This window comes from Mycobacteriales bacterium (assembly GCA_035995165.1).
Classification (GTDB): domain Bacteria; phylum Actinomycetota; class Actinomycetes; order Mycobacteriales; family CADCTP01; genus CADCTP01.
In genome coordinates, this window is the sequence record DASYKU010000152.1 from 1 (window position 1) to 56574 (window position 56574).

52 protein-coding genes and 2 pseudogenes are annotated in these 56574 nt (G+C 72.5%); 23 read left to right on the top strand and 31 right to left on the bottom strand.

The window, feature by feature from the left end:
* Nucleotides 1-504 precede the first annotated feature (504 nt).
* Nucleotides 505-1740, top strand: coding sequence for a helix-turn-helix transcriptional regulator (locus VGP36_24670; GenBank protein HEV7657908.1), 1236 nt, complete (start codon nucleotides 505-507; stop codon nucleotides 1738-1740).
* 69 nt (nucleotides 1741-1809) lie between these two features.
* A pseudogene (locus VGP36_24675) lies at nucleotides 1810-1950 on the top strand (inositol monophosphatase family protein).
* 80 nt (nucleotides 1951-2030) lie between these two features.
* Here the strand turns inward: VGP36_24675 and VGP36_24680 are convergent.
* The 3 genes from VGP36_24680 to VGP36_24690 form a co-directional block, all read right to left on the bottom strand.
* Complete coding sequence (locus VGP36_24680) at nucleotides 2031-2249, bottom strand: hypothetical protein (protein HEV7657909.1); 219 nt, start codon at nucleotides 2247-2249, stop codon at nucleotides 2031-2033.
* A gap of 372 nt (nucleotides 2250-2621) precedes the next feature.
* Nucleotides 2622-3869: an MFS transporter gene (locus tag VGP36_24685; GenBank protein HEV7657910.1), complete on the bottom strand. Its 1248-nt coding sequence runs from the start codon at nucleotides 3867-3869 to the stop codon at nucleotides 2622-2624.
* Between the two features lie 160 nt (nucleotides 3870-4029).
* Nucleotides 4030-4896 carry a GNAT family N-acetyltransferase gene (locus VGP36_24690; protein ID HEV7657911.1) on the bottom strand — a complete coding sequence of 289 codons (867 nt, stop codon included), beginning with the start codon at nucleotides 4894-4896 and terminating at the stop codon, nucleotides 4030-4032.
* A 253-nt stretch (nucleotides 4897-5149) separates the two neighbouring features.
* On the opposite strand from VGP36_24690, the pseudogene VGP36_24695 reads away from it, so the two are divergent.
* From VGP36_24695 to idi, 5 genes and pseudogenes are all read left to right on the top strand, one after another.
* Nucleotides 5150-5704, top strand: a pseudogene (locus tag VGP36_24695) (ATP-binding protein).
* A gap of 238 nt (nucleotides 5705-5942) precedes the next feature.
* Entirely contained in the window at nucleotides 5943-7157 is a 1215-nt protein-coding gene (locus tag VGP36_24700) for an FAD-binding protein (GenBank protein HEV7657912.1), read from the top strand.
* A gap of 123 nt (nucleotides 7158-7280) precedes the next feature.
* A complete protein-coding gene (locus tag VGP36_24705) occupies nucleotides 7281-9530 on the top strand; it encodes an AAA family ATPase (protein ID HEV7657913.1) in 2250 nt (749 codons plus the stop codon).
* On the top strand, nucleotides 9530-10291 hold the full coding sequence (locus tag VGP36_24710) for a crotonase/enoyl-CoA hydratase family protein (GenBank protein ID HEV7657914.1): 762 nt from the start codon (nucleotides 9530-9532) through the stop codon (nucleotides 10289-10291). The genes VGP36_24705 and VGP36_24710 overlap by 1 nt, the downstream gene beginning before the upstream one ends.
* A gap of 46 nt (nucleotides 10292-10337) precedes the next feature.
* Complete coding sequence (gene idi / locus VGP36_24715; GenBank protein ID HEV7657915.1) at nucleotides 10338-10868, top strand: isopentenyl-diphosphate Delta-isomerase; 531 nt, start codon at nucleotides 10338-10340, stop codon at nucleotides 10866-10868.
* Here the strand turns inward: idi and VGP36_24720 are convergent.
* A complete protein-coding gene (locus tag VGP36_24720; protein HEV7657916.1) occupies nucleotides 10865-11131 on the bottom strand; it encodes a helix-turn-helix transcriptional regulator in 267 nt (88 codons plus the stop codon). The genes idi and VGP36_24720 overlap by 4 nt on opposite strands.
* Nucleotides 11132-11425: 294 nt before the next feature.
* Here VGP36_24720 and VGP36_24725 point away from each other — a divergent pair, with 294 nt between their 5' ends.
* On the top strand, nucleotides 11426-12421 hold the full coding sequence (locus VGP36_24725) for an ABC transporter substrate-binding protein (GenBank protein HEV7657917.1): 996 nt from the start codon (nucleotides 11426-11428) through the stop codon (nucleotides 12419-12421).
* 6 nt (nucleotides 12422-12427) lie between these two features.
* Entirely contained in the window at nucleotides 12428-13123 is a 696-nt protein-coding gene (locus VGP36_24730) for a class I SAM-dependent methyltransferase (protein ID HEV7657918.1), read from the top strand.
* A gap of 101 nt (nucleotides 13124-13224) precedes the next feature.
* On the opposite strand, the gene VGP36_24735 is transcribed toward VGP36_24730, so the two are convergent.
* The 6 genes from VGP36_24735 to VGP36_24760 form a co-directional block, all read right to left on the bottom strand.
* Complete coding sequence (locus VGP36_24735) at nucleotides 13225-13437, bottom strand: helix-turn-helix transcriptional regulator (protein ID HEV7657919.1); 213 nt, start codon at nucleotides 13435-13437, stop codon at nucleotides 13225-13227.
* Nucleotides 13438-13686: 249 nt separating this feature from the next.
* Entirely contained in the window at nucleotides 13687-14463 is a 777-nt protein-coding gene (locus tag VGP36_24740; GenBank protein ID HEV7657920.1) for a histidine phosphatase family protein, read from the bottom strand.
* Nucleotides 14464-15435: an aldo/keto reductase gene (locus tag VGP36_24745; GenBank protein HEV7657921.1), complete on the bottom strand. Its 972-nt coding sequence runs from the start codon at nucleotides 15433-15435 to the stop codon at nucleotides 14464-14466.
* A 16-nt stretch (nucleotides 15436-15451) separates the two neighbouring features.
* Entirely contained in the window at nucleotides 15452-15814 is a 363-nt protein-coding gene (locus tag VGP36_24750; protein HEV7657922.1) for an STAS domain-containing protein, read from the bottom strand.
* 40 nt (nucleotides 15815-15854) lie between these two features.
* Nucleotides 15855-16439 carry an adenylate kinase gene (locus tag VGP36_24755; protein ID HEV7657923.1) on the bottom strand — a complete coding sequence of 195 codons (585 nt, stop codon included), beginning with the start codon at nucleotides 16437-16439 and terminating at the stop codon, nucleotides 15855-15857.
* A 310-nt stretch (nucleotides 16440-16749) separates the two neighbouring features.
* Nucleotides 16750-17682, bottom strand: coding sequence for a hydroxymethylglutaryl-CoA lyase (locus VGP36_24760; protein HEV7657924.1), 933 nt, complete (start codon nucleotides 17680-17682; stop codon nucleotides 16750-16752).
* Here VGP36_24760 and VGP36_24765 point away from each other — a divergent pair.
* Together VGP36_24765 and VGP36_24770 are read left to right on the top strand one after the other, a co-directional pair.
* A complete protein-coding gene (locus tag VGP36_24765) occupies nucleotides 17668-19107 on the top strand; it encodes an NAD(P)/FAD-dependent oxidoreductase (GenBank protein ID HEV7657925.1) in 1440 nt (479 codons plus the stop codon). The genes VGP36_24760 and VGP36_24765 overlap by 15 nt on opposite strands.
* Nucleotides 19108-19117: 10 nt before the next feature.
* Nucleotides 19118-19519 carry an SDR family NAD(P)-dependent oxidoreductase gene (locus VGP36_24770; protein HEV7657926.1) on the top strand — a complete coding sequence of 134 codons (402 nt, stop codon included), beginning with the start codon at nucleotides 19118-19120 and terminating at the stop codon, nucleotides 19517-19519.
* A 36-nt stretch (nucleotides 19520-19555) separates the two neighbouring features.
* Here VGP36_24770 and VGP36_24775 read toward each other — a convergent pair whose 3' ends face one another.
* Together VGP36_24775 and VGP36_24780 are read right to left on the bottom strand one after the other, a co-directional pair.
* Nucleotides 19556-20806: an MFS transporter gene (locus tag VGP36_24775; GenBank protein HEV7657927.1), complete on the bottom strand. Its 1251-nt coding sequence runs from the start codon at nucleotides 20804-20806 to the stop codon at nucleotides 19556-19558.
* Nucleotides 20807-20846: 40 nt separating this feature from the next.
* Nucleotides 20847-21011, bottom strand: coding sequence for a hypothetical protein (locus tag VGP36_24780; GenBank protein HEV7657928.1), 165 nt, complete (start codon nucleotides 21009-21011; stop codon nucleotides 20847-20849).
* A gap of 117 nt (nucleotides 21012-21128) precedes the next feature.
* On the opposite strand from VGP36_24780, the gene VGP36_24785 reads away from it, so the two are divergent.
* Genes VGP36_24785 through VGP36_24800 form a run of 4 tightly spaced genes read left to right on the top strand, consistent with a single transcriptional unit; the run spans nucleotide 21129 to nucleotide 24850 of the window.
* Nucleotides 21129-22133 carry an ABC transporter ATP-binding protein gene (locus tag VGP36_24785; protein HEV7657929.1) on the top strand — a complete coding sequence of 335 codons (1005 nt, stop codon included), beginning with the start codon at nucleotides 21129-21131 and terminating at the stop codon, nucleotides 22131-22133.
* Nucleotides 22130-22870, top strand: coding sequence for an ABC transporter permease (locus VGP36_24790; GenBank protein HEV7657930.1), 741 nt, complete (start codon nucleotides 22130-22132; stop codon nucleotides 22868-22870). The genes VGP36_24785 and VGP36_24790 overlap by 4 nt, the downstream gene beginning before the upstream one ends.
* A gap of 4 nt (nucleotides 22871-22874) precedes the next feature.
* Nucleotides 22875-24194 (top strand): sensor histidine kinase, encoded by a 1320-nt coding sequence (locus tag VGP36_24795; protein HEV7657931.1) that lies wholly within the window; start codon nucleotides 22875-22877, stop codon nucleotides 24192-24194.
* A complete protein-coding gene (locus VGP36_24800; GenBank protein HEV7657932.1) occupies nucleotides 24191-24850 on the top strand; it encodes a response regulator transcription factor in 660 nt (219 codons plus the stop codon). The genes VGP36_24795 and VGP36_24800 overlap by 4 nt, the downstream gene beginning before the upstream one ends.
* On the opposite strand, the gene VGP36_24805 is transcribed toward VGP36_24800, so the two are convergent.
* Nucleotides 24831-25931 (bottom strand): cytochrome P450, encoded by a 1101-nt coding sequence (locus VGP36_24805; protein HEV7657933.1) that lies wholly within the window; start codon nucleotides 25929-25931, stop codon nucleotides 24831-24833. The genes VGP36_24800 and VGP36_24805 overlap by 20 nt on opposite strands.
* A gap of 384 nt (nucleotides 25932-26315) precedes the next feature.
* Here VGP36_24805 and VGP36_24810 point away from each other — a divergent pair, with 384 nt between their 5' ends.
* Nucleotides 26316-26984 (top strand): hypothetical protein, encoded by a 669-nt coding sequence (locus tag VGP36_24810; protein HEV7657934.1) that lies wholly within the window; start codon nucleotides 26316-26318, stop codon nucleotides 26982-26984.
* Between the two features lie 18 nt (nucleotides 26985-27002).
* Nucleotides 27003-29339 (top strand): glycosyltransferase, encoded by a 2337-nt coding sequence (locus tag VGP36_24815; protein HEV7657935.1) that lies wholly within the window; start codon nucleotides 27003-27005, stop codon nucleotides 29337-29339.
* Here the strand turns inward: VGP36_24815 and VGP36_24820 are convergent.
* The 6 genes from VGP36_24820 to VGP36_24845 all read right to left on the bottom strand — a co-directional run bounded on the left by VGP36_24820 (nucleotide 29279) and on the right by VGP36_24845 (nucleotide 35319).
* Entirely contained in the window at nucleotides 29279-29833 is a 555-nt protein-coding gene (locus VGP36_24820) for a TetR-like C-terminal domain-containing protein (protein HEV7657936.1), read from the bottom strand. The genes VGP36_24815 and VGP36_24820 overlap by 61 nt on opposite strands.
* Complete coding sequence (locus VGP36_24825) at nucleotides 29830-30645, bottom strand: alpha/beta hydrolase (GenBank protein ID HEV7657937.1); 816 nt, start codon at nucleotides 30643-30645, stop codon at nucleotides 29830-29832. The genes VGP36_24820 and VGP36_24825 overlap by 4 nt, the downstream gene beginning before the upstream one ends.
* The gene (locus VGP36_24830) at nucleotides 30587-31501 is read right to left on the bottom strand and encodes a YhjD/YihY/BrkB family envelope integrity protein (protein HEV7657938.1); all 915 of its coding nucleotides are present in this window, start codon (nucleotides 31499-31501) and stop codon (nucleotides 30587-30589) included. Before VGP36_24830 ends, VGP36_24825 begins: the two co-directional genes overlap by 59 nt.
* A 37-nt stretch (nucleotides 31502-31538) precedes the next feature.
* Nucleotides 31539-32993 (bottom strand): NADP-dependent phosphogluconate dehydrogenase, encoded by a 1455-nt coding sequence (gene gndA / locus VGP36_24835; GenBank protein HEV7657939.1) that lies wholly within the window; start codon nucleotides 32991-32993, stop codon nucleotides 31539-31541.
* Between the two features lie 48 nt (nucleotides 32994-33041).
* Nucleotides 33042-34505 carry a sigma-70 family RNA polymerase sigma factor gene (locus tag VGP36_24840; GenBank protein HEV7657940.1) on the bottom strand — a complete coding sequence of 488 codons (1464 nt, stop codon included), beginning with the start codon at nucleotides 34503-34505 and terminating at the stop codon, nucleotides 33042-33044.
* Between the two features lie 64 nt (nucleotides 34506-34569).
* Nucleotides 34570-35319 carry a hypothetical protein gene (locus VGP36_24845; GenBank protein HEV7657941.1) on the bottom strand — a complete coding sequence of 250 codons (750 nt, stop codon included), beginning with the start codon at nucleotides 35317-35319 and terminating at the stop codon, nucleotides 34570-34572.
* Between the two features lie 137 nt (nucleotides 35320-35456).
* Between VGP36_24845 and VGP36_24850 the strand changes: the two genes are divergently transcribed.
* Entirely contained in the window at nucleotides 35457-36086 is a 630-nt protein-coding gene (locus VGP36_24850; protein ID HEV7657942.1) for a hypothetical protein, read from the top strand.
* 7 nt (nucleotides 36087-36093) lie between these two features.
* Here the strand turns inward: VGP36_24850 and VGP36_24855 are convergent, their stop codons facing one another.
* Nucleotides 36094-37593, bottom strand: coding sequence for a hypothetical protein (locus VGP36_24855; GenBank protein ID HEV7657943.1), 1500 nt, complete (start codon nucleotides 37591-37593; stop codon nucleotides 36094-36096).
* 177 nt (nucleotides 37594-37770) lie between these two features.
* Between VGP36_24855 and VGP36_24860 the strand changes: the two genes are divergently transcribed.
* The gene (locus VGP36_24860; protein ID HEV7657944.1) at nucleotides 37771-38790 is read left to right on the top strand and encodes a hypothetical protein; all 1020 of its coding nucleotides are present in this window, start codon (nucleotides 37771-37773) and stop codon (nucleotides 38788-38790) included.
* 9 nt (nucleotides 38791-38799) lie between these two features.
* On the opposite strand, the gene VGP36_24865 is transcribed toward VGP36_24860, so the two are convergent.
* Genes VGP36_24865 through VGP36_24875 form a run of 3 tightly spaced genes read right to left on the bottom strand, consistent with a single transcriptional unit; the run spans nucleotide 38800 to nucleotide 41751 of the window.
* Complete coding sequence (locus VGP36_24865) at nucleotides 38800-39519, bottom strand: GNAT family N-acetyltransferase (GenBank protein ID HEV7657945.1); 720 nt, start codon at nucleotides 39517-39519, stop codon at nucleotides 38800-38802.
* A gap of 50 nt (nucleotides 39520-39569) precedes the next feature.
* Nucleotides 39570-40643 (bottom strand): hypothetical protein, encoded by a 1074-nt coding sequence (locus tag VGP36_24870; GenBank protein HEV7657946.1) that lies wholly within the window; start codon nucleotides 40641-40643, stop codon nucleotides 39570-39572.
* A gap of 22 nt (nucleotides 40644-40665) precedes the next feature.
* On the bottom strand, nucleotides 40666-41751 hold the full coding sequence (locus VGP36_24875; protein ID HEV7657947.1) for a helix-turn-helix domain-containing protein: 1086 nt from the start codon (nucleotides 41749-41751) through the stop codon (nucleotides 40666-40668).
* A 421-nt stretch (nucleotides 41752-42172) separates the two neighbouring features.
* Between VGP36_24875 and VGP36_24880 the strand changes: the two genes are divergently transcribed.
* Nucleotides 42173-42487, top strand: coding sequence for a hypothetical protein (locus VGP36_24880; GenBank protein HEV7657948.1), 315 nt, complete (start codon nucleotides 42173-42175; stop codon nucleotides 42485-42487).
* A 60-nt stretch (nucleotides 42488-42547) separates the two neighbouring features.
* Here the strand turns inward: VGP36_24880 and VGP36_24885 are convergent, their stop codons facing one another.
* Entirely contained in the window at nucleotides 42548-43678 is a 1131-nt protein-coding gene (locus tag VGP36_24885; protein ID HEV7657949.1) for a hypothetical protein, read from the bottom strand.
* On the bottom strand, nucleotides 43675-44730 hold the full coding sequence (locus VGP36_24890) for a helix-turn-helix transcriptional regulator (protein ID HEV7657950.1): 1056 nt from the start codon (nucleotides 44728-44730) through the stop codon (nucleotides 43675-43677). Before VGP36_24890 ends, VGP36_24885 begins: the two co-directional genes overlap by 4 nt.
* Nucleotides 44731-45110: 380 nt before the next feature.
* On the opposite strand from VGP36_24890, the gene VGP36_24895 reads away from it, so the two are divergent.
* On the top strand, nucleotides 45111-45425 hold the full coding sequence (locus VGP36_24895; protein HEV7657951.1) for a hypothetical protein: 315 nt from the start codon (nucleotides 45111-45113) through the stop codon (nucleotides 45423-45425).
* Between the two features lie 61 nt (nucleotides 45426-45486).
* Here the strand turns inward: VGP36_24895 and VGP36_24900 are convergent, their stop codons facing one another.
* Nucleotides 45487-47298 (bottom strand): substrate-binding domain-containing protein, encoded by a 1812-nt coding sequence (locus VGP36_24900; GenBank protein HEV7657952.1) that lies wholly within the window; start codon nucleotides 47296-47298, stop codon nucleotides 45487-45489.
* 686 nt (nucleotides 47299-47984) lie between these two features.
* Here VGP36_24900 and VGP36_24905 point away from each other — a divergent pair.
* Nucleotides 47985-50441, top strand: a complete 2457-nt coding sequence (locus tag VGP36_24905; GenBank protein ID HEV7657953.1) for an LCP family protein — start codon at nucleotides 47985-47987, stop codon at nucleotides 50439-50441.
* Here the strand turns inward: VGP36_24905 and VGP36_24910 are convergent, their stop codons facing one another.
* Nucleotides 50442-51404, bottom strand: a complete 963-nt coding sequence (locus VGP36_24910) for a helix-turn-helix domain-containing protein (protein HEV7657954.1) — start codon at nucleotides 51402-51404, stop codon at nucleotides 50442-50444.
* Between the two features lie 83 nt (nucleotides 51405-51487).
* On the opposite strand from VGP36_24910, the gene VGP36_24915 reads away from it, so the two are divergent.
* The gene (locus tag VGP36_24915; GenBank protein ID HEV7657955.1) at nucleotides 51488-52378 is read left to right on the top strand and encodes an EamA family transporter; all 891 of its coding nucleotides are present in this window, start codon (nucleotides 51488-51490) and stop codon (nucleotides 52376-52378) included.
* Here the strand turns inward: VGP36_24915 and pstB are convergent.
* The 4 genes from pstB to pstS all read right to left on the bottom strand — a co-directional run bounded on the left by pstB (nucleotide 52359) and on the right by pstS (nucleotide 56470).
* Nucleotides 52359-53135, bottom strand: a complete 777-nt coding sequence (pstB, locus tag VGP36_24920) for a phosphate ABC transporter ATP-binding protein PstB (protein ID HEV7657956.1) — start codon at nucleotides 53133-53135, stop codon at nucleotides 52359-52361. The two genes, VGP36_24915 and pstB, sit on opposite strands and share 20 nt — an antisense overlap.
* A 9-nt stretch (nucleotides 53136-53144) precedes the next feature.
* Entirely contained in the window at nucleotides 53145-54239 is a 1095-nt protein-coding gene (gene pstA, locus VGP36_24925; GenBank protein ID HEV7657957.1) for a phosphate ABC transporter permease PstA, read from the bottom strand.
* Between the two features lies 1 nt (nucleotide 54240).
* Nucleotides 54241-55245: a phosphate ABC transporter permease subunit PstC gene (pstC, locus tag VGP36_24930; GenBank protein HEV7657958.1), complete on the bottom strand. Its 1005-nt coding sequence runs from the start codon at nucleotides 55243-55245 to the stop codon at nucleotides 54241-54243.
* Between the two features lie 103 nt (nucleotides 55246-55348).
* Nucleotides 55349-56470, bottom strand: coding sequence for a phosphate ABC transporter substrate-binding protein PstS (pstS, locus tag VGP36_24935; GenBank protein HEV7657959.1), 1122 nt, complete (start codon nucleotides 56468-56470; stop codon nucleotides 55349-55351).
* Nucleotides 56471-56574: the final 104 nt, after the last annotated feature.

Here is a 56574-nt window from a genome sequence, read left to right on the forward strand (position 1 = left end):
GCGCTCGATCGCGCTCACGAAGTTCCGGCTCACCCGCGCCGCATCGGCGACCTGCTGCTGCCCCATCCGCAACCACTGCCGCTGCAACCGAACCCGCCGCCCCACCACCTCCCGAAATTCCCTCTCATCCCGAACCCGCCCCACCACCCGAGGCGCGACGTCTGTTGCCAGATCCGCGCGGACTCGGGCTGCGGATGCGTCGGCGCTGAGCGGCAGCACATGAGATGGGACCCTGTTCGTTGTCATGGACCACTCCCTCATCAGGTGAATTGACCTGCGGCTATTCAGGCGGACGGAACCAGTGGGCGCGGATCTGCGCCGGTCCCCCGGTAGTCGCGCGTCTGATAGCGACAACAAGAGGATTCGGGTCGCACCGGCTGTGTTCCTTCCTGGCGTTGTGACCGCTTGGATTCCGTACTGTGCCGCATGAATGGGACGCTAGTAAGACCAGTTGGGAGAGCGCTCGCACAGTCTGTGCGACCGGTCCGGGCGTACCCTGACGACATGTCTGCCGCGTCGAGTGACACGGGACGCCGAGTGGCGAGCCTTCGGAGACAGGCCGGACTCTCCCAGGTCGAATTGGCGCGGCGGCTGCACCGGTCGGTCTCGTGGGTACAGAAAGTGGAACAGGGAGCCCGCGCGCTGTCGGATATCCGGCTCATCGAAGAACTGGCCGCTGTGCTCGGAGTATCCCGCCGGGAACTGCTCGGCGAGGACATCGCTGATGTCGGCACCGCGATGCCGGCTGAGGAGATGCAGCGCCAGGCGTTCCTCCAGGGCCTGGGTGCGCTCACCCTCACCGGGGAGGATTTCTCCAGCAGGGACCTGCCCTACCGGACGGACGCGCCGTTGCTCGCCGCGCTCGTCGAAGGTACGGAGACGCTGGAGCGGCTCTACGGGCACATTACGCCGGCTGCGCTGCAGGGTCTGGTGCTCGGTCAGTTGGAAGCCCTGACGGCTCTCCTGCGCGGGTCGCCGGGCAAGTACCGACGCGACGTGCTGAGCCTGACGGGGGAGACAGCCGTGCTCGCCGGATGGGTGGCGCTGGATCGGGGAAAGAACGACCGGTCGTTGTTCTACTTCGATTCGGCGCTACGTGCGGCGGCCGATGCGGGCGACGCTGCGCTCAGTGCGTACGCCATGGGTAGCGCCACGACCGTTCCGACGTTCCGGGAGAAGAGCCCGCGCTCGGTCATCAACGCTCTGGGAAACGGCGCCCGAGGCGTTCTCGCCGCAAACGCCAGCCCCTCGACGGCGGCGTGGATCGCGACGCTGGAAGCGTCTGCCTACGCCACGGTCGGGGAACGGGACAACGCGCTCCATGCGCTGGCCAGGGCGGAGGACGTCTTCCGGGATGACGAAGACCCGGCCGGGGGGCGGCCGCGGGTGATGTTCTTCGACCGCGGCCGACTGGCCGGGGAGCAGGGAATCATCCGGCTGGAACTGCAGAACACCCGGCTCGACGTGGCTGGTCGCTATCTGCAGACGGCGCTGATCGAGATCGATCCGCGGGCCAAGATCCGGGCCCGTTTCCTGACCGCGCTCGCCTCGATCCATGCCGACAACGGCGATGTCGAGGGAGCGTGCCGATACGCGGCCGACGCGTTCCGGGTGGGTCTGGAGACCGAGACGGTCCGATCTTTGGACCAAGTTCGCGAACTCCGCCACACCAAGCTCACCAGATGGGAATCCCACCCGGCCGTCCAGGAACTGGACGAGCACCTCAACACCCTCAACTAGCGCAATATTCGCGAGCCCGCAGAGGAAGAGGCGGAGCAGAAGAACGCGCTGCGGTTCGCGATCACGGAGTTGCTCGCGGCGAATGTCCAACGGGTACGCATGTTCGGGTCCGCGGCGACCGATCTGGTCTGGATGGCTCGCGGCCGGACCGACGCCAGCGTCATCCTCGCCAACAAGCCGTGGGACACCGCCGCCGGCGTACCTATCCTCGACCTCGCGGGCCGCCGCTGCGGCCGGTTCCTCGCCGTCGTCCACGTAGCCGCCGGGGAGCTCCCACATCCAGCGGTCGATCACGAACCGTGCTGCCGCAGCATCAGGACGCTGCGATCCCGTACGACGGCGACAATCACCGGGCGCGGTGTGCGCAAGACGTACTGCTCGAAGCGAACGCCGTCGGGGAGTTCGACGTCGGCGACGCTCCAGGTCGCCCGGCGGGTGTCGTCGAGGGTTCGCTCGCCGTGGATGGTCCATCGCGTCGACCCGGACGCGGCGGGTGACTCGGCATCCATACGGGGGCACGCTATTCGTCTTGCGCGCGGGGCTGGTGTGACGGCGTGGAGATACCGTGTGCTGGTGGGGTTTCGGGGGCGTGTTGTTCGACTGGCGAGGGACCCTCGTGGTGGCGCCGGGCATCACGACCCTGCTGGTGCCGCCCCTGTGGGCCTCTCACGAGACGCGTCTGCACCGCGTCCTGGACCTTGCCCTGCCCTTGCGCGAGCCCATCCTTCCGGCGCCAGTTTACTGGTAGGGCGTCCTATTCAAGGGTGACGAGTTCGAGCAAGTGACAGGGGACCGGATCGGTGTCCGGTGTTCTCGCACTCAAAGCGCCGGGAACCCGGATCGGTCGAGCTCAGTCAGCGACGGCGTCCTAGACCCGACAGCTATTTCGCGACAGTTGCGGGAGCTGGTGTCTCCGGCATGTCGCGCAGCCGGCGCAGGGGAGAGGCGATCAGGAGCACTGGCATCACCAGGTTGCCGAATACCAACACCCACATCGCCTCTCGTACGCCGATCCAGCCGGCGAGGGCGCCGCCGAGCAGGCCGCCGATCGGGATCGTGCCGTAGAGGAGGAAACGCATGGTCGCGACGACCCGCCCGATCAGCTCGGGTGGTACGTACGCCTGTCGCCAGGCGACGACGGTGACGTTGTAGACCAGCACGCCCACTTCCAGCACGAAGATGCCGGTGACGAAGCAGGCCAGCCGGGCGCCGTCCTCGGTCAGCGGGATGAGCAGGGCCGCCGGGGCGGTCAGCGCGATCGACAGCCACACCGTGCGAGCGGTCCCGAGGGCGGCTGCGATGCGGCGGGCCAGCATTGCCCCGGCGATGCCGCCGAGACTGCCGGCGGCCAGCAGCAGACCGACAATCCCCGGCTGCACTCCGACGGTGCGGACGAGGAAGAGGACGGACAGCGTCATGACGCCGGCGAAGAACGGGTTGCCGGCGGCCGGCGCGATGGTGAGGACCCGCAGCAGCGGGTCGGCCAGGACATGGCGGGCGCCCTCGGCGACCTCCTGGCGCAGCGGCTCCCGTTCGGCCGATTCTCGCGGCGCCTCACGGGTCCGGATCGCCAGCAGGGTGACCGCGGAGACCAGGTAGCTGGCGGCGTCGACGGCCAGCGCGTACGGCGCGCGCATGATCTGGCTGAGCAGGCCCCCGAGTCCCGGACCGCTCACGGCCGCGACCGACTGGGAACCCTGCAGCTTCGCGTTGCCCTCGACCAGGTCATCGCGGCCGACCAGCGTCGGCAGGTACGCCTGGTACGCAACCTGGAAGAAGACGGTAGCGACGCCGGAGCCGAAGGCGACGACGTACAACTGGGTCAGGCCGAGGCCGCCGGCCGCAGCGGCGACCGGGACGCTGCCGACCAACACCAACCTGGCGAGGTCGCAGCTGACCATCACCGGCCGGTACGGTAACCGGTCCACCCAGGCGCCGGCGGGCAACCCGATCAGCAACCACGGCAACCACGCCGCGGCCCCGAGTGCCCCTACCGCGAAGGCACTGGCGTCCAAGGTGGTCACCGCGATTAGCGGCAACACCACCGTGCTGACCGCAGTCCCGAGATCGCCGATGCTCTGGCCGGCCCAGAACAACGCAAAGTCGCGCCTTCTCCACAGCCGGCCCATCCGGGCAGTCTGGCACGATGCGGTCAACTGGTCGGGCTCCTGCAACACCGGCTGACGGACCGACCTGAGCGATCGCGGGCTCGCAAGGTTGCTGGTGAAGCGTCCTGTTCGAGGGGGAAGAAGTGGAGGCCGGGACGGAGGCGGCGCGAAATTCCGTGAGCTAAGAGAGGTGGGCGACCTGGAGGGGGTCGGTGCGGAGCCCGGGCGGGAAGGTGTGGGTCACCGGATCGAGGTGGCGGTCAGTGACGTGCCCGTCGAGAGCGATCTCCCGGACGTCGGCGGCGGCAAGTCGGCCGAGGGCTGCGGCGACGACGGCGGCAACCAGGGCGATGCCTTCCGGCTCGTCCGGACGGCTTGTCTCGCTGACGAGCAGCAGGTCGCCGTCCGGCTCTTCGATGACGCTGGCCACCGCGGCCAGCCGGCCGCGGATCCATGCTCCTGAGGACAACTCTCGCCGGGTGCGGGCTACGGTCGCCTCGGCGTGTGCGGTCACCGCGGGGACGGATACCGGCGGGGGACACCAGCCCTCGTGCTGCCACAGATAGCGGTCCCGGCAGGCCTCGGCCAGCTCCGTGGCCGGCGCGCCGGTCAGGTCGCCGACAACGGCGCCCGGCGGCACCGGCTGCGCCGTGGCCCAGTCCAGCATCGCCACCGGGTCGAGCACGAAATTTGGTGCGGTCTGGACGACCTGTCCGCCGACCGATCGGACCAGCCCCGCGGCCGCCGCGTCCCGCTCGAGGAACGACACGGCCATCGGCAGCGGTGCGATCCGCATCCGCAGTCCTTCGGCGACCAGCGTGCGACCGAGGCCCCGACGGCGATGGGCGGGCACAACAGTGACGGCTAGGACGTACTGTCCTCTGTGGACAGAGTGGTGAGCCGCGGTCACAGCCCCGCGGATGTCTCCATCCGGGCCGACGGCGACCTCGGTGCGCCAACGCGAGGGCTCGTCCCGGCCAGGACCGTGCAGCGCGTGAAATCTTGATCGGTAGATAGGCGGGGCCGAGTCCTCCAGCAACGCGGCCACTCCGTGCTCGTCCCCGGCCCGGTACGGACGAAAGCTCACCATCGACGCACGCTACATCGCCACAACGCGGCTTCTGTACACCGGATGGAACTCAGTACAGTTAAACTGGCAGTGCGACATGCCGAAGTGCGACGAGTAGCGGCGATTCGGGGTTGAAGAGTGTCATGACCCGAGTAGGACAGCGCCGTGGAATGACCGAGCAGGCCGCTGACGCCGCCGTCGACTAGGCTTGCCGCCGCTGCGGCTGCCCACCATGCGGGCCCGGTTCATCGAGGTCGCCGACGCCGCCGAACGCGAGCAGCTGACCTACCGCGGGTTCCTCGCCGGACTGCTGATGCCCGAGTGCGACGACCGGGACCGACGCCGCTCGGAACGGCGGATCAAGGCCGCAGGGTTCCCCCGGCAGAAGTGGCTGCAGGACTTCGACTTCGACGCCAACCCCGCGGTCAACCCAGCGACGGTGAACACCCTCGCGACCTGCGCGTGGGTCCGGGCGGGCAACCGCTGTGTCTGATCGGAGACTCCGGCACCGGCAAATCCCACCTGCTCATCGGCCTCGGCGCCGCCTGCGGCGATGGACGGGCACCGGGTGCGGTACACCCTCGCTGCGAAGCTGGTCAACGAGCTCGTCGAGGCCGCGGATGAGAAGGTGCTGGCCAAGACGATCGTCCGCTGCGGCCGGGTCGACCTGCTCTGCATCGACGAGCTCGGCTACAGGGAACTCGACCGCCGTGGCGCCGAGCTGATGTTCCAGGTCCTCACCGAGTACGCCTCGACGTGCCGGCCGGCGACGTCGTCGGTCCGGTAGAAGCCGGCCACCGCGTCGCCCGCGACCTGCTGCGGGGCGAGGTCGCCGAGCAGCGCGCCGGGCGTGGTCCCGCCGACGCCGTGCATCCGCAGCTCGGTCACCCCGGTCAGGTCCGGGACGGGTCCACCTGTCCGGTCGGGCGGGACCCGGCACCGTGGTCGCCGTGGACAGGAACGGGCATGACCGGGACCGTAGTGGTCCGGATGGCCGCCGAGGTGAGGGCGAGTATCAAGGACCCATGACCGGACTGCGAGCCGCGACCAACTGGGGCGGCAACCTCACGTACGGGGCCCGCCGGGTGCTGCGGCCCCGGTCGATCGACGAGCTGCGCGGCCTGGTCGCCGGCTCCGACCGGATCAAGGCGCTGGGCACGATGCACTCGTTCAGCCAGGTCGCCGACACCACCGGTGACCTGGTCAGCCTGACCGACCTGCCGCCGCGGCTGGAGATCGACCAGGACACCGTGACGGTGTCGGCCGGCCTGCGGTTCGGGGACGTGGTCGGCCCGCTGAACACGGCCGGGCGGGCCCTGCACAACCTCGGCTCGCTGCCGCACATCTCGGTCGCGGGCGCCTGCGCCACCGGCACCCACGGCTCCGGCGACGGCAACCCCTGCCTGGCCGCGGCGGTCACCTCGTTCGAGCTGGTGACCGCGGCCGGCGACCTGGTCACGGTCGACGAGCCCGGGGCCGCGGTCGCGCTCGGCCGGCTCGGGGTGGTGACCGCCCTGACGCTGCGGACCGTGCCGGCGTACGACATCCAGCAGGTCGTGTACGAGAACCTTCCGCTGGACGCGATCGACGACCTGGACGGCGTCTTCGGTGCCGCCTACAGCGTCAGCCTGTTCACCCGCTTCCGCGGGCCGGAGTTCGAGATGGCCTGGCTCAAGCGGCGGGTCGACCCGGGCGCGCCCTGGACGCCGCCGGAGACCTGGCTCGGCGCGACCCGGGCGCAGGGACAGCGGCACCCGGTGCCGGGCGAGCCCGGCGACCACACCACCCTGCAGGACGGGCTGCCCGCGCCCTGGCACACCCGGCTGCCGCACTTCCGGCTGGAGTCGACGCCGAGCAAGGGCGACGAGATCCAGTCCGAGTTCCTCGTGCCGCGCGAGTACGGCGCCGCCGCGGTCCGGGCGGTGCAGGCGCTCCGCGAGCGGTTGGCACCGCTCCTGCTGGTGGCAGAGATCAGAACGGTGCGTGGGGACGACCTCTGGGCGAGCATGGCCCGCGGCCGGGACAGCGTGGCGCTGCACTTCACCTGGGTCCGGGACCAGCCCGCGGTCGAGGCCGCGGTGGCCGAGGTGGAGGCCGCGATCGCGCCGTTCGACCCGCGGCCGCACTGGGGCAAGGTCTTCACGATGACGCCGGAACGGGTCCCGGAGCTGCGTACGCTCGCGGACCGGCTGGACCCCGGCGGCGTCTTCGCGAACGAGTTCGCCGACAGATATCTCTGATATCGTGGGCAATTCGTGTGCGGAAATGAAAAAGGCGCCTGTTAAAGGCGCTGGCCTCATTTTACGGAATGGGAGACGGGATTGTCAATCTCGGACGTCGGAACCGAGCAGGCGTACGTGTCGATGCTCTACGGCCGGCTGGACCGGCTGCGGGAGCGCGCCTCCGGCTGGCTGCGAGAGACGTTGATCGGCGGGGTGGCGACCCCGGACCAGGGCATGTCCGAACGGGACAGCAGCGCCGCGAGCTGGGCCCGGCGGGTCAGCCAGCTGGATGCGGCGGAGAACGGTCTGGTCTTCGGCCGGCTCGACCTGGAGGACGGCGAGGCCCGCTACATCGGGCGGCTGGGGATCGTCGACGACGACGGTGACTACGAGCCCCTGCTGCTGGACTGGCGGGCGCCGGCGGCCCGGCCGTTCTACGTGGCGACCGCGGTCCGGCCCGAGGGGGTCCGGCGCCGCCGGCACATCCGGACCCGGCTGCGGGAGGTGACCCGGGTCGACGACGAGGTGCTCGACCTCACCGACCCGGCCGCCGCGACCGACACCGGACCGGCCGGCGAGGCCGCGCTGCTCGCCGCGCTCGGGGCGGTCCGGACCGGCCGGATGTCCGACATCGTGGAGACGATCCAGGCCGAGCAGGACCACGTGATCCGGGCCCCGCACGGCGGCGTGCTGGTCGTGCAGGGCGGCGCCGGAACCGGGAAGACGGCGGTGGCGCTGCACCGGGCCGCGTACCTGCTCTACACGTACCGGGAGCAGCTGGAGAAGCGCGGCGTGCTCGTGGTCGGGCCGAACTCGACCTTCCTGCGTTACATCGGCGAGGTGCTGCCGGCGCTGGGGGAGACCGCGGTCGTGCTGGCCCCGGTGTCCGGGCTGTTCCCGGGGATCACCGCCGACCGGCCGGAGGCCGAGGACGTCGCGGAGGTCAAGGGGCGCGCGGAGATGGCCGACGTGCTCACGAACGCTGTGCAGGACCGCCAGCACGTGCCCGACGGCGCGCTGGTGCTGCACATCGACGGGGAGAAGATCCGCATCCCGGCGGCGGCGATCCGGCGGGCCCGGACCGCGGCCCGGCGTACCCGCCGCCCGCACAACGAGGCCCGGCCGGTGTTCGTGGAGCAGTTCGTCGCCACCGTCGCGGCCGAGTACGCGGCCGATCTCGGCGAGCGTTCCGGGGCCGGCCGCTCGCTGGCCGGGATCGCCGGCGAGCTCGACCTGGACCTGCTGGTCGACCAGATGGGCGACAACGACGCGGTCCTGGACGCGCTGGACGAGCTCTGGCCGAGCCTGACCCCGCAGCGGTTCCTGGCCGAGCTGCTGCTGTCCGCCGACCGCCTCGTCGCGGCCGGACTGTCCGAAGTGGACGCCGAGCTGATCCGGCGGGACCCGGACAGCGGCTGGACCGCGGCCGACGTGCCGCTGCTGGACGAGGCGGCCGAGCTGCTCGGCATCGACGACCGGGCCACCCGGGCGCTGGAGTCGGCCCGGCGGCGGCAGGAGATCGAGCAGGCCCAGGACGTGCTGGACATCCTGGCCGGTTCCGAGACGCAGGAGGCCGACGACCTCGGCGACCTGGAGAACGCCGACCGCCTGTCCGCGGGCGACCTCATCGACGCGGCCCGGCTGGCCGAGCGGCACGAGGAGCTCGACGACCGGGAGCTGGCCGAGCGGGCCTCCGACGACCGGCTCTGGACGTACGGGCACGTGGTGGTCGACGAGGCCCAGGAGCTGTCCGCGATGGCCTGGCGGCTGCTCATGCGGCGCTGCCCGAGCCGGTCGATGACGCTGGTCGGTGACGTCGCCCAGACCAGCGACCTGGCCGGGGCCAGCTCCTGGCAGCAGGTCCTGGAGCCGTACGTGGGGAGGCGGTTCCGGCTGGAGGAGCTGACGGTGAACTACCGCAACCCGGCCGAGCTGATGGTGGTCGCGGCCGGCGTGCTGGCGGCGCTGGACCCGCCGGTGACGCCGCCGCGCTCGGTCCGGGAGACCGGCGAGTACCCGTGGACGGCCCCGTACGAGCCGGGCACCCTGCCCGACCACGTGAAGGCCGAGCGGGAGGTCGTCGGCGAGGGCCGGGTCGCGGTGATCGTGCCGGCGGCGAAGGCGGCCGAGGTCCGGGAGTCGCTGCAGGTGGCCGAGGACCCGGACCTGACCGAGCCGGTCGTCGTGCTCACCGTGCGGCAGGTGAAGGGGCTGGAGTTCGACTCGGTGCTGGTGGTCGACCCGGCCGGGATCCTGGCCGAGTCGCCGCGCGGGACCAACGACCTCTACGTCGCGCTGACCCGCTCGACCCGCCGGCTCGGGGTGCTCCCGGACGGGCCGCTGCCGGACATGCTGTCCGCCCTGGACGAGCCGGTCGCGGCGGCGAGCTGATGGCCGTCCGGGTGGAAGGCGCGGGTCCGGTCCGGACCGTCGTGCTGGACCGGCCCGAGGTCCGCAACGCGGTCGACCGCGCCACCGCCGACGCGCTGGTCGCCGCGTTCGAGCAGCTCGACGCCGACGAGTCGGTCGCGGCGGCGGTGCTCTGGGGGGCGGGCGGCACGTTCTGCGCCGGAGCCGACCTGGCCGCGCTGGCGACCGGGACGGCCAACCGGCTCGAGCCCGACGGTCCCGGCCCGATGGGCCCGACCCGGATGCGGACTCGGATCCCGGTGATCGCCGCGGTCAGCGGGTACGCGGTGGCCGGCGGGCTGGAGCTCGCGCTCTGGTGCGACCTGCGGGTGGTCGAGCAGGACGCCACGTTCGGCGTCTTCTGCCGGCGCTGGGGCGTCCCGCTGATCGACGGCGGGACCGTACGGCTGCCGCGGCTGGTCGGGCAGGGCCGGGCCCTGGACATGATCCTCACCGGCCGGGCGGTGGACGCGGCGCAGGCGCTGTCGTGGGGGCTGGCCGATCGGGTCGTCCCGGCCGGCACCGCCCGGGCGGCGGCCGAGGGGCTCGCGGCCGAGCTGGCCGCGCTGCCGCCGACCTGCCTGCGCAACGACCGGGCCTCGGTGTACGACACCGCCGGGCTGCCGCTGGAGGACGCGCTGGCGGTCGAGTTCCGGCACGGGCTGCGCACGCTGGCGAGCGCGGAGGCAGCCGCCGGCGCCGCGCGCTTCGCCGCCGGCGCGGGCCGTCACGGCTCCGGCTGAGGGCGCAGTCGGTACCGTGCAGGGCGTCCCCCGGCGAAGGAGCGCGATGACGGCCACCGTGACCGACCAGGAGCTGGTCGTGCTGCTGGACGAGCAGCGGCGGCCGATCGGCACCGCGCCGAAGGCCGAGGTGCACACGACACACACCCCGCTGCACCTGGCCTTCTCGTCGTACGCGTTCGATCCGTCCGGGACGAAGCTGCTGGTCACCCGGCGGGCGCTGGCCAAGAAGACCTGGCCCGGGGTATGGACGAACACCTGCTGCGGGCACCCGGCGCCGGGCGAGGACCTGGCCGACGCGATGGTTCGCCGGGTCGGCCAGGAGCTCGGGCTGACCCCACGGGACGTGGAGCTGTCGCTGCCGGACTTCGCGTACACGGCCACGATGGCCGACGGGACGATGGAGAACGAGTTCTGCCCGGTCTTCCGGGTCGTCGTGGACGGCGACCCGACCCCGGACCCGGCCGAGGTGGCCGAGTGGAAGTGGGTCGACTGGGCCGATCTGGTCGTCGCGGCCCGACACGCTCCGTGGTTGATCAGCCCGTGGGCGGCGCACCAGATCCCGCTGCTCGGCTAGCGCTCGGGGCGCAGCAAGGGGTGGTCCTCGGCCGGTAGGAGGTCCTGGACCCGTACCTCCAGGGCGTCGGCGAGCTGCCAGAGGTAGGCAATTCCGACGTTGACCTCGCCGCGCTCGATGCGGCCGATGACGGCCCGGTCGATGCCGGCCCGATCACCCAGTTGTTCCTGGCTGAGCTGCCGGGACTGTCTCAGGAGACGCAACCACCGGCCGAAGTCGCGCAGCCGCGCGTCGGCGTCCGCACGCTGCCGGGACCGCTCCATGACGGGTGCACCCTACTGTGCGTATACCTGAACGGACGACGCGCTATCGCGCGCGCAGTGGTACTAATACTGCCCATGCTTTCCGGCGTTCGGCCTATCGAGATCTGGTCCGTTTCCGACCCGTCCGGACGTGGTCACCGACTGCGACGGGTTCGGCTGCTGGCGGCGGTGGTCGTGGCGGGCCTGGCCCTCACGGCGTGCGCCGCCGGCACCACCACGACGCGGGGCAAGGACGCGCCCCAGGCGGTGACGGGAGACCCCCGCAAACTCGCCGGCGTCTGCCCGAATCCGGTCGTGGTGCAGACGTCGTGGTGGCCGGAGTCCACCCACGGCGGCATCTACGAGCTGCTCGGCGACAAGGCCACGGTCGACACCAACAAGAAGATCGTCCGTGGCCCGCTGGTCAGCGGTGGCGTGGACACCGGCGTCCAGCTGGAGATCCGGCCGGGCGGCCCGGCCCGGGGCCAGCAGCCGGTGGCGGACCTGATGAAGGCCGACCCGAGCATCACCTTCGGCCAGCAGGCGACCGAGGAGCAGGTGCTCGGCTGGGCCCAGGGCATCCCGACGGTCGGCGTGATCGCGCCGTTCTACGTCGACCCGGTGGTGTTCATCTGGGACCGGAAGCTGCATCCGGACTGGAACACCATCCAGGACGTGGGCCAGACCAACACGACCGTGTACACGTTCCACAGCGCCAACGCCGACTACCTGCTCGGCTCCGGCATCCTGCGGGCGAGCCAGGTCAACTACTCCTACGACGGCTCGCCCGCGCTGTTCATGGCCAAGCCGGACTCCGTGGTGGGCGGCTTCGCCACGAACGAACCGTTCATCTACCGCAGCCTGGGCCGCGACGTCGACTACGCGTACGTCGCCGACACCGGCTACCCGGACTACCGCAACGTGTGGACGATCCACGCCGACCAGCAGCAGAAGCTCGCGCCCTGCCTGCGCAAGCTCGTCCCGATGATGCAGCAGGCCATGATCGACTTCGTCTCGAAGCCGGCCCGGACGCTGGCCCGGATCGTGCAGCTCAACACGCAGTACAAGGCGAGCTTCCCGTACCCGCAGCCGCAGGCGGAGTACGGCGTGCAGACCATGAAGCAGGACGGGCTGGTCTCCGATCCCAAATCGGGTGGGTTCGGTGCTTTTGACGCCAGCCGGAACAGTCGCATGATCGACATACTTCGTCCGATCTATGCCGCACAGCACCAATCCGTACCCGGTGACCTGACTGCGGACTCGATCGCGACGAACGCGTACATCGATCCCTCTATCCGAATGGGGAGCTGACCAGCAGTGACGCAGACCGTCCCGTACTTCGACACCTTCCCGGGTCTGTTCGACCGATTCACCAGGATCTGGGACGGCATCAGCACGGACTTCGACAACTGGATCCTGGACGCGCTGCCGGCGATGTCCGGCGCCGGCGTGGACCTCGGCTGCGGGGCCGGGCGGCACAGCGTGCTGCTCGCCGACCGGGTCGAGAAGGTCCTCGGCGTCGACGTCTCCGAGCGCATGCTCGACGTCGCCCGGGCCGAGCGCGACCGGCCGAACGTGAGCTACCAGCACCGCGGGGTGCTGGACGTGTCGGCCACCGAGGGCCCGTTCGACGTGGTGCTCTCGGTCCACACGCTGCACCACGTGGGCCCGCCCGCGGTCGTGCTGCCGCACGTGCGGTCGCTGGTCGCCCCGGGCGGGACGGTGGTCATCGCGGACATCGTCGACCCCGGCGGCTGGCCGACCGAGGAGTTCCACCAGGAACGGGCCTGGACCGACGCCCGGCTCGTGCACCAGCTGACCGGTGACGCCGACGCGGCTGCCGACGTGCTGCGGCTGCTGCTGCACCCGCGCTGGCTGGAGCTGACCCGCTCGGACACCCCGCTGAGCCGCGAGCGGTTCCACCAGGCGTACGGCGCGGTCTTCCCGGGGGCGGTGTTCAACGACTACATGGGCCCGGTCATGTGCGGGCTGACCTGGACGGCTCCGGCCTGAGCCCGATCGGCCCCGGACCATCGGTGGGTCCGGGGCCGGTTGCCGTACCCGCCCGTCGAGCCGGGACGGTGGCCCGGCGGGTGGGTCGGCCGGGTCCCTGGTCAGTCGGCCAGGACCCGGGCCGGGGGGACGCCGAGGGCGTCGGCCAGGGCCAGCAGGTCCAGGTAGGTCAGTCCGGTCAGGTCGCCGTTCTCGACCTGCCGGTAGTGGCCCGGGTCGAGGCCGGCGGCGGTGGCGAGCTCGACCGGCTGCAGGCCGGCCGCGGTCCGCAGCCGTCGGAGCCGTCCGCCGAGGGCCGAGCGTCTACCGTCCACCCCCGTCCCCGCGTTCACTTCGACACAACCAAGGTCACCCTCGCCCTGCGGGCGCCTCCCGGTACGACCCTCATGGCGGTTGAACCCGGCTGATTGGTGATCGTCTGCACCGTGCCTGTCCCCTGGTCCGGTTTCGTCGACCATGGGAGCCTAAAGCGGTTTCGCAGTCCTGCGGCGGTCGGGAGTTATCAACCATCCGTTCGGGGGACGTCACACAGAGCGAACGGCCTAGCCGCAAGCATGATCCGCTCAGGCGGGGCGGCGCGAAAGGGGCAACAGGTCGCCCTGCAGGTGCCCGTGATCGTTGAAGCGGACCAGCTCGATCCCGGCCTTCCAGTGGGGGTGCTCGGCCAGCCGCCACTCGGTCATCGAGGAGTTGACCGGGTCGAGCCAGGCCCGGGTCCGGCCGCCGATCGGTTCGAGCTCCAGCCACCGGAACATCGAGTGCAGCACCACGCCGCCGTGGCAGGCCACCACCACGGTCTCGCCCGGGTGCCGGTCGATGAGCAGGTCGAGCCGGGCCGCGATCCGCTCCCGCATCTCGTCGAACGTCTCGGCGCCCGGCTCGCGCCGGGTCTTCGGCGTCCACTCCGGCGGCATCGGCCAGCGCCGCTCGAACTCCGCCCAGTCCAGGCCGTCGGCCTCGTCGCCCGGGTGGCTCTCGCAGAACGCGCAGTCGGACTCGATCTCCAGCTCGCCCAGGGCGGGCGCGAGGATCTCGGCCGTCTGCACGGCCCGGGCCATCACGCTGGAGTAGAGCGTGGTGGCGCCGGCCAGCTCGCCGCTCGCGGCCAGCCGGTCCCGCAGCGCCGTCACCTGCCGTACGCCGAGGTCGGACAGACCCGTGCAACCGGCGTGGCCGCCGACGAACCGGCCCTCCTGCGCCTGCGACTCGCCATGCCGGACAAGGACGATCCGGGCCGCCGTCGTTCGCTCGCGGGCGGGCGCCGCTGGCGGCGTCTCCCCTGCGCGCCCTGGCGATGGGCGCCGCGGTCCAGACGCCGCCGCGGCCGCCCTTCCGCTCACCTACTGGAAGCCGGCCGGCTCGCGGGTCGTGTACGGACCCTCGAGCTGCGCGGCCTCGTCGTCGGAGAGCCGGACGTCCACGGCCTTGATCGCGTCCTCCAGGTGCTCCGGCCTGGTCGCGCCGATGATCGGCGCGGCGACCGCCGGCTGGCGCAGCACCCAGGCCAGCGCGACCTGGGCCCGGGAGACCCCGCGGGACTCGGCGACCTTGGCCACGGCGTCGACGATGCGGCGATCGTCGTCCGCGTACAGCGTGCTGGCGAAGCGGTCGGACTGCGAGCGCGCGGTCGTGGTGTCCCAGTCCCGGGTCAGCTTGCCCCGGGCGAGCGGGCTCCACGGGATCACGCCGACGCCCTGGTCGAGGCAGAGCGGCAGCATCTCCCGCTCCTCCTCGCGCTGCAGCAGGTTGTAGTGGTCCTGCATGCTCACGAACTTGGTCCAGCCGTGCAGCTCGGCGACGTGCTGGGCCTTGGCGAACTGCCAGGCCCACATCGAGGACGCGCCGAGGTAGCGGGCCTTGCCCGACTTCACCACCTCGTGCAGCGCCTGCATCGTCTCCTCGATGGGCGTGGCGTCGTCCCAGCGGTGGATCTGATAGAGGTCGACGTAGTCGGTGCGCAGCCGGCGCAGGCTGTGGTCGATCTCGGTCAGGACGGCCTTGCGGGACAGGCCGGCGCCGTTCGCGCCCTCCCGCATCCGGCCGTTCAGCTTGGTCGCCAGGACCACGTCGTCGCGCTGGGCGTAGTCGGCCAGCGCCCGGCCGGTGATCTCCTCGCTGCTGCCGGCCGAATACACGTTCGCGGTGTCGAAGAAGTTGATGCCGGCCTCGATCGCCCGCTTGAAGAACGGCCGGGCGTCGCCCTCCCCGAGGGACCAGTCGTGGTTGCCCCGGCCGGGTTCGCCGTAGCTCATGCAGCCCAGGCAGATCCTCGACACTTCCAGCCCGGTGTTGCCGAGCCGTACGTACTCCATCGGTTGCCTTCGCCTCTCAGTCGGACAGGACGGCCTCCGCCGCCACCAGGTCGTCGTACGTGTCCAGCACCGTGTCCAGTCCGGTCAACCGGAGCAGCTTGCGGACCGGTGGCGAGGCCACCACGACGAGCCGATTGTCCCGCTCGACCGCGGTCCGGTGTGCCTGCACGAGCACGCCGAGGCCGCTGGAGTCGAGGAACGTGACCTGGCTGAGGTCGGCGACGACCGCGCCCCCGCCGGGCAGGATCATGGCCAGCAGGGTGGACTGCACCGGGCCGGACGAGGTGAAGTCGATCTCACCGGACAGGCGGCAACCGCGGTACCCCCGGCCGCTGAACTGCTCGATCCGCGGTCCGGCCGCATCGAGATCGAATGTCACGTGTCAGGCCTCCCCGCCACGGGGGCATTCCATGCGCGCGCTAGGCGCCGGCGCTCTGGGCCTTGCGGCGTAGCTGCTGCAGCTGGACGGTGATCGACCAGGCCACCTCGTTGACCGGCCGGGCCCCGTTGACCGTGATGAGTTCCTCGCGTTGGGCGTAGTAGTCGAGCATGGGGCGGGTCCTCGCCTCGAAGACCGACAGCCGGTGCTCGATCACGTCCGGGGTGTCGTCCTGGCCACGGCCGCGGGCGAGCAGCCGGCGGGTCAGCTCGGCCGCCGGCACCTCGAGGAAGATGGCCACCTCGACCGCGACGCCCAGCCCGCGCGCCGTCTCGTACGCGGCCTTGGCCTGGTCGACGGTGCGCGGGAAGCCGTCCAGGACGTACCCGCCGGCCTCGCTCGCGGCGACCACGGGCTTGCGCAGCATGTCCATCACGACCGCGTCGGGGACGAGGTCGCCGCGGGTGAGGTACTCCTTCGCGGCCCGGCCGATGGAGGTGCCCTCGGTCACGTGATGACGCAGCAGGTCGCCGGAGGAGATGTGGGCGATGGAGAAGCGCTCGGCGATCAGCTGGGCCTGGGTGCCTTTGCCCGCGCCGGGAGCGCCGATCAGCAGCATCCGCATCCGGGTGCCTCCTTCATCCCACCGTAACCCGGAGACAGTCGCCCGGAACGGCCATCGTGGCGTGAACTCCGCCTACCGTCCAGCCCCTGGACGACCAGGTCACACCCGCCCTTCCAGTCCAACGAGCCCGCCACCGCCCGCCGTGGTACCCGGTACGCCGCTACCCCTCACCCGCCCGGCCGCACGGCCGGGCGGGGCCGCGCCAGGAGGCGCGGAGGTAGGAGCCGGCACCTCGTTCGCAGCGCGGCCTCCGGTCGGAGCAGGTCATGTCCATGGGCTGCCGGCGGACCGGGGGACCGATCGACGAAGGCTAGGGAAAGACGCCGGCTCGCGGGAGGAGCGCGGGGACCTGGTGGCCGAGCTGATCGGAGAGGAAGGCCGCGGTCGGCAGCAGCGCCGGCAGGTCGAAGCCGGTGCCGTACCCCATCCGGGACAGCAGGTAGACCAGGTCGTCGGTGGCGATGTTGCCGGTCGCCTTGGGCGCGAACGGGCAGCCGCCGATCCCGCCGGCGCTGGAGTCCAGCACGGTGACCCCGTCCAGCACGGCCGCGAACGCGTTGGCGAAGCCGGTGTTGCGGGTGTTGTGGAAGTGGTAGCGCAGCGGTACGTCCCCGGCCACGGCCCGGACCTCCGCAGTCATGTCCCGGACTTGCGACGGCACTCCGACGCCGATCGTGTCGCCCAGCGCGATCTCGTCGACTCCGGCTTCGGCGGCGGACGCCGCGAGATCGATCACGCGTGACAGGGGCACCTCCCCCTCGAACGGGCAGCCGAACACGACCGACAGCGTCAGGGTGGTGAACAGACCAGCCGCGCGGGCGTCCGTGACCACCGACAGCGCGTCCCGCATCGCCTCGGCGGTGGTCATGTTCTGGTTCTTTCCCGAGAACGTGTCGGTGACCGCGACGACGGTGTTGACCTCGTCCACCCCGGTACGCAGGGCCCGGTCCAGGCCGCGCCGGTTGAGCACCAGCCCCGCGTACGACACGCCGGCCCGGCGCGGGACCCGTTCCATCACCGCCTCGGCGTCGGCCATCGCCGGCACGATCCTCGGGTGCGCGAACGAGACCGCCTCGACCCGGCGGGCGCCGGCGTCCACGAGCTGGGTGATCAGCTCGACCTTGGCGTCGGTGGAGAGGATCACCGACTCGTTCTGCAGCCCGTCGCGCGGACTGACCTCCACAATGGTGATATCGCCAGACACACCACCGAGGCTACCGTCGAGTACGTGACCACAGAGCATGTCGACGTGCTGATCGTCGGGGCCGGCATCTCCGGCATCGGCGCCGCCGCCCACCTGCAGGACCGCTGCCCGGACAAGTCCTGGGCGATCCTCGAGGCCCGGGACGCGCTCGGCGGGACCTGGGACCTCTTCCGCTTCCCCGGCGTCCGCTCGGACTCCGACATGCTCACCCTCGGGTACGGGTTCCGCCCCTGGACCGGGACGAACACGCTCGCCGACGGCGGGTCGATCCGGACGTACCTGCAGGACACCGCGCGCGAGCGCGGCATCGACACCAAGATCCGGTACGGGCACCGCGTGGTCGCCGCGCAGTGGTCCGGCGCCGACGCCCGCTGGACCGTCACCGCCGGGAGCGACGCCGGCACGGTCCGGCTGACCTGCTCGTTCCTGTACGCGGCGACCGGCTACTACCGCTACGACGAGGGCTACCGGCCGCAGTTCCCGGGCGAGGACCGCTTCGCGGGCACGATCGTGCACCCGCAGCACTGGCCGGCCGACCTCGACCACACCGGCAAGCGGGTGGTGGTCATCGGCAGTGGCGCGACCGCGGTCACCGTGGTCCCGGCGATGGCGAAGGACGCCGCGCACGTGACGATGCTGCAGCGCTCGCCGAGCTACATCATGACGCTGCCGCGCAACGACGTGATCCTGGAGAAGCTGCACCGCCGGCTGCCGGACCGGCTGGCCAGCCGGATCGGGCGCGGCAAGAACATGGTCATGCAGATGGTGCTCTACCAGCTCGCGCAGCGGGCGCCGAGGAAGATGCGGCAGCTGCTGCAGGACGGCGTCCGCAAGCGGCTGCCGGCCGGCTACCCGGTCGAGACCCACTTCCGGCCCGCGTACGACCCCTGGGACCAGCGGCTCTGCTTCGTCCCGGACGGCGACCTGTTCGCCGCGATCAGCGACGGCAGCGCGTCGATGGCGACCGACACGATCGAGACGTTCACCGAGACCGGCATCCGGCTCGCCTCCGGCGAGGAGCTGGACGCGGACATCATCGTCACCGCGACCGGGCTGTCCCTGCTGGCGCTGGGCGGGATGACGCTCTCCGTGGACGGGGAGCCGGTCGAGCTGGCCGAGAAGGTCGCGTACAAGGGCATGATGCTGTCCGGGGTGCCGAACCTCGCGCTCACGATCGGCTACACCAACGCGTCCTGGACGCTGAAGTGCGACCTGGTCAGCGAGTACGTCTGCCGGTTGCTGACCGAGCTGGACCGCACCGGCAGGACCGTGGTCACCCCGGTCCGGCCGCCGCCCGGGCCGCGGGAGCCGCTGCTGACCCTGCAGTCCGGCTACATCGCCCGCGGCATCGGCCAGATGCCCAAGCAGGGCCCGGGGCGGCCCTGGCGGCTCAACCAGAACTACGCCAAGGACGTGCTGCTGTTCCGGCGTGGCCCGGTCACCGACGGGGTGGAGTTCTCGTGAGGGACTACGTGTGTTCGCGGGTGGGACGGCGGTCGTGACCGCGGCCGCGAGCGGGATCGGCGCGGCCGTGGCCACCGAGCTGGCCCGGCGCGGCGCCCGGCTGGTGCTGGTGGACCGGGACGCCGGGCGGCTCGCGGCGGTGGCCGAGGAGACCAAGGCCGAGACCCACGTGGTCGACCTGTCCGACGGGGCCGCCGTGGTCGCGCTGGGCGAGCGGATCCGGGCCGACCACCCGCGGCTGCGGCTGCTGGTCGACAACGCCGGCATCGCCCTGGGCGGCCGGTTCGACCAGGTCACCCTCGACCAGTACGAGGAGATCATCGACGTCAGCTTCCGCGCGGTGGTCCGGCTGACCCACACCCTGCTGCCGGCCCTGCGGGCCGAGCGGAGCTGGCCGGCGAGGTCGGCGTGACGACCGTGCACCCGGGCGGCATCCGCGTGCTCGCGGTCAGACAGGCTGCCCGTCGGGCTCGCTGACCGGATCGCCGATCGAGCGCATCCCCGGCGACAGCGTGCTGACGATCGCGATCGGGATCATCCCCAGCCCCAGGACGAGCAGCGCCGTCCGGGCGCTCAAGCCCTCCGCGAGCACACCGCCCAGGAGGGTGCCGACCGGGATCGTGCCCCAGGCGACGATCTTGACCACGCTGCGGACCCGGCCCAGCAGCTCGTCCGGCACCAGCTCGTACATCCGGGCGGCGATCACGACGTTGTAGGGCGCGCCGAACAGGTTCATCACGAGCACCAGCGCGGCCAGCCCGACCAGGGACGCCGGGACGGCCAGCGCGACGGCGATCGCAGCCCAGATCCAGGCGATCCCGACCAGCAGGGTCCGGCCCGCCAGGCGCCGGTGCAGGGTGGGCGCGGCCAGTGCGCCGAGGACCCCGCCGGCCCCGTACGCGGCCAGCATGAAGCCGATCTGGCCCGGGCTGCCGCCCACGTCGCGAGCCCGCACGATCAGGGCCAGGAACGCCCCGTTGAACACCAGGTTCATCCAGCCGACGATGGCAACCGTCTCGCGCAGGTACGCCGACCGCGCGACGAACCGCACCCCCTCGGCGACCCGGGTCCGCAGCCGGTCCGGGGTCGCGGTCAGCTCACCCTGCAGCCGGGTCCGGATCGCCGCGACCGCGCCGCCGGAGACCAGGTAGCTGATCGCGTCGACGGCGAACGGCAGCGCCGGCGCGAGCGCGAACAGGGCCCCGCCCGCGGGCTGGCCGACCAGGTCGGCGCCCTGCGTGCGGGCCTGGTTCCAGGCCACTGCGGTCGGCACCTGCTCCGGCGCCACCAGCCGGGGCAGCGCCGCCCCCTCGGCCAGGTCGAACAGCACGAACAGGCAGCCCTCGACGAACGCGACCATCGCGAGCTGGGCGACCGGGACCGCGTGCACGCCGGCGACCGCGGCGGTCACGGCGACGCTGCCGAGCGCCACGGCCCGCCCGAGCTCGCAGCCGACCATCGTCCGGCGCCGGTCCCAGCGGTCCACCCAGGCCCCGCCGGGCAGGTAGAGCAGCAGGAACGGCAGTGTCTGGGCGAAGCCGACCACCCCGGCCAGGGCCGGCGAGCCGGTCAGCAGCAGCACCAGCAGCGGGTACGCCACCGACGTCACCCGGGTGCCGACGGTCGAGACGACCTGGCTGCTCCAGAGCAGTGTGAAGTCGCGGTTGCGCCACAGCGGCAGTACCGGCGGCGTCGTCACGACGTCACACTGACGTCAGATCAGCCGCCAGTCAACCGCCTTAGCTTGCGAAGATCACCACGAGCGCGACGATCACGATCACGACGGCGGCCGCGATCAGGACGTACGCGGTCTTCATCCCGCGGCGGTCGGTCTCCTGCTCGCCGCGCTCCACGAAGGCCCGGAACATCTGGGTGTTCGCCGGGTCCTGCTTCTCCTCGGGCATGCGCGGCACAGTACGGCACATCAGCCGTTCGGTTGACCCGCGTCATCCACCGCAGGCGTGGCCGAGGCTGACCGCGCGGCCGATCCGGCGACGGCCCCGGGACGGCACCGTGAAGTCATGGCGGTCATCGAGGTGCACGAGCTGCGCAAGCGGTACGGCGACACGGCCGCGCTGGACGGGATCAGCCTGGAGGTGCAGGCCGGCGAGGTATTCGGCCTGCTCGGCCCGAACGGCGCCGGCAAGACCACGGCGGTGGAGATCATCGAGGGCCTGCGGACCGCGGACAGCGGCACCGTCCGGGTGCTGGGGCTGGACCCGGCCACGGACGGGCCGCAGCTGCGGGAGCGGGTCGGCGTCCAGCTCCAGCAGGCGCAGCTGCCGGAGAAGATGGCCGTCGGCGAGGCGCTGGAGCTCTACGCGGGCTTCTACCGGCACCCCCGCCCGGTCCCGGAGCTGTTGGCGGAGTGGGGCCTGGCCGGCAAGCGCACCGCCCGGTTCCGGACCCTGTCCGGCGGCCAGAAGCAGCGGCTGTTCCTCGCGCTGGCCCTGGTCGGCGACCCCGAGCTGGTGTTCTTCGACGAGATCACCACCGGGCTCGACCCGGCCGCCCGCCGCCAGGCCTGGGAGCTGGTCCGCCGGGTCCGGGCCCAGGGCGTCACGGTGGTGCTGGTCAGCCACCTGATGGACGAGGCCGAGGAGCTCTGCGACCGGGTCGCGATCGTCGACCGGGGTCGGGTCGTCGCCCTGGACACGCCGACCGCGCTGATCGACCGGTCCGGCTCGGAGCGGCGGATGCGGTTCCGCCCGCCCGGCCCGTTGCCGGCCGGCCTGGTCGAGGCCGTACCCGGAGTGACGGGGGTGGCGCGGTCCGGCAGTCAGGTGCTGGTCACCGGCACCGGCGACTTCGCCACCGGGGTGACCGCGGTGCTGGCCCGCGAGCACGTGCTGGTGGCCGACCTGCGGCTGGAGCAGCGCACGCTGGACGACGCGTTCCTCGCGCTCACCGGCCGCCCCATGGACGACGACGAGCTGGAGGCGGTGCCAGCAGACCGGCGGACGACCAAGAAACCGGAGGCCGTGCCAGCAGACCGGCGGACGACCAAGAAACCGGAAGTGCGATGAGCGCGCTCGGGGCGATGACCAGGATGGAGACCAAGCTGTTCTTCCGGGAGCCGGTGCTGCCGCTGCTGGTGCTGGCCCTGCCGGTGCTGCTGCTGGTCGGCTTCGGCTTGATCCCCGGCTTCGGGGACCCGAGCGCGGACCTCGGCGGCCAGGGCGGCACCGAGTACATCGCGTCGCTCGGGGTCGGCATCGTGCTGGCGATCCTCGGGCTGAGCGTGCTGCCGACGACGATCGCGACGTACCGGGAGCGCGGGGTGCTGCGCCGGCTGCGGGCCACCCCGATCCGGCCGCAGCTGCTGCTCGGCGCGCAGCTGATCCTGGTCGGCGCGGCCGCCGTGGTCGCGGTCCTGCTGCTGGTCGGCGTCGGCGCGGCCGCCTTCGGGGTCGCGGTGCCGCGCAACCTGCCCGGCTTCGTCCTGGCCGTCGTGCTCGGCGCGGCCGCGCTGCTCTCGATCGGGATGCTCGTCGCCGCGGTGGCGCCGACGGCCAGGGCCGCCAGCGCGATCGGGACGGTCTCGTTCTTCCCCAGCGCGTTCCTGGCCGGGATCTACGTCCCGCGCGACTCGTTCAGCCCGCTGCTCAAGCACATCAGCGACGTGACCCCGCTCGGGGCGGCGCTCGAGTCGGTCCGGGACACCTGGCAGGGGGCGTGGCCGCACCCGGTCCACCTGGTCACAATGGTGGCCTGGGCGCTGGTCGCGGGTGTCGTCGCGGCCCGCACGTTCCGCTGGGAGTGAGCGCGTGACTGTCCCGTACGGGTCGTCCCGGCCGGACCGGTTCCCGGAGCCGGCCCGGCCGGCGGAGTCGGATCGGCAGGTCCTGCAGGCGCGGCAGGCCGAGCTGGAGCGGCTGCGCGCGCTCGAGCGCTGGAGCGCGGTGCAGCAGTACGTCCCGTACGGCGGGATCGCCATCGGCACCCTGCTGACCCTGTTCGTCCGGGACACCGACTGGCCGCCCCGGTGGGTCGACATCGCGCTGGCAGTCGCCGCCGCGCTGTGGGTGCGGTTCTGCTCGCCGGAGCAGGGGCGGTGGCCGGTGTCCGGTCCGGTGTTCTTCCTGGGCTGGACGGCGCTCGCTGCCGCCCTGGTGCTGTGCTCACCGTGGAACGGGTTCGTCGCCTTCCTGGGCTACCTGTTCGCGCTCGACCTGCTGCCGGGGATGTGGCGGTTCGTCGGCGTGGTCGTGACCGCCACGCTCGCGGCAACCTCGCAGCTCGGCGGCCTGCCGCAGGCGACGACGGGCGGGCTGTCGCTCTGGGGCGCGGTCGTGCTGGTGAACGCGGTGCTGGCGGCCGGCTTCGGCTACTATGGCTGGCTCACCGACGAGCAGAGCGCGGCCCGCAAGCGCACCATCGACGAGCTCGGCGAGACCAACGCCCGGCTGGCCGCGGCGATGGAGGAGAACGCGCAGCTGCACGCGCAGCTGGTCGCCTCGGCCCGGGACGCCGGCGTGCACTACGAGCGGGAGCGGCTGGCCCGGGAGATCCACGACACGATCGCGCAGGGGCTGGCCGGCATCGTCGCCCAGCTGCAGGCGGCCCGGTCGGGCGCCGACCGGGAACGCCACCTCGACACCGCGGCCGAGCTGGCCCGCTCCACGCTGGTCGAGGCGCGCCGGTCGGTGCAGGCGCTGCGGCCCGAGCCGCTGGAGGCGGCCCGGCTGCCGGACGCGCTGGCCGACGTGGCCGCGCGCTGGTCCGAGGTCAACGGGGTGCCGGCCGCGGTGACCACCACCGGCACCGCCCGCCAGCTGCACCCGGAGGTGGAGATCGCGTTGCTGCGGACCGGGCAGGAGGCGCTGGCCAACGTGGGCAAGCACGCGGCCGCGAGCCGGGTCGGGGTGACCCTGTCGTACATGGAGGACGTGGTGACGCTGGACGTACGGGACGACGGGATCGGGTTCGACCCGGACTGCCCGGCATCGGAACCGGCCGACGGGAGCGGGTTCGGCCTGACCGGCATGCGCCAGCGGGTGGCCCGGGTGGCCGGCCGGCTGGACATCGAGTCCGCCCCCGGTGAGGGCACCGCGGTCTCCGCCACCGTCCCGGCGATCCCGGCATGAGTGAGCGCGAGGGGGAGAGGCGCACGATCACGGTCCTGCTCGTCGACGACCACCCGGTCGTCCGGGACGGGCTGCGCGGCATGTTCAGCGGCGAGCCCGGCTTCGAGGTCGTCGGCGAGGCCGCCAGCGGCGACGAGGCCGTCACGATGACCGGGGCACTCGATCCGGACGTGGTGCTGATGGACTTGCGGATGCCCGGCGGGGACGGCGTGACGGCGATCGGGCGCCTGGTCCGCGGCGGGTCGCGGGCCCGGGTGCTCGTGCTCACCACGTACGACACCGACTCCGACGTGCTGCCGGCGATCGAGGCCGGCGCGACCGGTTACCTGCTCAAGGACGCCCGCGCCGAGGAGCTGTTCCGGGCCGTCCGGGCGGCGGCCCGGGGCGAGGCGGTGCTCTCGCCGTCGGTGGCGACCCGGCTGCTGGGGTCCGTCCGGCGGCCGGCCCAGGAGCCGCTCTCGGCCCGGGAGCAGGAGGTGCTGGCGCTCGTCGCCCGGGGCGCGACCAACCGGGAGGCGGCCCGCCAGCTGTTCGTCTCCGAGGCGACCGTGAAGACCCACCTCCTGCACGTGTACGCCAAGCTCGGCGTCAACGACCGCGCCGCCGCGGTGGCCGAGGCCTTCCAGCGCGGGCTGCTCATCCCCGACCGCCGCTGACCTGGAGGTTGGGCAGCCGGCTGTAGAGCTCGCGGAACAGGATGGCGAGCTGCCGGCGGGCCAGCGGGGCGCCGAGGCAGAAGTGCGGCCCGCCGCCGCCGAAGCCGACGTGCGGGTTGGGTGAGCGGGTCACGTCGAAGAGGTCCGGCTCCGGGAAGACCCGCTCGTCCCGGTTGGCCGAGACGTAGTAGAGGACGACCTTGGCGCCGGGCGGCAGCAGCCGGTCGCCGATCAGGTGCTCGCGGGCCAGCGTCCGGCGCAGCGCCGGCACCGGCGTACTGATCCGGACGATCTCCTCGACCGCGCCGCCGATCCAGGCGTCCGGGTTGCCGACCAGCAGCAGCCGCTCCTCCGGGTTGCGGGACAGCAGGTCCAGCCCGTGGGCGATCGCGTGCCGGGTCGTCTCCACACCGGTCGTCAGCAGCGGCGCGGCCACCGCGGCGAGGTCCCGGTCGGTCAGGCCCTCCCGGGCCAGCGCCGAGATCAGGTCCGGCCCGGGCGCGGTCCGGCGCTCGCGGCCGAGCCGGCCGAGGACCCGGTGCAGCTCCCGCTGCGGGCGCAGACCCGGCTCCAGCAGCGCCGGCAGCCGGTCCTGCTCGGCGGGCGGCAGGCCGAGGATCCGGCCCAGCACCCGCAGCGGCATGGGCGTCGCGACCGCGGCCACGACGTCGGCCGGCCGGTCCTTCTCCACCTCGTCCACGATCGCGACCGCGACCGCGCGGATGGCGGCGTCGATCGCGGTCCGCAGCTGGGGCGTGAACGCGCGCTCCACCGCCGCCCGCAGCGTCCCGTGCCGGGGCTCGTCGGTGTTCATCAGCGAGTCGCCGAGCAGCGTGCGGGCCAGCCGGGACGGCTCCGGCGTCGTCACCCCGGGTCCGGACAGGAACAGCTGCGGCTGCCGGCTCGCCGCGACCACGTCGGCGTGCGTGACCAGCGCGGAGAAACCGGGGAAGCGCTCCGGCCCGGGACGGTCCCGCAGCCGGGCGAACGCGTCCAGCCGGTCCCGTTCCGGCAGCTGCCAGAAGGCCGGGTCGGCGAGGTCGTGGCCGGCGGCGGCCGGGCCGGTGAGGTCGTTCGGCACGAGGTACCCCCGGTGATCCGCACCAACTCGGGACATGGTCGTACAAGTCCCTTCGCAGTGGGGGCGGGTTCGGCTCTTCGATCCGGCCTTCTACCCGAAGAAAGAGAACCGGACGACGGCGTGTCGCGAACAGCTCATTGACGACGCAGCCGTACGGCGGTCCTGTGGGTGGCGCATCAGCTCGAAGTATCCGAGCGGTTGCCGAGAGTGAACCTGCTGATCTCCCGCCTGCCGGTGGACTCCGCGGTGGTCACGTTGTCCGGCGACGGCCCCGGCGCGCCTTCTCCGCGGAGACTGATCGGAGCGGCGTCAGTGTTGATCGGCCGTACCTGGAATGAACCGAACGGGGGCCACGGCACGAATGCCGGACAAGGGGGGAATGGAATGACGAAGCCGTGGGCGGTGCTCGTGGCCGGCGCCCTGGTGCTGACCGCGTGCGGCCGGGCGACCGACTCCGACGACGGCTACCCGCCGCACGAGGGCATCACGGCCACGGTGTTCTGGGCCGGCGAGCCGCCGACATCGGACAACGACGAGATCGCCAACGACGAGAGCTACTGGGACGGCGACTGGGAGTCGCACTTCGGCGGCTTCGACGACCCGGACCACCGGACCGTGGACGGCAGCGCCCCGGCGGCGTTCACGCCGAAGGAGAACGCGTTCTACTTCGCCCTGCCGTACGGGGAGATCAACGACGACGACTCGGTGAAGACGACCGTCGACGACGTGCCCTGGTACGAGGGCCAGCACGTGGACCGGGCGCATTCGATCCTCAAGAACCGGTGGATCGAGGTCCGGAAGGACGGCCGGACCGTCTACGCACAGTGGCAGGACGTCGGCCCGTTCAACGAGGACGACCCGGACTACGTGTTCGGCGCCGCGGCGCCGCACGAGCAGCGTTCGGGCCTGGACCTGTCCCCGGCGGCGGCGAGCGTGATCGGCCTGGACGGCAAGGACACGGTGTCGTGGCGGTTCGTCGCCGCCGACGCGGTGCCGGACGGGCCCTGGAAGAAGACGGTGACCACTCGGGGCGGCATTCCCGAGTCCGACTGAGGTAGGGGAAAGGCGAGCGTGCGGGGTAGGCAGCAGCCGGCGATCCGGACCGACCGGGCGGTGTTCCTGGACGAGTCCGGGGCGCGCTGGCGGATGGTGAAGCGGGTGATCATCCTGGCCGTGCTGGTCACGGTCGGCGGGATCGCCTGGTTCCTGCCGCGGGCGCTGACCCCGGACGCGGCGGCGGACCCGCGGGTGCGCGGCGGCGACACGGCGGTGCTGGACTCGCTGCCGGACCGGCTGCCGGTGGTCGGCCGTGGCGAGATGCTGCGGGTCTTCCGGGTCGACTACGTCAACAGCTCGCCGTACGCGGTGGATCCGTTCACCGGCGCCCGCTGGCGCCCGCTGACCCAGGCCGAGATGCAGCGGATCGCCTACAGCCAGTACGGCGTGGACCGGTTCGCGCAGCTGGCCGACAAGCAGCTGGCGCTGACCTTCGACGACGGCCCCGACCCGCGCAACACCCCGCAGCTGCTGGACCTGCTGTCCCGCTACGGCGCCCGGGCCACCTTCTTCGACACCGGCGAGAACGTGCTGGCCCACCCGGGCCTGTTCCGGCGGGAGGTCGAGGAAGGGCACCTGGTCGGCAACCACACCATGCGGCACGTCGACTTCTCCGAGCACGACTCGGCCCGCAACCTCGCGGAGGTCGTCACCGCGGACCGGGTGATGCGCTCGATCGGCGGCTACGGCACCGGGTTCTTCCGGCTCCCGTACGGCGGCAACGACGTCGACAGCATCAGCGCCAACGGCTACGGGATCCTGCTGGCCCAGCAGACCGGGCACTACGCGGCCAGCTTCGACATCGACACCGACGACTACCTGTACGGCCCGGGCCGGACCGTGCCGGTGCCGGAGCTGGACGGCGGCGGGCACGTGCTGCTCATGCACGACGGCGGCAACGACCACGCGGCCACGCTGGTGCTGGTCGAGCGGCTGCTGAAGGCGGCCAAGGCCCAGGGCTACACGTTCGTCACGATGGCCTCGCTGCACCCCGACGGGCCGGCATCGTTCGGGCCGGCGCCGGCGAGCCTGACCGACCGGCTGACGCACTGGACGTTCTGGGGCGCGCACGTGCTGCCGGGGCTGCTGGTGCAGATCCTGTTCGTGCTCGGTGCCGGCACGATGGCGGTGGTCTCGGTCGCGACCGTGGCGCTGGCGCTGGTCGAGCGGCGCCGCCGCCGGCGCCGGGTCTGGGACCCGGACTACCACCCGGCGGTGACCGTGGTCATCGCCGCCTACAACGAGGAGCGGGTGATCGCCAAGACGATCGCCTCGCTGCGCCGCAGCACGTACCGGGACCTGGAGGTGCTGGTCGTCGACGACGGCTCCACCGACGGCACCGCGGACGCGGTCCGGGCCGTCGACTGGCACCGGGTCCGGGTGGTGACCCGCCCCAACGGCGGCAAGGCCAGCGCGCTGAACCTGGCCCTGACCGAGGTGCGCTCGGACCTGGTGATCACCTTCGACGCCGACACCGTGGTCCGGCCGAGCACGGTCGGCGTGCTGGTCCGGCACTTCGCCGACCCGCGGGTGGGCGCGGTCGCCGGCCAGGTCAAGGTCGGCAACCGGCGCGGGCTGATCACCCGGTGGCAGTCGCTGGAGTACCTCACCGCGATCGGGCTGGACCGGACCGCGCAGAGCCTGCTCGGCGCGATCATGGTGGTGCCGGGGGCGTGTGCGGCCTGGCGGCGGACCGCGGTGCTGGAGGCCGGTGGGTTCGACCACCGGACGCTGGCCGAGGACTGCGACCTCACGCTGTCCTTGCAGCGGGCGGGCTGGCGGGTCGAGCAGGACCACGACGCGATCGCGCTCACCGAGGTGCCGCAGTCGCCGCGGTCGCTGGTGAAGCAGCGGTTCCGGTGGATGTTCGGCACCCTGCAGGCGGTGTGGAAGCAGCGCCGGATGCTGCTGCGTCCCCGGTACGGCGTGCTCGGTCTGGTCGTCATGCCGTACACGGTGCTGTCGGTGCTCGTACCGCTGGTGTTCCTGCCCCTGGCGTACTGGCTGGTGGTGGACAGCCTGCTGCAGGGCGACGTGCACACCGTGCTGATCTACCTCGGCGTGCTGACCGCGTTCCACTTCGTCATGGCCGTGGTCGCGGTCGCGCTGATGAAGGAGCGGTGGTGGCACCTGCTGGTGGTGCCGGTCTACCGGGTGATCTACGAGCCGCTGCGGGCCTACCTGCTCTACTCGACCGCGCTGGCCGTGCTGCGAGGACGGATGGTCGGCTGGAACAAGCTCGACCGGCACGGGACCGTGGTGTTCCCGGTCGTGGTCCCGGAGCCGCGGGTTCAGCGCGAGACGGCGCCGGCGGTGAACCCGGCGTCGAGGAGGTCGACCAGCCGGTCGTAGCTCTCCTCGGCGTCGTACTGCAGGCCGAAGCCGCCGGCCGCTTCCAGCGTGACGAAGCCGTGCAGCGCGCTGCGGACCGCGCGGGTGGCGTGCACGGTGCCGTCCTCGTCCAGGCCGTAGCCGCGCAGCACCGAGTACAGCAGCCGGACCAGTCGCTCGCCGGCCGCGGACAGCTCGGTGTCGGCCGGGTCGGGCGCGCGCTGGATCGCCGCGTACCGCCCCGGGTGCTTCTTCGCGTACCCCCGGTACGCGACGGCGCAGGCCCGCAGCGCGTCCCGGCCCGACCGCCCCACCGTCGCGTCCCCGAGGGCGGCGGTGAGGTCGGCCGCGCCGGCCAGCGCGAGCCGGCGGTGCAGGTCCTCCAGCCCGCCGACGTGCTTGTAGAGGGAGGGAACCTTGACCCCGAGTCGCTGGGCCAGCGCGGCCAGCGACAGCGACCCCTGGTCGGCCAGGTCGCCGGCCTCGGCCACGACCCGCTCCGCGGACAGGCTCACGAGACCTTCCGGACGAACGCGACGACCTCCGGGACCACGACGTCCGCGGCCTCCGTGTGCGGGTAGTGGCCGACGCCGTCGACCAGCATGACCTCGGCCGGGCCGGCCAGCGAGTCGGCGGTGTAGCGGGCCTCGACGGCCGGGTCCGGGAAGTCGGGGTCCTTGCTGCCCATGACCACCAGGGCCGGCGCCTGCACCCGGCCGAGCTGCTGCTCGGTGCCGGCGTGGCTGCCCTCCTTGCAGATCCAGGCCAGCGCGTCGTAGCCGTGCGGCCGGGCCAGGTTGGCCTTCAGCTCGGCCTTGCGGGCGGCGAAGTCGGCCGGGCGCCGCTTGAAGAACGACGGCCACGCGTACGCCGTCCACAGTGGACGGCCGGGGAAGGTGTGGGTGAACAGGCTGAACAGCGCGGCGTTGACGGCCGAGGCCTTGTGCTCGCGGACGAACGCGCCGGACAGCACGAGCCCGGTCACCGCCTGCGGTTCGCGGGCGGCGGCGACCACCGCGGCGGACCCGGAGTAGCTGTTGCCGACCAGCACGCCGCGGCCGCCGTGCTCCCGCAGCAGGGCAAGCAGGTCGTCCGCGACCGCGCTCACCGAGTAGCCGTCGTCCCAGCCGGTGCTGGACTCGCCGTGGCCGCGCAGGTCGGCGGTCACCACGTTCGCGCCGTCCGCGGCGAGCGCCGCTGCCAGCTCGCGGTAGGTCGAGCGCACATCGCCCATCCCGGGGGACAGCACCACCAGCGGGCCGTCCGGGTCACCGCTGCGTTCGTACGCCAGCCGGCCGGTCGGCCGGTCGAGAAAGTTCGTCGTCATGGCTAAGAACATTAGCCGAATGGCTAAGCATGTCAACCCGCCAGGGCACGCCGCCGCGATCGGCGATCCGGTGCGTGAGCACGAAGCCGACCAGGACCAGCACGTGCAGCAGGTAGAGCCAGAGCCCGACCGCGACCGTGCCGCCGATCGCGGTGAACCCGCCGAACGGCACCCCGAGCCTCAGCGGCAGCGACAGGAACAGCACGAAGCCCTGGACGAAGCCGGCCACGAACGAGCCGGTCACGAACCCGCCCCAGGCCGCGGCCGCCCAGCCCGGCCGGACCGGGGAGACCACCCGGTAGACCCAGGTCAGCGTCAGGGACAGCACGATCCAGTCGGTGAGGAACGCGACCGCGATCGCGAGCAGCACCGACACCCCGCCGTCGGCGAACAGCCCGGCCAGCGTCGGGGTCACCAGCAGCACCGCGAGCAGCAGCGCGGGGGCCACGAGGAACAGCGGCAGCACCGCGAGCCGCCCGCGCCAGCCGATGAACGTGTCCTTCGTCCCGGCCAGCGAGACGAACGCCCGGCGCAGGCCCTCGCCGTAGAAGGTGGCCGGGATCAGCACGGCCAGCGCGACCGCGACCGGCAGACGCAGGCCGGCCGCGATCGTCACCTCGGCCACGTGCGGGGCGCCGAGCTCGTCCGGCAGCGCGTCGGCCAGCGAGCGGCCGAGCTCGACCATCCGGGCATCGCCGACCACCTGGGCGGTCAGCCAGACCGCGACCAGCACGCTCGGCACCAGCGCGATGCCGGCGTAGAACGTGACGCCGGCCGAGTACAGCGCGAGGTCGTGGCCCGTGAGCGACCGCATCGTGTCGCGCAGGAGCGCGCCGATCCGGCGGAAGAACCACATGCCCCCTGCCTACCCGCGACAGGGGACTTCCGCCTGTTCAGTCCCCGGAGACTTCGGACCGGTCGCTGCTCCACTGGGTGTGGAAGACACCGTCCTTGTCGGTCCGCCGGTACGTGTGCGCGCCGAACAGGTCACGCAGGCCCTGGATCAGCGCGGCCGGCAGCCGCTCCGCCCGCAGCCCGTCGTAGTACGCCAGCGCGGAGGCGAAGCCCGGCGTCGGGATGCCGGCCTGGGCCGCGGTCGCGACGACCCGCCGCCAGGACTCCTGCCCGTCGGCCACGGCCGCCTTGAAGTAGTCGTCGACCAGCAGCGACGGCAGCTGCGGGTCCCGGTCGTACGCCTCCTTGATCCGGTTCAGGAAGCGGGCCCGGATGATGCAGCCGCCGCGCCAGATCGTGGCCATCGCGCCGCGGTCGATGTCCCAGCCGTACTCGGCCGCGCCCGCGGTGATCTCGTCGAAGCCCTGCGCGTACGCGACGACCTTGGACGCGTACAGCGCCTTGCGGACGTCGTCGACGAAGCCGGCCTTGTCGACGCTGCCGCCCGCGGCCGGGCCGCTGCCGTCGGCGGTCGGGCCCGGCAGGTCCCGGGCAGCGGCGCGCTGGTCCGCGTGCCCCGACAGCGAGCGGGCGAAGACCGCCTCGGCGATGCCGCTGACCGGGACGCCGAGGTCGAGCGCGATCTGCACGGTCCAGCGGCCGGTGCCCTTCTGCTCGGCCTGGTCCAGCACCACGTCCACGAACGGCTTGCCGGTCGCGGCGTCGATGTGCGAGAGCACCTGCGCGGTGATCTCGATGAGGAACGACTCCAGGTCGCCGGAGTTCCACTCGGTGAAGACGTCCGCGATCTCGGCCGGGGTCATCCCCAGGCCGCGGCGGAGCAGGTCGTACGCCTCGGCGATGAGCTGCATGTCCGCGTACTCGATGCCGTTGTGGACCATCTTCACGAAGTGCCCGGCGCCGTCCGCGCCGACGTGGGTGCAGCAGGGGGTGCCGTCCACGTGGGCCGAGATCGACTCCAGCAGCGGCCCCAGCGACTCGTACGCCTCGGCGGTGCCGCCGGGCATGATGCTCGGCCCGTTCAGCGCGCCCTCCTCGCCGCCGGAGATGCCGGTGCCGACGAAGTGGATGCCCTTCTCCTTCAGCGCCGTCTCGCGCCGCCGGGTGTCGGCGAAGTGCGCGTTGCCGCCGTCGACGAGGATGTCGCCCGGCTCCAGCAGCGCCGCGAGCTGGTCGATCACCGCGTCGGTGGGCCCGCCCGCCTTCACCATGATCACCACCCGGCGCGGCTTCTCCAGCGAGGCCACGAAGTCCTCGGCCGAGTACGACGGGACGAAGTTGCCCTCCTGCCCGAACTCGTCCATCAGGTTCCGGGTCTTGGCATCCGTACGGTTGTGGAGGGCCACGGTGTGGCCGTGCCGGGCGAAGTTGCGGGCCAGGTTGCTGCCCATCACCGCGAGCCCGGTGACGCCGATCTGCGCGCTGTCACTCATGACCTCCAGCCTTTCGGCCCGGGCCGGTGCCGTCAAACGCTCCGGTGGTCAGGGGACCGGGGGGCAGTCGTAGCGGAGGGACTGAGGGGCGCTGACGATCGTTCCCTGGGCGGTGGAGGCGGTGGCGGTCCAGGTGAGGGCGGTGTCGGGGGGCAGGCTGACCAGCGCGGTCCAGACCCCCCGGCCCTGGTCGGTCATCGGCTGTCCGCCCGGACCCACGTTCGCCTGGACCGCGGTCGCGGTGGCGTTGGTGACCACCGCGGTGAGCCGGGCCCGCCAGGTGGTCGGGCAGGCGGGGGTGAGCAGCGTCCAGTCCGGTGTCACCCGCCCGACCGGGGTCTGGGTCTGGGTCGGGCTCGGCGACGGCGTGGTCGGGGTGGGCGTGGGGCGCGGGGTGGTCCGGGTCGGCGTCGGGACGCCGGCCGGAGTGGTGGTGGCGGCCGTGGTCGGGGCGGTCGTGGGCAGCGGCGTCCCGGCCGTGGCGGTGGGCGGGGTGGTCGCCGCGGCGACCGACCCGGTCGGCGGCACGGGCCCGGACTCGACGACCGCCGGCAGCGGTGTCCCGATCGCCCCGGCCAGCCGGTCGGCGCCGGCGTCCGGGCGCAGCAGCAGGCCGGCCCCGAGAAGCAGGGCCAGCAGCACCACCGCGGCCGCCGACCAGCGCCACGGGGTGCGCCTGCCGCGCCGGTCCAGCGGCACCGGGAAGCCGTCGTCCTGCCACGGGCCGGCCCGCTCGGCCAGCCCCTGCTGGAACGACACATCCCGCAGCATCTGGGCCCGCAGCCCCGGCGCCGCCAGCACGAACGGCATTCCGGCCAGCAGCGCCGCCGGGCTGAGCCGGCGCTTGCGGGTCTCCCCGCAGATCTCGCACCTGTCCACGTGCCGGGCCAGCCGCTTGCGCAGCAACGGGGTGAGCGTGCCGTCCCAGCCGGTCAGCAGGTCGGCCAGCTCCGGGCAGGCGGACCGGCCGGTCCGGGCCACCAGGAGCGCGCCCAGCGACCGCTCCAGCTGGGCCCGGGACCGGGAGGTCAGCGCGTGCGCGGTGTTCAGGCTGACGCCGAGGGCGTCGGCCAGCTCGGTCCCGCTGAGCCCGTGCCGTACGGACAGCTCGAGCACCTCGCGCTCGCCCTCGTTCAGCGCGGCGGCGGCCGACCAGACCAGCTCCCGCAGCTCCTCCGCCCGCAGGTCGCGGTCCGGCTCGGGGGCGTCCGGGTCGATCACGTCGCCGGCCGCGTCCAGCGGCGCGGCCCGGCGGCGGTCCCGCAGCTGGCGCAGGCACTCGTTGCGGACGATCGCGTAGAGCCAGGGCCGCAGCTTGTCCGGCTCGCGCAACTGGCCGATCCGCTCCCGGGCGACCAGCAGCGCGTCGTGCACCGCGTCGGCAGCCGCGTCCCGGTCGCCGAGGAGGGTGACCGCGTAGCTGAGCAGACGGTCGGCGTACGCGTCGTAGACGCCGGCCAGCCCCCGCACGTCGCCGGAGCGGAGCGCGGTGACCAGCGACCGGTCGTCCACGATCGGGACGGTAGCGTGCCGGTCGTCCCGGTGCGGCCCGATTCCTGCCCTTCGGGGCACGCGCTCACCGGCCGGCGCGGCGCCGGGTGGCGAACCAGAGCAGGCCGCCGAGCCCGCCGACCACCAGCGCCCCGCCGCCGGCCAGCAGCGGAAGGTTGTCGGCCGCGCCGCCGGACGTCGAGGCGGAGCTGGAGCCGGCGCTGCCGTCGGCGCTGCCCTCCGCGGCCGGGCCGGTCGGGTCGGTCACCGGGGGCAGCGGCGCCGCATCCCCGGCACCGGCACCGGTGCCCGTGCCCGTGCCCGTGCCGCTGCCGGTGCCCGTGCTGGTGCTGCTGCTGCTGCCGTGCTCGGTGGTGGTGGCCGGGGCCGGCGTCGGCGCGGCGGTGGTCGGGGCCGGCGCGCCCGTCGGGATCGCCGTCGGCAGCACGCCGGTCGGCAGGACCACCGGGACCTTGGGCTTGGCCGTGATCGCGGTGGGCACCACGCCGGTCGGCAGGATGACCGGGACCTTGGCCTTGGCCGGGACCGTCGGAACCTGCACCGGCACGCCGTAGCCCCCGCCGGGCGCGGCCGCGGCCACCCCGCCGGCCAGCGGCGCCAGCACGATCCCGGCCACGCCGACCCCGATCCCCACCCGCCGCACGGCCCGGCCGACCCGCGCGAGCGGAGTGGGCTTGCCGCCGGAAAGCAGAACCAGGCGCTCGTCGGACTCGTCCAGACCGACCCGCGCGGCCGGGGAGGGCTTGCCGCCGAGGAGCGGAACCAGGCGCTCGTCGGACTCGTCCAGGCCGGTCATCGAGGAGGTGATGGTCATGGGAACTCCCGGGATCCGGCGGGGCTGTTCCCCGCACTCACCGGTGGGAGCCACGACCGCGCCCGCCGCCAACAGAAAAGGTCGAGAAACTTCCAGCGGAGTTGACAGTGTCCGGACCGCCCGGTGAGGTGTCGCGCATGTCCCGATTCGGTCTCCGCGTGGTGGTCCCGGTCCTGCTGACCGGGGCCGCGCTGGCGGGCTGCTCCTCCTCGTCCGACGAGCCCACCGCACTGCCGCCCGGCTCCGGCCCGGCGGCGACCGCCGCGGCCCCGACCACGGCCGCGCCGACCAGCACCGCCGCCCCGACCCCGACCGCCACGGTCGGCACCCAGCGCTCGCCGATCCGCTGGCTCGGGCCGGCCGCGACCGGGACGCAGACGGTCGTGCAGGAGGCGACCAAGTCGTACTGGTCGATGGTGGTGCGGCTGGCGGAGAAGCCGAACCCGGCAGACCCGGAGATCACCGCGTTCAGCGTCTCGCCGCAACGCGACACCCTGCTCACGCTGTTCACCAACATCAAGCAGCAGGGCATCACGCAGCGCGGGCCGATCGACGGCTCGGCCACCGTGGTCGCGGTCAAGGGGGCCAAGGCGACGGCCTCGACCTGCCTCGACCAGACCCTGGTCCGGGTCTACGACCGGGCCGGCAAGCCGCGGCCGGGCTCCAGCGGCTCGAAGCAGCAGTTCACGGTCTCGCTCGAGCTGGAGGACGGGAGCTGGAGGGTGTCGCAGGTGAGCACGGGCAGCGCCTGCACGCTGCCGGGCTGAGGCTTCTTTACGGGCAGGCGTGGCTGAGGGATTTCGCCGCCGAATTCAACCGGCCGCCCGGGGTCGCCGCGGCCGCGGTGAACCGCAGCGCCGTGTCGGCCGGCAGCGTGACCACCACGGTCCACACGCCCGGCCCGGCCGGGTTCATCGGCGTACTGGACGGGCCGGAGCCGCCGCTGATCAGCGCGTTGACGCCGGTCGCAGTCGTGCCGGTGACGGTCGCGGTGAGCCGTGCCTTCCAGGTGTCCGGACAGGACGCCGAGGTCAGCACCGAGGCCGCGCTGATGGCCGGCACCGGCGGCGGCGTGGTCGTCGGGGCCGGGGTGGTGGGGACCGTGGTCGGCGCCGGCGTGGTCGGCACCGGGGCGACCGTGGTCCGGGTCGGGCTCGGCGGCCCGGTCGGCGACGTGCTTCCGCTGGCCGTGGGAGTCGGCCTGTGGCCGGTCGTCGGGAACGGCGTCGCGGTCCGTTCCGGGCCGCTCGGCGACGGGCTGCTCCGAGTGGTCGTGCCGACCGGGGGTCTGCCGGTCTCGTCGCCGGCCGGCAGCGCGGTCTGCAACTGCTCGTTCGCGGTACCGGCCAGCGGCGCGCCCCCGCCGCCCGGCCGGGTCAGCAGCAGGCCGCCCACGACGAGCACGACCAGCACCGCGGCCGCGGCGGCCGACCACCGCACGGGCGGCCGCCGTACGGCCCGGCGCCGGGCGAGCGGGACCGGGAACCCGGCGTCCTGCCAGGGACCGGCCCGCTCGGCCAGCCGCTGCTGGTAGACGATCAGCTCGGCGTGGCCGAGCACGCGTTCCCGCAGCCCTGCCGGCGCCAGTACGAACGGCGTGGCGGCCAGCAGCGCGACCGGGTCCGGGTGGGCCGTCCCGGCGCAGGCCGGGCAGGTCTGCACGTGCCGGGCCAGGCGGTGCGTCGCGGTGCCGGCCGCCTCGGCGCAGTCGCCGCTCAGCCCGGTGGCGGTCTGCTCCAGCCGGGTCCGGGCCCGCTCGGCCGCGGCCGGGGCGTGCGGGCCGAGCACGGCGGCGAGCTCGGCGTCGTCCAGATCGTGCCGGGCGGACAGCTCCAGCAGTTCGCGCTCGACCGGGTCGAGCCCGGCCAGCGCCGTCCGGACCAGGTCGCCGTCCAGGCCGCCGTTCGTGTCTCCGTTCGTGTCGCCGGCGGCGTCGCCGGCGGTGTCGGCGGCGGTCGAGGTGCCGGTCGTGGTGCCGGTCGTGGCGCCGGTCGGCGCGGCCGGGGCGGCGGGCGCGGACCGGCGCCGCTGCCGCCGCTGCCGTACGCACTCGTTGCGGACCAGCAGGTAGAGCCAGGCCCGGAAGAGCTCCGGTGCCTTCTCCGCCCGCTCCCGGGCGACGAGCAGTGCGTCGTGGACGGCGGCCACCGCCTCGGATTCCGGCACCAGCGTGCCGGCGTAGGACAGCAGCCGGTCGGCGTACGCGTCGTAGACGGCCGCGAGCCCGCGCACCTCGCCGGTACGCAGCCCCGCCACCAGCGTCCGGTCGTCCATCGCGGGGCACCGTAGCCCAGCCTGCTGACGGTCGATCATGAGGCACCCTCGGTGATCAAACCGCCAAGTACGGTGACCGTTCTGGACCAATTCGCCTACAAGGTGTACGAATGCCCGGCAACCTGGCCTGGTTTCCGTGCGTCAGTAGTGCGGAGACGGCAGACGGAGGGGATCGGAATGGCTGGCTGGACCCGGCGGAGGGCCACGCTGCTCGTCGTCCCGCTGCTCGCGGTGGCGACCGGGATGGTCGTGTCCGCGGCGCCCGCGTCGGCGGAGAACTGCCCGACCGTGGTCTCCTGCGCGTCCAACGACAACGGCACTCTCGGCGCCGGTGCGTCGTACGTGAAGATCACCGTCAACGGTGGCCACTACGGCACCAAGGGCGGCGGGGTCGTCTCCGTGCCCAACGCGGTACCGCCGCCCTGCTGGTACAACAAGGGCCGCTCGGGCGCCGAGATGGCCGCCGACTCCGTGGATCCGTACTACTACCAGCTGGCCCACCACACCGGTGAGGACCACAGCGAGTGGTTCCCGCCGCAGGTCCAGGACCACGCCACCGACGACGGCAACTGGTATTCGTGGGAGTGCGACTCCGGCAACTTCGACGGGTCCATCAAGGACTTCTTCAAGTACGTCGACCAGTGGACCGCGAACAACCCGGACCTGGTCTGGGTGCCGACCGGCCAGCTGCCGCCGCAGCCGCCGGTGCCGCCGCAGCTGCTGATGGAGATCGCCCGCAAGTACATCGAGCAGCTCGTACGGATGCCGATCGTGAACTTCAACCCGGCCACGAAGGGCTTCGTCCGGCTGCCGACCTGGATGTGGTTCGACCAGGCCGCCTGGGATCCGATCTCGGTGACCGCGCAGGCCGGTGGCCCGCCGGTGACCGTCACCGCGACGCCGTCCCAGGTCTCTGTGTCCGGGGTCCCGGCCGGCAGCGACGTGGACACCACGTGCGCCGGCGGCGGCAAGCAATATTCGGCCGGCGGCCGCACCGACTGCCAGATCACCTTCAGCCAGTCCTCCGGCACCCAGCCCGGCCAGCAGTGGCACTTCCAGGTCGGCCTGACCTGGAACGTCACCGCCATCGGCGCCGCCCTCGAAGGCCCCCCCACCATCACCCGAGCCGAAGCCGAAGCCCTGACCGTCCTGGAATCCCAGGCCGTCTCCGGCTCCCAGTCCGACCCGAACAACTAGCCCAGGGCCTCACCCGCGGGCGGCCTTGGTCGCGCGGCCCTGTTCGCCGAGCGACCGGCCGGCCGCGAGGGCGCGCGGGCGCACCGACTGCCGGAGCCTGGTCACCAACTGCCGCCGAGGCGGCCGAGGCCGGGCGGACGGCGGCGAGTACGGCGGGCGGATGCGGGAGTGCAGGCACATGTCGTGCCAGCTGCCGTCCGCGTGCCGCTGCAGCTCACGTTTCACGCCCTCGATCTCGAAGCCGGCCTTGATCGCCACCTGGCAGGAGCCGGTGTTGAAGACCGAGTGCACCAGCTCCAGCCGGTGCAGGCCGACTGTCTCCAACGCCCACTGCGACAGGACCTTCGTCGCCCTCGTCGCGATCCCCCGGCCGCGCTGTCCGGGCATGATCCAGTACGAGATCTCAGCCACGCCGTCGACCAGGAACAGGGACCGGCACCCGACCTGTCCCAGGATCTTGTCGGGGTTGGACGTGCGCACCACCGCCCAGCTGACCGCCGTCTGCCGCCGCCAGCCCTGCTTCCAGGTGGCGATCAGCGTCTCGGCCTCGCGCCGCGAGTCGAGCCGCCGGAGGTTCCATCGCCGGATCTCGGGGTCGTCGTAGGCGGACATCAGCTGCTCGGCGTCCTCCGGCACCCACCGGCGCAGCGTCAGCTCTCCAGCGACGATGTCGGGCTGTGAACCGTTGAGGCGGGTGGGGTTCACCGCGGGCTCAATCAAGTAGGGCATGTCTCCGCCTGGTACGCGTGCTGTGGTCGGGGAGGGCCGCCCGAACGTCGTCACGGGCGGGTGTTGCGGGCCGGGCGGGGTCCCACCGATTCGGCGGATAGGCCAATCGCTGCGAGGGCGGACGGGAGGTCATCCCGTCGCGCGACCTGAGAGAGGTACCGCCGCCAGGTGTCGAGGTCGGCGTACCAGCTGGTGACGTAGTCGGCGAGCATCTCGGGTCGGAGTCTCGACCGGGCCGCCTCGGCGGTCCTGAGCGCGTCCAGGGCCCGCTCGGCGTCCGGGTGGTCGGACCTTTGGCAGGCGTCGGACGTGGTGCGGATGAACTCCGCGCGGAGCTCGAGGAACCTGGCCCAGAAGTCCGGCGACCGGGTTGACTCGAGCGGGCCGACGTGCAGCTGCCCGATGATGCCCTCGCCGACGACGTCGCCGAACTCCTCCTCCGCCACCCGCGTCTCGGGCGTGTACGGATCGCGCATCTTCTGCCGGACCGCTCCCGCCGCGGCGACCTCGCCGCGCTCGAAGAAGGGCGCGAGCAGGAGCCAGTCCTCGTTGTAGATCTGCGGGAAGAAGGAGTCGATCCGGTCGAGGTTGACCGCCAGCGCGTGGGCGCCGACGAACACGCCCTGATCGCCGACGGCCAGCCGGCGCGCGTGGCACACCGCGGAGTTGTCCGGGTACGAGGTCGACGCCATCCCGGCCGCGGCATGGACGCGCAGCGTGCCGACGGCCTCCCGGACCTGCGTGGGCCCGAGGTCGCGGATGTCGTCGTCGAGGAAGAGCGCGGTCGACCAGCCGAGCATCCGGCCGAGCACCAGCGCCGCGTTGCGCTTGAGGCTGACGTCCCCGTGCCAGGAGATCGCGGCCTCCCCGAACAGGGACGTGTCGAACTGGGGCACGGCCGGGACGGCGGCCGGAAAGTCGACCACGGTGCACCGCGCCCCGTCGACCTCGGCCGCCGTTCGGAGGACCTCGTCGGTCCGGGCCTGTCGGCTGCACAGAACGACGACCTCGACGCCGAGGGCGGCGCCGAGGCGGATGGCCGAGTCGAGGTTGGATGCCGGCCGGGCGGCAGGGACGACGATGACGTCGGGCTCGGCCCGCCCCGGTCGCGACGGTCGGAGCAAGCTCGAGTGCGTAGAGTAATGCTCAACGGCTGGCCTCAGGTGCGTCACCGTCAGGCCGGGCCTCTCCAGATGGCTCGGCGTCGGACCACTCGTAGAGCCGGGCCTCTTCGTTGTACAGGTCAGGGGTCAGCGCCCTGCCGGACACGACAGGCACTTTCACCATTATGGCGAACTGCTTCGCATCGGTGAAACGGTGCGCGAGGTAGGAGCTGTTCTCATCACGCAGCGCGATATCGGTCAATAGGCGGACGGAACCGAGCGTTCCCCGCGTATAGACGCCGCTGCACCAGGTCAACGTCCGGGCGGTGTTGAACGGGTTGGTCAGCCGAGCGAAGAGGCAGACGTCGCTGGTCAACCGCAGCGTGCCGCGGCCGGTGAAGATCGGTAGTTCGGGCTCCTCATTCTGTACGTAGAACACCTCGCCGTCCTTGACGTCGGCGTGTTCCTCCTGGCTGACGGGTAGGTCGGTCCGATCGAAGATCTGTTCCAGCGTCGGGTTCAGGCCGGGTCCGCCGATGACCACCACATGGCTGGACATCTGGTCGGCCTCGATGAAACGGTCCGACCGCACGAAACGGATCTCGTCGTTGTCTGGATTGCGCATGCGGAGATGCCCGTACAGCTCGATCAAGGCGTCCATGTCGGCGTGCGCCATCACCTCGGTGTAGTTCGGATCCCGAGTGTTGGCGTAGGGATGCGTCATGTTCTGCAGTTGGCCCACGACGATCGTGATGGGCTCGCCCGGATCGAAGGTCCACAGGTCCGCCGCCGGCGGTTCCTCGGCGCCCGCCGGCTCCGGCCGTGGCTGACCGGTGCTGGGCCGGCGCGCCTCTCGCAACCGCGACAGCATCTCGGCTCGCGTGGTTCGTTGAAGTTCAGTCAGCTGGCCGTCCGGAACCAATCCGCCGGTGTGTCCGGACTCGCTGAGCACCACGAACGTCGCGAAGTCCCGCAGTCGCGCGTCGGGTACCGCAGATCGCCCGGACTCGTACTGCGAAATGGATGTCTCCCCGACCTTCAGCGCGTCGGCGACGTCCTTCTGGGTCGCTCCGACGCCTAGGCGCAGCTGGCGCAGCAGCGCGCCGAGCGTGGCTGAAGGTTGGCTCATCGGTCCTCGATCGTGGTGCCTGCAGGCCCGGATTGGTCCCTGAGGAGCGGGGAAGTGGGGAGCACGTTAAACCTCACTGACGCTTAGGTCAAGCACCGAAGTTCACCAAAGAATGAGATTGAGATGCTTCGGATCGAGGGTACAGTGAGGTTGATTCAACTTCAGTAGTTCACCTGAACTTCTCGAAGTGGCGGGAGGTGAGACCCGTGAGCACGCCACCCTGACCAAGGGATCGGCAGGCCGGGCTCGCGCCCGGGACCTCGTCACGGATCCAGCGGACGCCGCGCAGGCTGTCCCCTTCATGCAGGCACCCCCGGGAGTCGTTTGGCCGCGAGTCCGGGGGTGTCCGCTCCTATCTGAACCCGCTCGCGTCGAAACGGAGGGGCTCCAGATGACTGTAGCTCCGAATCTCGCAAGCTCAATGGATCTCTCCTCGGCGCTGCCGGACGTGTCCGGGATCGAGCCGGGAACCCTGCTCCTGCTGGTGGGGATCCTGGTCGCGCTGGCCGCGACGCGGACCCTGTTCGGGTTGGTGCGCCTGGTCGGGGTGCTGTTCCGGGCAGTTATGCAGCTCGTCAAGGCCGTCGCAATCCTGGCGGTCGCCCTCGGGCTGATTGTCGGCTGGGGCTACCACCGCATGGAGACCGCCGGCTCCGGGCCCGACACCACCGTCGTCGCGCCCGCTCCGCTCACCGCCGGTCCGACGCTCGGAAGGCTGGCCGCGCCGCACAAGTGAGGGCGCCCGGTCGGGAGGGGACTCGGGGCTCCTCCCGGCCGGGTCCGCCGGGGCCGGCGATCAGGCGTACGTCCGGCGCCGGCCGCTGCGGGTGTCGGGGCGCACCGGCGTCAGGCCGAGATCGCCGAGGGCGGACACGAGATAGCCCCGGATGCGGACGTTCGCGAGATACCGCTGCCAGGTGTCCAGATCGTCCTGCCAGGCCCACAGGTAGTCGGCGGCCAGTCGTGGCGAGAGCCGTTGCAGCTCGGTGTCCGCGGTCTCCAGTGCCTCGGCCGCCTCGATGGCGCCCGAGAAGTAGCAGGGGTCGACCGCCTCGCGGATGAAGCGCAGTCGGTGGTCGAAGAACTCGTCCCAATACCCCACCGCCATCGCATCGGCGATGGCGCCGGAATGGAGGCTGCCCACCAGGCCCTCGGCCAGGACGTCGCCGAACTCCTCGGCCCGCGCCCGCTGCACCTTGAACGGGTCGTACTCGATCTGCTGCACCGCTCTCGACCGGGCCACGGCCCGGTGCCCGGGCTGCAGATGGGGAGCCAGGAAGAGCCAGTCCTCGTTGTAGACCTGCGGGAAGAACGAGCAGACCCGGTCGAGATCGACGGCGAGTGCCGAGCCGCTCACGAAGACGTCCTGGTCGTCGAAGACGAGCCGGCGGGCGTGGCAGACGACCGAGTTGTCGGGGTAGCTCGTGGCCGGCATCCCGACCGCCGCGTAGTGCTCCAGGGAGCCTGCGGCCCGCCGGACCACCCGGGCGTTCAGGTCCCGGACGTCGTCGTCGAGGAAGAGCACGCTGCGCCAGCCGCACGCTCTCCCGGCCACCAGCCCGATGTTCCGCTTGAGGCTCAGGTCGCCGACCGCGCTCATCGTGCCGTCGTGGAACTTGGACGTCGCGAGCTGGGGAAGGACGCCGTCGGACGGGTCCGTCAGGTCGACCACGGTGGCCTGGGTGCCGGGTATGCCGGCGGCCAGCTCGGCCACGTCACCCGGCACGGCCTCCAGGCTGCAGAGGATCAGGATCGGCGTCTGCAGCTGCGCGCTGAGCCGCAGGGCGGGTTCGAGATTCTCGGTCGGCCGCCCGGCCGGCACGACGATGCCGCTGAGCGGGGCGTTCCCGCCCTGCGCCACGGCGAGAAGCCCGGTGTGCGAGCTGTGGTGGCGCACCGGACGGCTCAGCGGCTTGACGCCGGTCATGTGCCGGTTCCGGTGGCATCGGAGTCCTCGTCGTCGGACCAGATGCGCAGCCGGGAATCGGGATTCTGGAGGTCCGGTGTCATCGCGCTGCCGGACACGACCGGGACCTTGACCAGCACGGCGAACTGGCTCCCGCGATCGGTCAGGTAGTCCATGTTGCTGTCCCGCAGTTTTGCGTCGGTGGTCAACCGGACCGCCCCGAACACGCCGCGTGAGTACACCCCGCTGCACCAGGTCAGCGTGCTGGCGGCGTTGAAGGGATTCGTTAGCCGCGCGAGAAGGCCGATGTCTTCGGTCAGCTGGGGCGGATCGGAACGGTCGAAGACAGGCAGGTGCGGTTCGTCCTGCTTCTCGACGTAGAAGACCTCGCCGTTCTTGAACTCGGGATGTTTGTCCTGGCGGATGGGCAACCTGGTCCGCGCGAAGACCTGTTGCAGTGTCTTGTTCAGCCCCGGCCCGCCGATCATCACGAGGTGGCTCGTCAGGTCGTCGGCCTTGAGCTTGTCGGGCTGGGTGAAGCGGACCTCGGCCTGCGGGTTCCGCATCCGTATGTGCCCGTGCAACTCGACGAACGCGTCCAGGTCCGCGTACGACAGCAATGCGGTGTAGTTCGGATCGCCGGGGTCGCTGTAGGGGTGCTCGGTGCCTTCCAGGTTCCCGCAGACCAGCATCACCGACTCGCCCGGCTCGAAGGCCCAGAGGTCGCGCCGGCCGCCGGTCTCGTCGGCCTGCTCCTGAGTGCGGACCCGCAGCCGCCGGAGCTCGTCCAGCAGCCCGTCCCGCTCGGCCCGCTGCTCCTCGGTGAGCTGCCCCTCGGGCGGGAGCTCTTCCCGGCGGGTGCCGTCGGGGTCGCGGGCGAGGACCACGTACGTCGCGATGTCCCGCAGGCGCGTGTCGGTCGGTCGCAGCGTGTCCTTCTCGTACGCGGAGATCGACGAGGTCGCGAGGCCGAGGGCGGCGGCGAGGGTGCCCTGGGTCGAGCTTGACTCGCCGCGTAGCTCCCGGAGGCGAGCACCGAGGGTGGGCTCGGCACCCGGTGATGGCTGGCTCATGAGGATTCCCTCGAGTGATCGTCGCTGACAGTGATTGTCAGGCGAGGAGGCTAGAGGCCACCGAACCACAGTACAAGCATCGCTGTACCCGAAAGGCGCCATCTGGTTCTTGTGGAATCCAAATGTAAGAGTCCATGCTGCTACAAGAAGGGTTTCACGGCGTCACGGGAGGTAGCCATGGAGCACATAGCTGAACGCGCGGCGAGCCCACCGGCCGGACACTGGGGCCGATCACCTCGAGGCGGCGGCGGGCCGTCCTCGGGCAGGCACCCCCGGGAGTCGTTTGGCCGCGAGTCCGGGGGTGTCCGCTCCTATCTGAACCCGCTCGCGTCGAAACGGAGGGGCTCCAGATGACTGTAGCTCCGAATCTCGCAAGCTCAATGGATCTCTCCTCGGCACTGCCCGACATGTCGTCGGTGAGCCCGGGGGCGCTGCTGGTGATGGTCGGCGCGCTGGTGGCGCTGGCGGCCGGGCGGACCGTGGTGGTGTTGTTCCGGCTGGTCGGGCTGCTGGTGCGGTCGATCCTGCAGCTGTTCCGAGCGCTGGTGATCCTCGGCCTGGTTGTCGTGCTCATCGTCGGATGGAGCCTGGAGCGGGTCCGCGACACGGACGTCCGCATCGAGGCGCCGGCGCGGCCGTCGATCGCGGCGCCCGGGCTGGTGCCGAGCATCGGACCGCTGGCTCCGCACAAGTGAGAGCGCCCGGTCGGGAGGGGGGTTCGGGGCTCCTCCCCGACCGGGTCGGCGAGAGAAAGGGTCAGCCGGTGAGGGCGGCTACGGCGGTGGTGAAGACCTTGCCGATGGAGTTGGGGTCGGGGGAGGAGAACTGGAGGCCGTCGGTGACGCGAGCGACCTGGGCCAGGGCGGCCGGGTCGGCGCCGGTGCCGTACGCGAGGGTCACGATGTGGACCGGCTTCGCCGGGTTGTGCAGAGTCTTCAGCTGAGCCAGCAGCCGGGGGAGCGTGATGCTGCCGGCGTCCTCGTTCTGGCCGTCGGTGATGACCACGATCGTGTTGACCGCGTCGGCCCGGTAGGCCGCGGTCGCGCTGCGGTACGCGGCCAGGATGCTGTCGTACAACCCCGTCGCCGTCCGCGGCACCATCGCCTTGTACGCCGCGACGGAGGCGACCTGCCGGTTCGGATACGGCCCGACGCGCTGCCCGGCCGGCCCGAGCGGCACCAGCACCTTGTAGTCCTTGTCCCCGTCGAGCTGCCGGGAGAACTCCCACAGCCCCAGCGAGTCCTGCGGGTCGAAGAAGCCGAGCGCGGCCTGGGCCGCGTCCCGGGCCACGTCGAGCTTGGAGCGGGTACTGCCCGGGACCGGGTCGGCCATCGATCCGGACACGTCGAACAGGCCCAGCAGCGAGATCCGCCGGGTCAGCAGCCGCCAGGCCGTCCGGGCCGCGATCGGCCCGTCCACGGCCTGCTGCGCGACGGGTGCCAGCGGAAGCACCGAGTCGACCCGCAGCCCGCTGGCGATCGCGGGGCCGGCGACCCCGTCGGCGCGGCGCAGGCCGTACCCGTCCAGGCGACTCTGGACGGCGTCGGACAGCAGCCAGCTGCGGAAGTCGGCGGCGGCGGCCTTGTCGGCGGCGTCGACCCAGCTGCCGTTCGGCACCACGTACGGGAAGTCGGCCGCCAGCTGCCCGTCGATCGGGTACGTCGTGGCCAGCACGATCGACGGGCTGTCCCGGTCGTAGCGCCAGACGTCCTGCTCGTACCCGGCCAGGATGCCGACCGAGGAGATCACCTGGGCCGCGGTGCTCGATGCGGCGACGGGCGCCAGCAGCGCGGTCCCGTCCGGTGCCGGCGTCCCGAACGCGCGCGACAGCCCGAGCAGCCCCTCCCGCGCCTCCGGCCGGTCGAACGCCGCCGCGTTCACCTCCGGGGTCGGGGTCTGGGTCAGCACGCCGACCAGCGCGAGCAGGATCCCGGTGCCCAGCGGGGTGCTGCCCGGATCCATCGTGGTGACCTTGATCGGCCCCCACTCGGGGTGGCCGAGGCCGGGCTGACCCCAGCCGCGCGGGTCCTGCAGCAGCCGGATCAGGTCGCCGAGCTGGGGCTGAGTCTCACCAATCGGGCCGGCCAGCAGCCGCAGCGCGTCGCCCGGCGCCGCGAACACCAGCGGCGAGGTCGCGATGGACGGCGTCGGGACGGCGAGCACCTTGGCGCCGTCCGGGCGGATCCGCAGCAGGTCGACCGACATCGTCGACTCCGGGATCCAGACGTCGGGCGGCGCGGCCGCGCCCGGGAACGGCACCGGCTGCAGCGACTGCTGGGCCTGGTCCTGGGTCAGCGCCCCCACCGTGACCGACATGCACCGCCCGGCGACGGTGTGGTGCTCGGCGGTGTACGAGGCGGCGAGCCCGCTCAGCCAGGGCTGAACGGACGGCGCGGCCCCGACGGTGAGCGTGCCGGCCGGCCCGGCGCAGGTGGCGACGTCGTTGGACGAGTCCGCGTTGAGCACCCGGACCGCGCCGACCGAGGCGGCGGCGAGGGACAGCACGAGGACGCCGATGAGCAGCGGGCCACGCCCGACCCGGAGTCCGCGCCTGTTGTGCCGTGCCACCCGACGTCCCCTCGCCGAACTCTCCCGCCCCGTGGCCGGTGGTCCTGGCCGTGCAGCGGATCGGCCAGGGGTGGTGCCGATGTGTCGGAGCGTGACGCCCGATCAGGTCGTTGTCAATCGAACGGGTGCGTACTACGCGGGCGTGCTCAGATGCTTACCGATGGTGACGGACTGTGATCATTGGGTGAGAGCGGGCAGGTATTCCGGAAGGGTTGCAGACCGTGTCGGAATGGTTGCGCGGGCACGTGACGGTCGCCACAAGTCCACTCTTCCGGTCGAACCCGCTGGACCGAAAGACGCAGCCGGCGCTGGTCCGGACGGGGTGAATCTGCGCCGGGGATTGGCGGTCAAGCGGGGACGGTCCGTACCATCCTCGCTGATCTTCCTACCGGGCGTTCTCGCAGCGTCCGGCCCCTCTGCCCGCCGATCCAGGGAGCCGACGCGTCGTGACGGACGTCCACGACGGCACCGCGGGACGCGGCCGGGACTCGCGGGGGGAGCCCGGACAGGACCTCGACGATCTGCTGACCCGGTGGGGGTCGGAGCAGACCGGGCCCTGGAGCCGTCGGTCTACCCGTCCGGACGGCCGTCATGCGGCTTCCGATCTGACTACTCTCGGTGACGATCTGTCCCCACTCCGGCCGGCGTCGGCGCTGTCGTCCGATCACGGACCGTCGTCGGCGCCCGTGCATCGGCCGGACCACCCGTCCTGGCCGGCGGAATCGGTGCCGCCGTGGGCGCCGCCGCCGGTGCCTCGGTACGAGACGCCGCGGACCGGGCAGGAGAACGAGGACACCGGCCGGCACCGGCCCGACGGGGTCCCGCCGTCGTGGGCGGTACGTCCCAGCGCTGCGCCGAACGGCGCTCACCCGGCGGCGCCGGTCGCCGACCTGTCCGGTCAGCCCCGACGGCCGGCCCCGCCCGGACCGCCGCGCTTCGACGACACCGGTGCGTACGCCGGCTGGCTCAGTGCGCACGCGGGGTCCGGTGCCGACCGCCCGAACCGGGCCGGCTCCGAGTCGTCCCTCGCCGGCGGTCCCCGGCCGCGCCGCGAGAGCGACGCCCTCGGCGCCGACTTCGGCCGGGAGGCCGGCCGCGGCGCGGATGTGGGCCGGGAGGCCGGCCGTGGCGCCGATGTGGGCCGGGAGGCCGGCCGCGGCGCGGATGTGGGCCGGGAGGCCGGCCGCGGTGACTTCGGCACCGACAGCGGTTACTTCGGCACCGGGCGGGGCGGTCTCGGGCGCGGCGACGATCTCGCGTCAGGCGGCCACTCGCCGGCCGGTCGCGGCGGGGACTTGCCGCCGGCCGGGCCCGGCTACTCGCCGCCCGGTCGGGCGGACGAGCGCACCGGCCGCTGGGACGAGCGCGCCGGAAGCTGGGACGGCGGCGGCCGCGCGGAGGACCGGCGGCCGGACGACCCGCAGGACTACGGGCGCGGGTTCGCCGCCGGCACCGGCCTGGAACCGGGCCGTGCCTCCGACCTGGACCGCGACGCCGCGTACGGCGGCTACCGGGCGCCGGCCGCGTTCGGGGTCGGCGCGCCCACCGGCGTCGCCCTCCTGGAGCGCACCCCGGACCGGTACGGCCTGTTCACCCACGATCCGGACCTCCCGCCCGAGCCCGGCGCGGACGATGACGACGACACCCCGGGCCGGCACCGCCGCACCGCCGGGCCGGCCCGCAATCGCCGCCCGCCCTGGGTCCGCACGATCGGCTGGGTCGGCGTGTGCCTGCTGGTGCTGCTCGTCGCCGGCGGCGGGTTCGCGGCGTACCAGTACAAGACGTTGTCCGGGAACATCCACCGGATCGACGCGCTGGCCCCCACCGACAGCGCCATCCGGGACGCGGCCAAGCAGCTGGACGCGGAGAACTACCTGCTCATCGGCTCGGACACCCGGGCCGGCGCGAACGGCGCGTACGAGGACACGGCCGGGCAGGTCAGCGGCGCGCGGTCGGACACCACGATCCTGGCCCACCTCTCGCCGAACCGGGACAAGGCCGAGCTGGTCAGCTTCCCGCGCGACTCCTGGGTGAGCCTGCCGGCCTGCCGCAAGACCGGCGGCGGCACCGAGGCCGCCCACGACGGGCAGTTCAACGAGGCGTTCTCGATCGGCGGCCCGTCCTGCACGGTGCTGGCGGTGCAGAAGCTCACCGGCGTCAAGATCAACCACTACGTGCAGGTCGACTTCACCGGCTTCAAGACGATGGTGGACGCGCTCAACGGCGTCTCGATCTGCAGCACGACCCCGCTGCGCGACGACGAGAGCGGGCTGCGGCTGCCGGCCGGGACCTCGCGGCTGGACGGCGAGCAGGCGCTGGCCTTCGTCCGCGCCCGGTACGGCATCGGTGACGGCTCCGACCTCGGCCGGATCCAGCGCCAGCAGCGCTTCCTCGGCGCGATGGTGCGCTCGGCGACGAGCACCAAGCTGCTGGTGAACCCGGTCGCGCTGACGAAGTTCCTGGGCGCGGCGACGAAGTCGCTGACCCTGGACAAGCAGACCTCGTTCGGCGACCTCAAGCAGCTCGCCGACCAGCTGCACGGGCTGGACCCGCGGAAGGTCAGCTTCCTGACCGCGCCGATCGCGAACCCCGCGTACACCCCGCCGGGCTTCCCGCAGCCGCCGTCGGGGCAGGGCGGCAGCCGGGTGCTGCTCGACGACACCGCCGGCCGGACCCTGTACGACTCGATCATCAACGACAAGCCGACCCCGCCGGCGACCCCGGGCAAGCCGACCGCGTCGCCGAAGCCGAACGTGCTCACGGTCGCGCCGCAGGAGGTCAGCGTCCGGGTCCTCAACGGGGTCGGCGTCGGCGGCCTCGCCCGCAAGGTCGCGGGCGACCTGCAGAGCGTCGGCTTCACCACGATCGAGCCGACCAACGGGCCGGCAACCGCGGTCACGACGGTCCGGTACGGGGCGGACAACAAGGACGAGGCGCAGACGCTGGCCGCGGCGGTGCCGGGCTCGGTGCTGCAGGCGGACGCATCGACTGATCTCGACCTGGTCATCGGCAACAACTACACCGGCGTGAAGACCGTGAAGATCGGCGATCCGGCGACGGCGAAGGCGGCCGTGGCCCCGAAGCCCAAGCCCGCCGCCTCCGCCACCCCGGCCGTCACCGCGGCCGACGCCCGCTGCGGCTAGCTACTCCCGGTCGAGCCGGAACGTCCGCCGGTACGCGTCCGGCGTCACCCCGCGCGCCCGGCCCAGATGCCGCCGCAGCGTCTCCGCGCTGCCGAACCCGGCCTGCCCGGCGACCGCGCTGACGGTGTCCTCGCCCCGTTCCAGCAGCCGCTCGGCCAGCAGCAGCCGCTGGGTCGCCAGCCAGCCGGCCGGCGTCGTCCCGGTGTGCTCCCGGAACCGCCGGGCGAACGTCCGCGGCGACATCAGCGCCCGGGCGGCCAGGTCGTCGACCCGCAGCGGCTCGTCCAGGTGCTCCAGCGCCCAGACCAGCACGCCGGCCAGGTCGTCCGCGTCCGGCGCCGGTACGGTCGTCTCGACGTACTGGGCCTGGCCGCCGGGGCGGTGCGGCGGGGCGACGAGGTCCCGGGCGATCCGGTTGGCGACCTCGGCCCCGTGCGCCCGCCGGACGAGGTGGAGGCAGAGGTCGAGGGCCGCCGTCGAGCCGGCGCTGGTCGCGACCGGGCCGTCCTCGACGTAGAGCGAGTCCGGCTCCAGGGTGACGGCCGGGTGCAGCCGGGCCAGCAGCGGCACGTGCCGCCAGTGCGTGGTCGCCCGCCGGCCGTCGAGCAGGCCGGCCGCGGCCAGCACGAACGCGCCGGTGCAGACGCTGGCGACGGTCGCGCCCCGCCCGGTCGCGGCGGTGAGCTCCCGGACCAGCTCGGCCGAGGGCGGGCGGCCGGCCGGCGGCGCCGCCCCGGGCACGACGATCAGCTCGGCCGACGCCAGCCGCCCGTACGGGTGGGACGGCGTCACCGGCACTCCGGACGTCGTCGGCATCGGCGCGGTGGACGGCCCGCAGACCGCCAGGTCGTACCCGGGCAGGCCCAGGTCGGTCCGGTCGAGCCCGAACACCTCGCACACCACGCCGAGCTCGAACAGCGGCACCGGCGCCACCAGCGCGACGGCGACGTCCCGGAGCGGCATGGGATCGAGTGTGGCAGATACTGTGGCACACCTGGCGGTCCGGCCACACGCCCTGATCGTCCGGAGCGGGCAGGGTCGAACGGGTGCGCTCGAGGACCGTGGCGGCGCTGGCCGTCGTGTACGTCGTCTGGGGCTCCACGTACGTGGCCATGCGGGTCGGCGTCCGGGAGCTCCCTCCGCTGCTGCTGTCCGGCGTCCGCTTCCTGCTCGCCGGCCTGCTCGTCTGGGCCTGGTGCCGGTACGGCCGGCCCGCCGCGTACCGCCGGCCGACGGGCCGGCAGTGGCGGTGGGCCCTGCTCCTCGGCCTGCTCATGCCGGCCGCGGGGACGGGCGGCGCGACCTGGGCCGAGCAGCGGCTGCCGGCCGGGACCGCGGCGCTGCTGCTGGCGACGATCCCGGTCTGGACGATGGTCTTCGCCCGGCTGGTGGACCACGAGCGGATCGGCCTGCCGACCGCGGCCGGGCTGATGCTGGGGCTGGTCGGCGTCGGGGTGCTGGTGGATCCGGCGGGGGGAGGCCTGCTCTCGGCCGCCGTCGCGCTCGGCGGGGCGGCCTGCTGGGGGCTCGGCTCGGTGCTGGCCGGGCACGCCGACGCCCCGCCGCAGCCGCTGCTCGGCAGCGGGCTGGAGCTGGTCTGCGCCGGCGGGGTGCTGCTCGGCCTCGGGGCCGTCGGCGGCGAGGCCGGCCGGGTGCCGGCCGGCGCGCTGACCGGGGAGTCGGCGCTGGCCCTGGCGTACCTGGTGCTGTTCGGCAGCCTGCTCGCGTACCCCTGCTACGAGTGGCTGCTGCGGCACGCGCCCGGCCGCCTCGTCGCCACGTACGCGTTCGTGAACCCGGTGGTGGCGGTCCTGCTCGGCTGGGCGCTGCTCGGCGAGGGCATCTCGGTCCGGACGGTCCTGGCCACCGCGGTCATCGTCGCCGGGGTGGCGCTGATCATCGGGGTCGGCCGAGCGGTCAGCCGAAGCGACCGGTGATGTAGTCCTCGGTGCGCTTGTTGGAGGGGTTGGAGAAGATCTTCTGGGTGTCGTCCATCTCGATGAGGCGGCCCGGCTGACCGACCCCGTTGAGGTTGAAGAAGCCGGTGCGGTCGGAGACCCGCGCCGCCTGCTGCATGTTGTGGGTCACGATGACGATCGTGTAGCGGTCCTTGAGGTCGCTGATCAGGTCCTCGATCGCCAGCGTGGAGATGGGGTCCAGGGCCGAGCAGGGCTCGTCCATGAGCAGCACCTGCGGCTCGACCGCGATCGCCCGGGCGATGCACAGCCGCTGCTGCTGGCCGCCGGACAGGCTGGCGCCCGGCTTGGTCAGCCGGTCCTTGACCTCGCCCCAGAGGTTCGCGCCCTTCAGCGAGCGCTCCACGACCTCGTCGGTCCGGGACCTGCTGACCCGGCCGGCGAGCTTGAGCCCGGCGATGACGTTGTCGTAGATCGACATCGTCGGGAACGGGTTGGGCTTCTGGAAGACCATCCCGATCGTGCGCCGGACGTTCACCGGGTCGACCTGGGAGCCGTAGATGTCCTCGCCGTCGAGCAGCACCTTGCCCTCGACCCGGGCGCCGGGGATGACCTCGTGCATCCGGTTGAGGGTGCGCAGCACGGTCGACTTGCCGCAGCCGGAGGGCCCGATGAAGGCCGTCACGCTGCGCGGCTCGATCGACATCGACACGTCCTCGACGGCCTTGAAGCTGCCGTAGTAGATGTCGACGCCGGAGACGTCGATGCTCTTCGCCACCGGGTTCTCCTATCCGCGCACCCGGGCGAACCGGGCGACGACTCGGGCGACCGCGCTCAGCAGGCCGATGATGATGATGAGGACGAGGGCGGCGCCCCAGGCCCGCTTGAACGGCTCGGAGTCGGTGTTGCCGACCGCCAGCTGGAACTGCTCGAAGATGAACGTGGGCAGGGACTCCTGCGGCACCTGCTCGACGGTGCCGGCGAACGGGTTGAACTCGATCCGCTGGTTGATCCCGACCAGCAGCAGCAGCGGGGCGGTCTCGCCCATGATGCGGGCCACACCCAGCATGATGCCGGTGACGATGCCGCCGAGCGCGGTGGGAAGCACCACCCGCAGGATCGTGCGCCACTTCGGCACGCCCAGCGCGTACGCGGCCTCGCGGAGCTCGTTAGGGACGAGCTTCAGCATCTCCTCGCTGGACCGGATGATCACCGGGAGCATGAGGATGAGCAGCGCCAGCGAGCCGGCGAAGCCGGACTTCTGGAAGCCGAGGGCGAGGATCCAGAAGGCGTAGATGAACAGGCCGGCCACGATCGAGGGCACGCCGGTCATCACGTCGACGAAGAAGCTGACGGCGCGGGCGAACCGGCGGCGGCCGCCGTACTCGACCAGGTAGACGGCGGCGAGCACACCCAGCGGGGCGGCGATGACCGTCGCCAGCAGCGACTGGATCAGGGTGCCGACGATGGCGTGGTAGATGCCGCCGCCGGGGTTCTCCGGGTTGATCCGGAACATCGAGTGGGTCAGGAACGTGCCGGACAGTGCGCCCGCCCCCTCCTGGACCGTGTACCAGATGATCAGCACCAGCGGCGTCGCGGCGAGCAGGAACGCGACGGTCACGAGCGTCGTGAACAGCCGGTCCACGGCCTGCCGGCGACCCTCGACGGCGAAGCTCACCCCGGTCTGCAGTACGCCGAACAGGACGACCGCGAACACCGCGAAGCCGGCCCGGCCGGCGAAGCCGGTCGTGGCCCACAGCAGCAGCGTGATGAGGATCGAGCCGACCGCGAAACCGGCCAGCGCGAACCGGGGCAGCCGGCGGCCGCGCAGCGACGGCCCGAGGGCCGGCGTACCGGTCCGGGGCTCGGTCGAGACAGCCATCTCAGGCTCCCTTCCGGGCCTGGCGGCCGATGAGCAGCTGGGCGGAGAAGTTCACCGCGAGCGTGATGACGAACAGGCACAGGCCCGAGGCGATGAGCGCGCCGGTGCCGGTGTCGCCGGCCTCGCCGTACTTCAGGGCGATGTTGGAGGCGAACGTGACGCCGCCGGTCTGGGTGATGTGCCAGCTGATCGCGTACACGTTCGACAGGACGATGGTGACCGCGAGCGTCTCGCCGAGCGCCCGGCCGAGGCCGAGGATCGAGGCCGAGACGACGCCGGCCTTGCCGAAGGGCAGCACCGCGGTGCGGATCATCTCCCAGCGGGTGGCGCCCAGCGCCAGCGCCGCCTCCACCTGCTCCCGCGGCACCTGCCGGAACACCTCCCGCGAGATCGAGGAGATGATCGGCAGGATCATGATCGCCAGGATGATCCCGGCGGTGAAGTCGGTGAGGTTGTTGGGCCGGTTCTGGGCCTGGTAGTCGAAGATCGGGATCCAGCCGAGCCACTTGTCCAGCCAGAGCGTGAGGCCGCCGAGGTGCGGGGCCAGGAACGCGAAGCCCCACAGGCCGTAGACGATCGAGGGGACGGCGGCCAGCAGGTCGATCAGGTAGCCGAGGCCCGAGGCCGCCCGCCGGGGCGCGTAGTACGTGATGAACAGGGCCACGCCCAGCGCCACCGGCACCGCGATGATCATCGCGAGGAGGCCGGTCAGCAGCGTGTGGAACAGCAGCGCGGCGATGCCGAACCGGATCGGCGACTCGTCCGGCAGCCACTGGGAGAACGTGAAGAAGTTCGCGGTGTTGTCGCGCAGTGCGGGGATCGACCGGACGATCAGGAACAGCGCGATCGCCGCCATGATCACCAGGACGGCGGCACCGGAGGCCGTGCTCAGCCCGCGGAAGACCTTGTCCCCGCGCCGTACGGACGCGCCGCTGATGTCCGAGGCGACCGGCGGTCCCCCGACGGACGGGGCGCCGGCCGCGCCGAGCGTCGGCTGTTCACTCATGGCCGCTCCTGTATGCCCGCTCGCTCATGTTGGTGCCGGTCTCCTCGCACCGGTGCGCCCCGCCGCCAGAGGCAGCGAGGCGCACCGGGGTGCTGGGGATCTCTCAGGCCGCGCTCAGCGCGTCGACCGCGGAGCGGACCTTGGTGGCCAGGCTGTCCGGCAGCTGCGAGTACCCGAGCTTGGTGAGCTCGGACTGCCCGCTCTCGCTCGCCGTGTAGGTCAGGAACGACTTGACGAACTTGGCCTGGTCGGCCGTGAGGCCCTGGGTGCAGGTGATCTCGTACGTCGCGAGGATGGCCGGGTACGTGCCGGCGTCCTTGAGGCCGTAGTTGATCTTCAGGACGATGTCCTGCGCGTCACCGGAGACCTCGGCGGCCGAGACGGCCTTGCCGACCGTGTCCGCGCTCGGGGCGACCGCGCCCGCGCCGACGTCCAGCTTGGCCGGGGTCAGCGAGTTCTTGGTCGCGTCCGGGCCGTCGACGTAGCCGATGGCGCCGTCGGTGCCCTTGACCGACTGGACCAGCGCGGAGGAGTCCGCCGCGCCCTGGCCGCCGGGCGCGGTCCAGGCCTGGCCGGTGCCGTACGTCCACAGGGACGGCGACTGCGCGGTCAGGAAGTTCTGGAAGTTCTGCGTCGTGCCGGAGTCCTTGGACCGGTGCACCGTCGTGATCGTGGTGCTCGGCAGCGTCGCGCCCGGGTTCGCCTTCGCGATCTCCGCGTCGTTCCAGGTGGCGATCTTGCCGGAGAAGATCTTCGAGAGGATGTCCGGGGTGACCGTGAGGTCGCTGACGCCCTGGACGTTGTAGATGAACTCGACCGGGGTCAGGACCATCGGCAGGTTCACGGCCTTGCCGCCCTTGCAGCGGGTGTCGGCCTTGCTCTTGTCGGCGTCGGCGATCGAGGCGTCGGAGCCGGCGACCGGGATCTGGCCGCCGTAGAAGGCGGTCCGCCCGGCGCCCGAGCCCTGACCCTGGTAGTTGATCGAGGCCTGCGCGCACTGGGTCTGGTACTGCTGGATCCACTGGGTGACGGCGGTCTTCTGGGCGCTGGAGCCGTCCCAGGACAGCGTGCCGGAGGCGCAGTCCACGGAGGCGCCCGACGCGCTGCTGCCGCTCCCACTGCCGCTGCCGGCGCTGTTGCTGTCGGTGTTGTCGGAGCCACAGGCGCTGAGTGCGAGCGCGCCCGCGACGAGGCCGACAACGAGGCCGTGCCGCTGGAGCTTCACGTACGTCCCTCCGAGGGAGTTTCGGGGATCCGCGCGGCTGGGGTGGCCGGGCGGGATTGTGGCGACCGGCATGGCACCGGCGCCGAGGACGACGGTAGGGACGG

What these genes read in the sequence shown, in the direction of transcription:
- VGP36_24670 (HEV7657908.1), top strand. Translation starts at nt 505, where the DNA reads ATGTCTGCCGCGTCGAGTGACACGGGACGCCGAGTGGCGAGCCTTCGG.
- VGP36_24680 (HEV7657909.1), bottom strand. Translation starts at nt 2,249, where the DNA reads ATGGATGCCGAGTCACCCGCCGCGTCCGGGTCGACGCGATGGACCATC.
- VGP36_24685 (HEV7657910.1), bottom strand. Translation starts at nt 3,869, where the DNA reads ATGGGCCGGCTGTGGAGAAGGCGCGACTTTGCGTTGTTCTGGGCCGGC.
- VGP36_24700 (HEV7657912.1), top strand. Translation starts at nt 5,943, where the DNA reads ATGACCGGACTGCGAGCCGCGACCAACTGGGGCGGCAACCTCACGTAC.
- VGP36_24705 (HEV7657913.1), top strand. Translation starts at nt 7,281, where the DNA reads ATGCTCTACGGCCGGCTGGACCGGCTGCGGGAGCGCGCCTCCGGCTGG.
- VGP36_24710 (HEV7657914.1), top strand. Translation starts at nt 9,530, where the DNA reads ATGGCCGTCCGGGTGGAAGGCGCGGGTCCGGTCCGGACCGTCGTGCTG.
- idi (HEV7657915.1), top strand. Translation starts at nt 10,338, where the DNA reads ATGACGGCCACCGTGACCGACCAGGAGCTGGTCGTGCTGCTGGACGAG.
- VGP36_24720 (HEV7657916.1), bottom strand. Translation starts at nt 11,131, where the DNA reads ATGGAGCGGTCCCGGCAGCGTGCGGACGCCGACGCGCGGCTGCGCGAC.
- VGP36_24745 (HEV7657921.1), bottom strand. Translation starts at nt 15,435, where the DNA reads ATGGAGTACGTACGGCTCGGCAACACCGGGCTGGAAGTGTCGAGGATC.
- VGP36_24755 (HEV7657923.1), bottom strand. Translation starts at nt 16,439, where the DNA reads ATGCGGATGCTGCTGATCGGCGCTCCCGGCGCGGGCAAAGGCACCCAG.
- VGP36_24760 (HEV7657924.1), bottom strand. Translation starts at nt 17,682, where the DNA reads ATGCTCTGTGGTCACGTACTCGACGGTAGCCTCGGTGGTGTGTCTGGC.
- VGP36_24780 (HEV7657928.1), bottom strand. Translation starts at nt 21,011, where the DNA reads ATGCCCGAGGAGAAGCAGGACCCGGCGAACACCCAGATGTTCCGGGCC.
- VGP36_24785 (HEV7657929.1), top strand. Translation starts at nt 21,129, where the DNA reads ATGGCGGTCATCGAGGTGCACGAGCTGCGCAAGCGGTACGGCGACACG.
- VGP36_24790 (HEV7657930.1), top strand. Translation starts at nt 22,130, where the DNA reads ATGAGCGCGCTCGGGGCGATGACCAGGATGGAGACCAAGCTGTTCTTC.
- VGP36_24800 (HEV7657932.1), top strand. Translation starts at nt 24,191, where the DNA reads ATGAGTGAGCGCGAGGGGGAGAGGCGCACGATCACGGTCCTGCTCGTC.
- VGP36_24810 (HEV7657934.1), top strand. Translation starts at nt 26,316, where the DNA reads ATGACGAAGCCGTGGGCGGTGCTCGTGGCCGGCGCCCTGGTGCTGACC.
- VGP36_24825 (HEV7657937.1), bottom strand. Translation starts at nt 30,645, where the DNA reads ATGACGACGAACTTTCTCGACCGGCCGACCGGCCGGCTGGCGTACGAA.
- VGP36_24830 (HEV7657938.1), bottom strand. Translation starts at nt 31,501, where the DNA reads ATGTGGTTCTTCCGCCGGATCGGCGCGCTCCTGCGCGACACGATGCGG.
- gndA (HEV7657939.1), bottom strand. Translation starts at nt 32,993, where the DNA reads ATGAGTGACAGCGCGCAGATCGGCGTCACCGGGCTCGCGGTGATGGGC.
- VGP36_24845 (HEV7657941.1), bottom strand. Translation starts at nt 35,319, where the DNA reads ATGACCATCACCTCCTCGATGACCGGCCTGGACGAGTCCGACGAGCGC.
- VGP36_24850 (HEV7657942.1), top strand. Translation starts at nt 35,457, where the DNA reads ATGTCCCGATTCGGTCTCCGCGTGGTGGTCCCGGTCCTGCTGACCGGG.
- VGP36_24855 (HEV7657943.1), bottom strand. Translation starts at nt 37,593, where the DNA reads ATGGACGACCGGACGCTGGTGGCGGGGCTGCGTACCGGCGAGGTGCGC.
- VGP36_24860 (HEV7657944.1), top strand. Translation starts at nt 37,771, where the DNA reads ATGGCTGGCTGGACCCGGCGGAGGGCCACGCTGCTCGTCGTCCCGCTG.
- VGP36_24865 (HEV7657945.1), bottom strand. Translation starts at nt 39,519, where the DNA reads ATGCCCTACTTGATTGAGCCCGCGGTGAACCCCACCCGCCTCAACGGT.
- VGP36_24875 (HEV7657947.1), bottom strand. Translation starts at nt 41,751, where the DNA reads ATGAGCCAACCTTCAGCCACGCTCGGCGCGCTGCTGCGCCAGCTGCGC.
- VGP36_24880 (HEV7657948.1), top strand. Translation starts at nt 42,173, where the DNA reads ATGGATCTCTCCTCGGCGCTGCCGGACGTGTCCGGGATCGAGCCGGGA.
- VGP36_24885 (HEV7657949.1), bottom strand. Translation starts at nt 43,678, where the DNA reads ATGACCGGCGTCAAGCCGCTGAGCCGTCCGGTGCGCCACCACAGCTCG.
- VGP36_24890 (HEV7657950.1), bottom strand. Translation starts at nt 44,730, where the DNA reads ATGAGCCAGCCATCACCGGGTGCCGAGCCCACCCTCGGTGCTCGCCTC.
- VGP36_24895 (HEV7657951.1), top strand. Translation starts at nt 45,111, where the DNA reads ATGGATCTCTCCTCGGCACTGCCCGACATGTCGTCGGTGAGCCCGGGG.
- VGP36_24910 (HEV7657954.1), bottom strand. Translation starts at nt 51,404, where the DNA reads ATGCCGCTCCGGGACGTCGCCGTCGCGCTGGTGGCGCCGGTGCCGCTG.
- pstA (HEV7657957.1), bottom strand. Translation starts at nt 54,239, where the DNA reads ATGGCTGTCTCGACCGAGCCCCGGACCGGTACGCCGGCCCTCGGGCCG.
- pstC (HEV7657958.1), bottom strand. Translation starts at nt 55,245, where the DNA reads ATGAGTGAACAGCCGACGCTCGGCGCGGCCGGCGCCCCGTCCGTCGGG.